This window comes from Streptomyces sp. NPDC020489 (genome assembly GCF_044386545.1).
GTDB lineage: Bacteria > Actinomycetota > Actinomycetes > Streptomycetales > Streptomycetaceae > Streptomyces.
Window position 1 is genome coordinate 251,633 of sequence record NZ_JBIRUZ010000008.1, and the last position, 54,670, is coordinate 306,302.

The 54,670-nt window shown below is 71.3% G+C and carries 57 protein-coding genes, 2 tRNA genes and 1 pseudogene (2 of these 60 cut by a window edge); 23 read left to right on the top strand and 37 right to left on the bottom strand.

Annotated elements, in window-relative coordinates; genetic code table 11:
* Positions 1-91, top strand: partial view of a transglycosylase domain-containing protein gene (locus tag ACH41F_RS23385; protein ID WP_398837336.1) — the 3' end only. 2,288 nt of this gene lie to the left of the window's left edge; 91 of the gene's 2,379 nt are visible here — the last part of the coding sequence; its start codon lies off the left edge, out of view; its stop codon occupies positions 89-91.
* Between the two features lie 30 nt (positions 92-121).
* Here the strand turns inward: ACH41F_RS23385 and ACH41F_RS23390 are convergent, their stop codons facing one another.
* The 3 genes from ACH41F_RS23390 to ACH41F_RS23400 form a co-directional block, all read right to left on the bottom strand.
* Positions 122-442, bottom strand: coding sequence for an SMR family transporter (locus ACH41F_RS23390; protein WP_391236082.1), 321 nt, complete (start codon positions 440-442; stop codon positions 122-124).
* Between the two features lie 165 nt (positions 443-607).
* Positions 608-958, bottom strand: a complete 351-nt coding sequence (locus tag ACH41F_RS23395) for a GroES family chaperonin (RefSeq protein WP_391236085.1) — start codon at positions 956-958, stop codon at positions 608-610.
* 44 nt (positions 959-1,002) lie between these two features.
* On the bottom strand, positions 1,003-1,332 hold the full coding sequence (locus tag ACH41F_RS23400) for a DUF3618 domain-containing protein (protein WP_391236088.1): 330 nt from the start codon (positions 1,330-1,332) through the stop codon (positions 1,003-1,005).
* Positions 1,333-1,428: 96 nt separating this feature from the next.
* Here ACH41F_RS23400 and bcp point away from each other — a divergent pair, with 96 nt between their 5' ends.
* The 4 genes from bcp to ACH41F_RS23420 all read left to right on the top strand — a co-directional run bounded on the left by bcp (position 1,429) and on the right by ACH41F_RS23420 (position 3,492).
* Positions 1,429-1,896, top strand: a complete 468-nt coding sequence (gene bcp / locus ACH41F_RS23405; RefSeq protein ID WP_398837338.1) for a thioredoxin-dependent thiol peroxidase — start codon at positions 1,429-1,431, stop codon at positions 1,894-1,896.
* Between the two features lie 179 nt (positions 1,897-2,075).
* A complete protein-coding gene (locus tag ACH41F_RS23410; RefSeq protein WP_398837340.1) occupies positions 2,076-2,726 on the top strand; it encodes an HNH endonuclease signature motif containing protein in 651 nt (216 codons plus the stop codon).
* Positions 2,723-3,388 (top strand): HNH endonuclease, encoded by a 666-nt coding sequence (locus ACH41F_RS23415; RefSeq protein WP_398837342.1) that lies wholly within the window; start codon positions 2,723-2,725, stop codon positions 3,386-3,388. The genes ACH41F_RS23410 and ACH41F_RS23415 overlap by 4 nt, the downstream gene beginning before the upstream one ends.
* A gap of 20 nt (positions 3,389-3,408) precedes the next feature.
* Positions 3,409-3,492: transfer RNA gene (locus ACH41F_RS23420), tRNA-Leu, on the top strand.
* 43 nt (positions 3,493-3,535) lie between these two features.
* Here the strand turns inward: ACH41F_RS23420 and rdgB are convergent.
* The 4 genes from rdgB to ACH41F_RS23440 all read right to left on the bottom strand — a co-directional run bounded on the left by rdgB (position 3,536) and on the right by ACH41F_RS23440 (position 5,769).
* On the bottom strand, positions 3,536-4,138 hold the full coding sequence (gene rdgB / locus ACH41F_RS23425; RefSeq protein ID WP_398837344.1) for an RdgB/HAM1 family non-canonical purine NTP pyrophosphatase: 603 nt from the start codon (positions 4,136-4,138) through the stop codon (positions 3,536-3,538).
* A gap of 34 nt (positions 4,139-4,172) precedes the next feature.
* Positions 4,173-4,571, bottom strand: coding sequence for a hypothetical protein (locus tag ACH41F_RS23430; RefSeq protein ID WP_391236097.1), 399 nt, complete (start codon positions 4,569-4,571; stop codon positions 4,173-4,175).
* Between the two features lie 147 nt (positions 4,572-4,718).
* Positions 4,719-5,456 carry a ribonuclease PH gene (gene rph / locus ACH41F_RS23435; RefSeq protein ID WP_391236100.1) on the bottom strand — a complete coding sequence of 246 codons (738 nt, stop codon included), beginning with the start codon at positions 5,454-5,456 and terminating at the stop codon, positions 4,719-4,721.
* 79 nt (positions 5,457-5,535) lie between these two features.
* A complete protein-coding gene (locus ACH41F_RS23440) occupies positions 5,536-5,769 on the bottom strand; it encodes a glucose PTS transporter subunit EIIB (RefSeq protein WP_391236103.1) in 234 nt (77 codons plus the stop codon).
* 127 nt (positions 5,770-5,896) lie between these two features.
* Here ACH41F_RS23440 and ACH41F_RS23445 point away from each other — a divergent pair, with 127 nt between their 5' ends.
* Together ACH41F_RS23445 and ACH41F_RS23450 are read left to right on the top strand one after the other, a co-directional pair.
* Positions 5,897-7,195, top strand: coding sequence for a PTS transporter subunit EIIC (locus tag ACH41F_RS23445; RefSeq protein WP_391236106.1), 1,299 nt, complete (start codon positions 5,897-5,899; stop codon positions 7,193-7,195).
* Positions 7,196-7,332: 137 nt separating this feature from the next.
* Entirely contained in the window at positions 7,333-8,583 is a 1,251-nt protein-coding gene (locus ACH41F_RS23450) for a PTS transporter subunit EIIC (protein ID WP_398837348.1), read from the top strand.
* Between the two features lie 74 nt (positions 8,584-8,657).
* Here the strand turns inward: ACH41F_RS23450 and ACH41F_RS23455 are convergent, their stop codons facing one another.
* On the bottom strand, positions 8,658-9,410 hold the full coding sequence (locus ACH41F_RS23455) for an MBL fold metallo-hydrolase (protein WP_391236113.1): 753 nt from the start codon (positions 9,408-9,410) through the stop codon (positions 8,658-8,660).
* 238 nt (positions 9,411-9,648) lie between these two features.
* Between ACH41F_RS23455 and ACH41F_RS23460 the strand changes: the two genes are divergently transcribed.
* Positions 9,649-10,104, top strand: a complete 456-nt coding sequence (locus ACH41F_RS23460) for a type II toxin-antitoxin system PemK/MazF family toxin (protein WP_391236116.1) — start codon at positions 9,649-9,651, stop codon at positions 10,102-10,104.
* 94 nt (positions 10,105-10,198) lie between these two features.
* On the opposite strand, the gene ACH41F_RS23465 is transcribed toward ACH41F_RS23460, so the two are convergent.
* From ACH41F_RS23465 to clpS, 7 genes are all read right to left on the bottom strand, one after another.
* Positions 10,199-11,149 (bottom strand): PLP-dependent cysteine synthase family protein, encoded by a 951-nt coding sequence (locus tag ACH41F_RS23465; RefSeq protein WP_398837351.1) that lies wholly within the window; start codon positions 11,147-11,149, stop codon positions 10,199-10,201.
* A 5-nt stretch (positions 11,150-11,154) separates the two neighbouring features.
* A complete protein-coding gene (locus tag ACH41F_RS23470) occupies positions 11,155-11,433 on the bottom strand; it encodes a MoaD/ThiS family protein (protein ID WP_353696802.1) in 279 nt (92 codons plus the stop codon).
* Positions 11,434-11,546: 113 nt separating this feature from the next.
* Positions 11,547-11,642, bottom strand: coding sequence for a putative leader peptide (locus tag ACH41F_RS23475; RefSeq protein WP_310736469.1), 96 nt, complete (start codon positions 11,640-11,642; stop codon positions 11,547-11,549).
* 143 nt (positions 11,643-11,785) lie between these two features.
* Positions 11,786-12,208 carry a Mov34/MPN/PAD-1 family protein gene (locus ACH41F_RS23480; protein WP_391236124.1) on the bottom strand — a complete coding sequence of 141 codons (423 nt, stop codon included), beginning with the start codon at positions 12,206-12,208 and terminating at the stop codon, positions 11,786-11,788.
* Positions 12,209-12,351: 143 nt separating this feature from the next.
* Positions 12,352-13,797, bottom strand: coding sequence for an amino acid permease (locus tag ACH41F_RS23485; RefSeq protein ID WP_398837354.1), 1,446 nt, complete (start codon positions 13,795-13,797; stop codon positions 12,352-12,354).
* A gap of 344 nt (positions 13,798-14,141) precedes the next feature.
* The gene (locus ACH41F_RS23490) at positions 14,142-14,744 is read right to left on the bottom strand and encodes a DUF2017 domain-containing protein (protein ID WP_398837356.1); all 603 of its coding nucleotides are present in this window, start codon (positions 14,742-14,744) and stop codon (positions 14,142-14,144) included.
* A 43-nt stretch (positions 14,745-14,787) separates the two neighbouring features.
* On the bottom strand, positions 14,788-15,105 hold the full coding sequence (clpS, locus tag ACH41F_RS23495; RefSeq protein WP_391236133.1) for an ATP-dependent Clp protease adapter ClpS: 318 nt from the start codon (positions 15,103-15,105) through the stop codon (positions 14,788-14,790).
* Positions 15,106-15,243: 138 nt separating this feature from the next.
* Between clpS and ACH41F_RS23500 the strand changes: the two genes are divergently transcribed.
* Both ACH41F_RS23500 and ACH41F_RS23505 read left to right on the top strand, forming a co-directional pair.
* Entirely contained in the window at positions 15,244-16,593 is a 1,350-nt protein-coding gene (locus ACH41F_RS23500; protein WP_398837358.1) for a nicotinate phosphoribosyltransferase, read from the top strand.
* Between the two features lie 88 nt (positions 16,594-16,681).
* Positions 16,682-17,272 (top strand): isochorismatase family protein, encoded by a 591-nt coding sequence (locus tag ACH41F_RS23505; RefSeq protein WP_391236139.1) that lies wholly within the window; start codon positions 16,682-16,684, stop codon positions 17,270-17,272.
* Positions 17,273-17,340: 68 nt separating this feature from the next.
* On the opposite strand, the gene ACH41F_RS23510 is transcribed toward ACH41F_RS23505, so the two are convergent.
* The gene (locus ACH41F_RS23510) at positions 17,341-17,685 is read right to left on the bottom strand and encodes a hypothetical protein (protein WP_391236143.1); all 345 of its coding nucleotides are present in this window, start codon (positions 17,683-17,685) and stop codon (positions 17,341-17,343) included.
* A gap of 122 nt (positions 17,686-17,807) precedes the next feature.
* Entirely contained in the window at positions 17,808-20,144 is a 2,337-nt protein-coding gene (locus ACH41F_RS23515; protein ID WP_398837361.1) for an immune inhibitor A domain-containing protein, read from the bottom strand.
* Between the two features lie 343 nt (positions 20,145-20,487).
* On the opposite strand from ACH41F_RS23515, the gene ACH41F_RS23520 reads away from it, so the two are divergent.
* A complete protein-coding gene (locus tag ACH41F_RS23520; RefSeq protein ID WP_391236149.1) occupies positions 20,488-20,748 on the top strand; it encodes a hypothetical protein in 261 nt (86 codons plus the stop codon).
* A gap of 22 nt (positions 20,749-20,770) precedes the next feature.
* On the opposite strand, the gene ACH41F_RS23525 is transcribed toward ACH41F_RS23520, so the two are convergent.
* Positions 20,771-21,430 carry an RDD family protein gene (locus ACH41F_RS23525; RefSeq protein ID WP_398837364.1) on the bottom strand — a complete coding sequence of 220 codons (660 nt, stop codon included), beginning with the start codon at positions 21,428-21,430 and terminating at the stop codon, positions 20,771-20,773.
* Between the two features lie 89 nt (positions 21,431-21,519).
* Positions 21,520-23,103, bottom strand: a complete 1,584-nt coding sequence (locus ACH41F_RS23530) for an RDD family protein (RefSeq protein WP_398837366.1) — start codon at positions 23,101-23,103, stop codon at positions 21,520-21,522.
* A 214-nt stretch (positions 23,104-23,317) separates the two neighbouring features.
* On the opposite strand from ACH41F_RS23530, the gene ACH41F_RS23535 reads away from it, so the two are divergent.
* Positions 23,318-23,731: an SsgA family sporulation/cell division regulator gene (locus ACH41F_RS23535; protein ID WP_391236158.1), complete on the top strand. Its 414-nt coding sequence runs from the start codon at positions 23,318-23,320 to the stop codon at positions 23,729-23,731.
* A gap of 17 nt (positions 23,732-23,748) precedes the next feature.
* On the opposite strand, the gene ACH41F_RS23540 is transcribed toward ACH41F_RS23535, so the two are convergent.
* Positions 23,749-25,155, bottom strand: a complete 1,407-nt coding sequence (locus tag ACH41F_RS23540) for an FAD-binding oxidoreductase (RefSeq protein ID WP_398837368.1) — start codon at positions 25,153-25,155, stop codon at positions 23,749-23,751.
* Between the two features lie 92 nt (positions 25,156-25,247).
* Between ACH41F_RS23540 and ACH41F_RS23545 the strand changes: the two genes are divergently transcribed.
* Positions 25,248-26,669, top strand: coding sequence for a tetratricopeptide repeat protein (locus ACH41F_RS23545; protein WP_391236164.1), 1,422 nt, complete (start codon positions 25,248-25,250; stop codon positions 26,667-26,669).
* Between the two features lie 35 nt (positions 26,670-26,704).
* On the opposite strand, the gene ACH41F_RS23550 is transcribed toward ACH41F_RS23545, so the two are convergent.
* Complete coding sequence (locus ACH41F_RS23550; RefSeq protein WP_391236167.1) at positions 26,705-27,571, bottom strand: Teichoic acid biosynthesis protein C (Precursor); 867 nt, start codon at positions 27,569-27,571, stop codon at positions 26,705-26,707.
* Positions 27,572-27,684: 113 nt separating this feature from the next.
* On the bottom strand, positions 27,685-28,830 hold the full coding sequence (gene hppD / locus ACH41F_RS23555) for a 4-hydroxyphenylpyruvate dioxygenase (RefSeq protein WP_391236170.1): 1,146 nt from the start codon (positions 28,828-28,830) through the stop codon (positions 27,685-27,687).
* Between the two features lie 126 nt (positions 28,831-28,956).
* On the opposite strand from hppD, the gene ACH41F_RS23560 reads away from it, so the two are divergent.
* The 5 genes from ACH41F_RS23560 to ACH41F_RS23580 are packed head-to-tail and all read left to right on the top strand — an operon-like array spanning position 28,957 to position 33,092.
* Positions 28,957-29,436: an Lrp/AsnC family transcriptional regulator gene (locus ACH41F_RS23560; RefSeq protein ID WP_398837371.1), complete on the top strand. Its 480-nt coding sequence runs from the start codon at positions 28,957-28,959 to the stop codon at positions 29,434-29,436.
* 18 nt (positions 29,437-29,454) lie between these two features.
* The gene (locus tag ACH41F_RS23565) at positions 29,455-30,102 is read left to right on the top strand and encodes an ABC transporter permease (protein ID WP_398837373.1); all 648 of its coding nucleotides are present in this window, start codon (positions 29,455-29,457) and stop codon (positions 30,100-30,102) included.
* A complete protein-coding gene (locus ACH41F_RS23570; RefSeq protein WP_398837375.1) occupies positions 30,095-31,327 on the top strand; it encodes a betaine/proline/choline family ABC transporter ATP-binding protein in 1,233 nt (410 codons plus the stop codon). The genes ACH41F_RS23565 and ACH41F_RS23570 overlap by 8 nt, the downstream gene beginning before the upstream one ends.
* Positions 31,324-32,130 (top strand): ABC transporter permease subunit, encoded by an 807-nt coding sequence (locus tag ACH41F_RS23575; RefSeq protein WP_391236182.1) that lies wholly within the window; start codon positions 31,324-31,326, stop codon positions 32,128-32,130. The genes ACH41F_RS23570 and ACH41F_RS23575 overlap by 4 nt, the downstream gene beginning before the upstream one ends.
* On the top strand, positions 32,127-33,092 hold the full coding sequence (locus ACH41F_RS23580; RefSeq protein ID WP_391236185.1) for a glycine betaine ABC transporter substrate-binding protein: 966 nt from the start codon (positions 32,127-32,129) through the stop codon (positions 33,090-33,092). Before ACH41F_RS23575 ends, ACH41F_RS23580 begins: the two co-directional genes overlap by 4 nt.
* A 12-nt stretch (positions 33,093-33,104) precedes the next feature.
* Here the strand turns inward: ACH41F_RS23580 and ACH41F_RS23585 are convergent, their stop codons facing one another.
* From ACH41F_RS23585 to ACH41F_RS23595, 3 genes are all read right to left on the bottom strand, one after another.
* Complete coding sequence (locus ACH41F_RS23585; protein ID WP_391236188.1) at positions 33,105-33,896, bottom strand: S16 family serine protease; 792 nt, start codon at positions 33,894-33,896, stop codon at positions 33,105-33,107.
* A gap of 106 nt (positions 33,897-34,002) precedes the next feature.
* Entirely contained in the window at positions 34,003-34,644 is a 642-nt protein-coding gene (locus tag ACH41F_RS23590) for a helix-turn-helix domain-containing protein (protein ID WP_391236191.1), read from the bottom strand.
* A gap of 369 nt (positions 34,645-35,013) precedes the next feature.
* Positions 35,014-36,807: a DEAD/DEAH box helicase family protein gene (locus ACH41F_RS23595; protein WP_391236194.1), complete on the bottom strand. Its 1,794-nt coding sequence runs from the start codon at positions 36,805-36,807 to the stop codon at positions 35,014-35,016.
* Between the two features lie 176 nt (positions 36,808-36,983).
* Between ACH41F_RS23595 and ACH41F_RS23600 the strand changes: the two genes are divergently transcribed.
* The 3 genes from ACH41F_RS23600 (at position 36,984) to ACH41F_RS23610 (ending at position 39,138) form a co-directional block, all read left to right on the top strand.
* On the top strand, positions 36,984-37,133 hold the full coding sequence (locus ACH41F_RS23600; RefSeq protein WP_398837379.1) for a hypothetical protein: 150 nt from the start codon (positions 36,984-36,986) through the stop codon (positions 37,131-37,133).
* Between the two features lie 199 nt (positions 37,134-37,332).
* The gene (locus ACH41F_RS23605) at positions 37,333-38,625 is read left to right on the top strand and encodes a M18 family aminopeptidase (protein ID WP_391236200.1); all 1,293 of its coding nucleotides are present in this window, start codon (positions 37,333-37,335) and stop codon (positions 38,623-38,625) included.
* 75 nt (positions 38,626-38,700) lie between these two features.
* Entirely contained in the window at positions 38,701-39,138 is a 438-nt protein-coding gene (locus ACH41F_RS23610) for a phosphopantetheine-binding protein (protein WP_398837381.1), read from the top strand.
* Here the strand turns inward: ACH41F_RS23610 and ACH41F_RS23615 are convergent.
* The gene (locus ACH41F_RS23615) at positions 39,125-40,582 is read right to left on the bottom strand and encodes an MFS transporter (RefSeq protein WP_398837383.1); all 1,458 of its coding nucleotides are present in this window, start codon (positions 40,580-40,582) and stop codon (positions 39,125-39,127) included. The genes ACH41F_RS23610 and ACH41F_RS23615 overlap by 14 nt on opposite strands.
* Positions 40,583-40,767: 185 nt before the next feature.
* On the opposite strand from ACH41F_RS23615, the gene ACH41F_RS23620 reads away from it, so the two are divergent.
* Positions 40,768-40,842: transfer RNA gene (locus tag ACH41F_RS23620), tRNA-Cys, on the top strand.
* Between the two features lie 38 nt (positions 40,843-40,880).
* Here the strand turns inward: ACH41F_RS23620 and ACH41F_RS23625 are convergent.
* From ACH41F_RS23625 to ACH41F_RS23660, 8 genes and pseudogenes are all read right to left on the bottom strand, one after another.
* Positions 40,881-41,819 (bottom strand): annotated as a pseudogene (locus ACH41F_RS23625) (SUKH-4 family immunity protein); the annotation flags it as partial.
* A 302-nt stretch (positions 41,820-42,121) separates the two neighbouring features.
* Positions 42,122-42,244, bottom strand: a complete 123-nt coding sequence (locus tag ACH41F_RS23630) for a hypothetical protein (protein WP_398837385.1) — start codon at positions 42,242-42,244, stop codon at positions 42,122-42,124.
* Positions 42,241-44,550: a molybdopterin cofactor-binding domain-containing protein gene (locus ACH41F_RS23635; RefSeq protein WP_391236212.1), complete on the bottom strand. Its 2,310-nt coding sequence runs from the start codon at positions 44,548-44,550 to the stop codon at positions 42,241-42,243. Before ACH41F_RS23635 ends, ACH41F_RS23630 begins: the two co-directional genes overlap by 4 nt.
* Complete coding sequence (locus ACH41F_RS23640) at positions 44,547-46,406, bottom strand: 2Fe-2S iron-sulfur cluster-binding protein (RefSeq protein WP_398837388.1); 1,860 nt, start codon at positions 46,404-46,406, stop codon at positions 44,547-44,549. The genes ACH41F_RS23635 and ACH41F_RS23640 overlap by 4 nt, the downstream gene beginning before the upstream one ends.
* Positions 46,403-47,296 (bottom strand): FAD binding domain-containing protein, encoded by an 894-nt coding sequence (locus ACH41F_RS23645; RefSeq protein ID WP_391236217.1) that lies wholly within the window; start codon positions 47,294-47,296, stop codon positions 46,403-46,405. The genes ACH41F_RS23640 and ACH41F_RS23645 overlap by 4 nt, the downstream gene beginning before the upstream one ends.
* Before the next feature lie 255 nt (positions 47,297-47,551).
* Positions 47,552-49,168 carry a beta-N-acetylhexosaminidase gene (locus ACH41F_RS23650; protein WP_398837447.1) on the bottom strand — a complete coding sequence of 539 codons (1,617 nt, stop codon included), beginning with the start codon at positions 49,166-49,168 and terminating at the stop codon, positions 47,552-47,554.
* A 237-nt stretch (positions 49,169-49,405) separates the two neighbouring features.
* On the bottom strand, positions 49,406-49,708 hold the full coding sequence (locus tag ACH41F_RS23655; RefSeq protein ID WP_391236220.1) for a DUF3039 domain-containing protein: 303 nt from the start codon (positions 49,706-49,708) through the stop codon (positions 49,406-49,408).
* A 29-nt stretch (positions 49,709-49,737) separates the two neighbouring features.
* Positions 49,738-50,310 carry a YqgE/AlgH family protein gene (locus tag ACH41F_RS23660; protein ID WP_391236223.1) on the bottom strand — a complete coding sequence of 191 codons (573 nt, stop codon included), beginning with the start codon at positions 50,308-50,310 and terminating at the stop codon, positions 49,738-49,740.
* 253 nt (positions 50,311-50,563) lie between these two features.
* Here ACH41F_RS23660 and murA point away from each other — a divergent pair, with 253 nt between their 5' ends.
* Positions 50,564-51,910 carry a UDP-N-acetylglucosamine 1-carboxyvinyltransferase gene (gene murA / locus ACH41F_RS23665; RefSeq protein ID WP_391236226.1) on the top strand — a complete coding sequence of 449 codons (1,347 nt, stop codon included), beginning with the start codon at positions 50,564-50,566 and terminating at the stop codon, positions 51,908-51,910.
* Positions 51,911-52,072: 162 nt separating this feature from the next.
* Here murA and ACH41F_RS23670 read toward each other — a convergent pair whose 3' ends face one another.
* The 3 genes from ACH41F_RS23670 to ACH41F_RS23680 form a co-directional block, all read right to left on the bottom strand.
* Positions 52,073-52,354 carry an HU family DNA-binding protein gene (locus ACH41F_RS23670; protein ID WP_007382399.1) on the bottom strand — a complete coding sequence of 94 codons (282 nt, stop codon included), beginning with the start codon at positions 52,352-52,354 and terminating at the stop codon, positions 52,073-52,075.
* A 284-nt stretch (positions 52,355-52,638) separates the two neighbouring features.
* Positions 52,639-54,051 (bottom strand): malic enzyme-like NAD(P)-binding protein, encoded by a 1,413-nt coding sequence (locus tag ACH41F_RS23675; protein WP_391236228.1) that lies wholly within the window; start codon positions 54,049-54,051, stop codon positions 52,639-52,641.
* Between the two features lie 335 nt (positions 54,052-54,386).
* On the bottom strand, positions 54,387-54,670 hold the final stretch of the coding sequence (locus ACH41F_RS23680) for a UvrD-helicase domain-containing protein (RefSeq protein ID WP_391236230.1). It continues 2,173 nt past the right edge of the window; 284 of the gene's 2,457 nt are visible here — the last part of the coding sequence; its start codon lies off the right edge, out of view — the gene reads right to left on this strand; its stop codon occupies positions 54,387-54,389.

The window sequence follows — 54,670 nt, forward strand, 5'->3', positions numbered from 1 at the left end:
CCCCACCACCGGCGGCGGCACCGGGGACACCACCACCGGCCAGACCACCGGCGGCACGACGGCGGGCGGCGACCCACCGACCGACGACTGAGGGACCGGTGACCGCGTTTCGTCGGTCACCTCAGTGGCCGCTGGTCGCCTTCAGCCCGACGACGGCGACCAGCAGCAGGCACACGAAGAAGATCCGGGCGGCGGTCGCCGGCTCCCCCAGCGCGACCATCCCGACCACCGCCGCACCGGCCGCCCCGATCCCGACCCAGACGCCGTAGGCGGTACCGATGGGAAGGGAACGGGCGGCCCAGGACAGCAGCAGCATGCTGGCGACGATCCCGGCACCGGTGAACAGACTCGGCACCAGCCGGGTGAAGCCGTCGGTGTACTTCATCCCGACCGACCAGCCGACCTCGAGCAGACCGGCGACGACAAGCAGAACCCAGGCCATGACAGGCACCTCCGAAGGTTTCTCTGAACGGGGGTGCGTCGTCTTTGCGCGGCCCTTCCCAGGCCTCCCGGTACGGCGCGTCTCGTCGGGATGACGTCTCCAACGTAGCAACAGAGCGGCCGAAGGGGCCGGTGACGATGGTCACCAGCCCCTTCGGCCGTGGAACTACAGGTACAGGCCGGTCGAGTCCTCGGACCCCTCGAACCGGTCCGCGGCCACCGCGTGCAGGTCGCGCTCACGCATGAGCACATACGCGACGCCCCGCACCTCGACCTCCGCACGGTCCTCGGGGTCGTACAGAACCCGGTCCCCCGGCTCGACGGTCCGGACGTTCTGCCCGACCGCGACGACCTCGGCCCAGGCCAGCCGCTTGCCGACGGCCGCGGTGGCGGGAATCAGGATGCCGCCCCCGGAACGCCGCTCCCCCTCACCGGTGTCCTGCCGCACGAGTACACGGTCGTGCAGCATCCGGATGGGCAGCTTGTCGTCCTGGGTGCTGTTTCTGTTGGCGCTCACGGCTGAGAACCTACCTGCCTGAGGGGAATCCGTCCGAGCCCGGGTCAGCCCTTGCGACGGCGGGTGCCCAGGACCAGCAGCCCCACCAGACCCACGGCGACGAGCGCCACGGGCACGATGCGCTCCAGACGCGGGGCGCCCTCGCCGTCGACGAACTGGGCCCTGGTGTTGCTGACGGCCCGGTTCACGCCGACGTAGGCCCGTCCGAGCGTGTGGTCGATGTTCGACACGACCTTGGCCTTGGCGTCGCCGACGATCGTCTTCGGGTGCACACGCACCCCGATCTCGTCGAGTGTCTCGGCCAGCTTCGCGCGGCGGAGCTTGATCTCCGCCTCGATCTGCGCCGGGGTTCTGGTGTCCGACGTGTCCGCCACCGTACGGCCTCCGAGGTGTCTGCTGATGCTTGTTCTGGACAGTCTGTCAGTTCGCCGGGCGGCCGCACTGTCAGCACCCCCGGTTAGGCTGGTCCGATGAGCGAGCGACTCCAGCCCGGGGACGTGGCCCCCGCCTTCACCCTCCCCGACGCCGACGGCAATGACGTGTCCCTCTCGGACCACAAGGGCCGCAAGGTCATCGTCTACTTCTACCCGGCGGCGCTGACCCCAGGCTGCACCAAGCAGGCGTGCGACTTCACGGACAACCTGGAGGTCCTGGCCGGCGCGGGCTACGACGTCATCGGCATCTCCCCCGACAAGCCCGAGAAGCTGGCCAAGTTCCGCGACAAGGAAGCCCTGAGGATCACGCTGCTGGCCGACGAGGACAAGACGGTCCTCGACGCCTACGGCGCCTTCGGCGAGAAGAAGAACTACGGCAAGACCTACCTGGGCGTCATCCGCTCCACGATCGTCGTGGACGAGGAGGGCAAGGTCGAACGGGCCCTCTACAACGTCCGGGCGACGGGCCACGTAGCAAAGATCATCAAGGACCTGGGCATCTGACCCTCCCCCCGAGCACCTGCCCCACCCCACCAAGCCTCCCGAGCCAACCCCCGGCCCGGGAGGCTTCGCACATACGCCGCGTGCCCCGGTTCCTTCACCGGTCGAGCGTGACTGTCCGATTAACGGTTCGTTACTCCGTACGGGCCGCGAACGGGCGGCCGGGAACGGAAGGGAACGGCATGGGGGCCAGCGCATATCCGAGGGAGCGGCTTGAGGAGGCGGCTCAGGGGGCTCGGACGTTGACGGAGGCGTGCCAGAGGTTGGGGGTGGATCCGAAGAGCTCGACGCGGTGGTACGTGCTTGGACGGATGAAGAAGCTCGGGGTGGATGTGTCGCACTTCGAGCGGGAGGGGGTGAAGTGGACGCGGGAACTCCTGCAGGAGGCGGTCTCGGCGTCGACGAACATGTGCGAGGTACTGCGGCGTCTCGGGCTTGAGGTCGTCGGCGGCCATCACACCAACATCTCGCGGCGCATCAAGGCCTACGGCATCGACACCTCGCACTTCACGCCGGTGGTCCGCACTGAGCGGCAACGGTTCAACCAGCGCCGCCGACCGGCCGGGGAGATCCTCATCGAGGACGCCTCGGCACATGTCATGCGCATCCCGAGCAGCAGGCTCAAGCGCGCGATGCGCGAGGTGGGCGTGGAGGAGCGCTGCGCTCTGTGCGGGATCGAAGGGGTGTGGCTCGGGGAGCCGCTCCCCCTGGAGGTCGACCACATCGACGGCAACTGGCGCGACAACCGGATCGAGAACCTGCGGCTGCTGTGCCCCAACTGCCACTCGACTACCGACAGTTACCGGGGGCGCGGCAAGGGGCGAGCCTCATGAGCGGGGGCACGCACTACACCCGCGAACGGCTGCTCGAAGCATCAGCTCAGTGTTCCGACCTGGACGAGGTGATCGCCTTCTTCGGCACGCGACCATACGGCTACCTCCGCAAGTACCTCACCAAGCGGTTCGCCCATTTCGGCATCGACATCGCGCACTTCCGCCCCTGCGGGAGACCAGCCCGGCCCACCGCTGACGAACGGCGGGTGGCGGTCGCCGAATCAGTCTCCGTGGCGGAGGTGCTGCGGCGCCTGGGGCGCACGAACAACGGGGCACAGCGTCAGAATCTGCGCAAGTGGATCGCCGACGATCACCCAACGATGGACCACTTTCTGGGGCAAGCACACCAACGGGGAAGGCCGGCACTCAACTCCAAGAGGCCCGAGGAGGTTCTGGTGCAGCACGAAGGCAACCATCGGACAGCGACGAAGCGCCTGCGTCGAGCGCTCAGCGAAGTCGGGGTGGCTGAGGAATGTGTCAGGTGCGGAACGGGCCCGGAGTGGCTCGGCAGGCCCATGACCCTGGAGGTCGATCACATCAACGGGGACTGGAGTGACGACCGGCGGGAGAACCTGCGGCTGCTGTGTCCCAACTGCCACGCGATCACGAACACGTGGTGCCGAGGTGGCCGCCGACGTCCCCCTGAAGCAAACGCCACCTGACCGGTACCATGGCCGTACGCGCGGCCGTGTTGTAACTGGCAGCCAAGCGGCGCTTAGAACGCCGTGGGAGAAATCCCGTGTGGGTTCGAGTCCCACCGGCCGCACGCACAGGGAGGGGCCGTCCATCAGGGCGGCCCCTCCCGCATCTCAGCCCAACAGCTCCCGCACCACCGGCACCAACGCCCGGAACGCCTGGCCGCGATGGCTGATCGTGTTCTTCTCCTCAGCCGTCAGTTCGGCGCAAGTCCTCGTGTCCCCGTCCGGCTGGAGGATCGGGTCGTAGCCGAAGCCGTTGGTGCCGACGGGGGCGTGGCGCAGCAGGCCCCTCAGTCGGCCTTCGACCACTCGCTCCGTGCCGTCGGGCAGGGCCAGGGCGGCGGCGCAGGCGAAGTGGGCGCCGCGGTGTTCGTCGGCGATGTCCGAGAGCTGGGCCAGCAGCAGTTCGAGGTTCGCCTTGTCGTCCCCGTGCCTGCCCGCCCAGCGGGCCGAGAAGATGCCCGGGGCGCCGTTCAGTACGTCCACGCACAGGCCGGAGTCGTCGGCGACCGCCGGCAGGCCCGTCGCCCGGGCAAGGGCGTGGGCTTTCAGGAGGGCGTTCTCGGCGAAGGTGACGCCTGTTTCTTTGACGTCGGGCACGTCCGGGTACGCGTCCGCGCCGACGAGGTCGTGGGGCAGGCCCGCGTCGGCGAGGATGGCGTGGAGTTCGGTGATTTTTCCGGCGTTGCGTGTGGCGAGGATCAGGCGGGTCATGGGGTCCAGTATCCCGGCCTGGTCGAGCGCTCGGCTACGACGTGCAGACCTTCGTCAGTTCGCCCGCCGCGTCCGTGATGGGGGTGAGGTCGGGTGTCTCGTCGCCGTTCTTCACGGCCGTACGGACGTTGCCGACCGCGGTGTTGAGGTCGTCGACGGCCGCGTTCACGTCGGCGTTGTCGGTCTTGTCGCCGAGGTCGTCGAGGTTGTTGTCGATGGTGGTGAGGGACTCCTCGATCTGCGTCGGGTCGTTGGACGCGTTCTCGACGGCCTGCTGGAGGTCGGTCACGCTGTCGGCGACGGCCTCGGCGGTCTGGACGCAGTCCAGGGCCTTGTTGACCGCGTCGCAGCCGGTCGTGAGTCCTACCGTCAGTCCGACGGCCGCCACCACTGCGGCGATGGCGGTACCTCGACGGCGTCGGCTCTCGGCCATGGTGATGGTCCTCCCTTGCTCAGCCCCAAGGGCCCCCGTGTGTGTACTGGCCGGGCGCACGGTGGTGTGCCGTGCGCCCGTACCGGTAGTGACGCGAGGGCGGGCCGGCGGGTTGCCCGCTCCGACCGTTTTTTCTTGGTGCGCCCTTTACTTTTCGAGGACGGTATCAAGGGCGTCGCGCTGGAGGACAGCGAGTTCCGTGCAGCCCGAAACGGCAAGGTCCAGAAGGGAGTTCAGCTCGTCGCGGGCGAAGGGCTCGGCCTCCGCGGTGCCCTGGACCTCGACGAAGCGGCCGTCGCCGGTGCAGACGACGTTCATGTCGGTCTCGGCGCGGACGTCCTCCTCGTAGCAGAGGTCCAGCAGCGGTACGCCGCCGACGATGCCGACCGAGACCGCGGAGACCGTGCCGGTCAGCGGCTGGCGGCCCGCCTTGATCAGCTTCTTGCCCTGGGCCCAGGAGACCGCGTCGGCGAGTGCCACGTACGCGCCGGTGATGGCGGCGGTGCGGGTGCCGCCGTCGGCCTGGAGGACGTCGCAGTCGAGGACGATGGTGTTCTCGCCGAGCGCCTTGTAGTCGATGACCGCGCGCAGGGAGCGGCCGATGAGGCGGCTGATCTCGTGGGTGCGGCCGCCGATCTTGCCGCGGACGGACTCGCGGTCGCCGCGGGTGTTGGTGGCGCGGGGGAGCATGGAGTACTCGGCGGTCACCCAGCCCTCGCCGCTGCCCTTGCGCCAGCGGGGGACGCCTTCGGTGACGGAGGCGGTGCAGAAGACCTTCGTGTCGCCGAAGGAGACGAGGACGGAGCCCTCGGCGTGCTTGCTCCAGCCGCGTTCGATGGTGACGGGGCGGAGCTGTTCGGGGGTGCGGCCGTCGATTCGAGACATGGCGCTGAGCCTAGCGGCACATGCGGAAGGGGCTCCTCCCGCGGTGGGTGGAGCCCTTTGCGCAGGTGGCCTCAGGGGCTCACATCATGTCTTCGATCTCCGCGGCGATGGGGTCGGCGTCGGTGCCGATGACGACCTGGATCGCGGTGCCCATCTTGACGACGCCGTGGGCGCCGGCGGCCTTGAGGGCGGCCTCGTCGACGAGCGACGCGTCGTTGACCTCGGTGCGCAGGCGGGTGATGCAGCCCTCGACCTCTTCGATGTTGTCGATGCCGCCGAGTCCGGCGACGATCTTCTCTGCCTTGGTGGCCATGTCGGTCTCCTCATGCACAGTTGGCCCAGCTTCGCGAGCGATTGCGCCGAACGTACCGAAAGATGACGTCACAGCAACCCAATCGTCCGTAACTGGTCTACACCACCTGACAGGCGGTCGCCAACTCATGAGTTCTGAGACCGAGACCGAGATCTCGCCCGCACGCCGGCGCTGGCATTCGGTGTTCCAGGGGCTGCAGAAGATGGGCCGCAGCCTTCAGCTCCCCATCGCCGTCCTGCCGGCCGCGGGCATCCTCAACCGGCTCGGGCAGCCGGACGTGTTCGGGGACGACGGGCTGGGCTGGACGAACGTCGCCAAGGTGATGGCGGGCGCGGGCGGCGCGCTGCTCGACGGTCAGCTCGGGCTGCCGCTGCTGTTCTGCATCGGCGTGGCGATCGGCATGGCCAAGAAGTCGGACGGTTCGACGGCGCTGGCGGCGGTGGTCGGGTTCCTCGTCTACTACACCGTGCTGCGCCAGTTCCCGGAGGACTGTCCCGCCGGGGCGAAGGCGGTGACCGGTATCGGCTGCCAGGCGTCGGCGGACGGCACGGTGGCGGCGTTCACGTTCCAGAACCCCGGTGTCTTCGGCGGCATCGTGATGGGTCTGCTGGCGGCGTTCTTCTGGGCGCGCTATCACCGTACGAAGCTGGTGGACTGGCTCGGCTTCTTCAACGGGCGCCGGCTGGTGCCGATCATCATGGCGTTCGTGGCGATCGTGTTCGCGGCGCTGTGCCTGTGGGTCTGGCCGCCGATCGGCGACGGGCTGGAGAACTTCAGTGACTGGCTGACCGACGCGGGCGCGTGGGGTGCGGGCATCTTCGGCATCGCGAACCGGGCGTTGCTGGTGATCGGGTTGCACCAGTTCCTGAACGTGCCCATCTGGTTCCAGTTCGGCTCGTACACCAAGCCGGACGGTACCGAGGTGCACGGTGACATCAGCATGTTCCTGGCGGGCGACCCGAACGCGGGGCAGTTCACGTCCGGGTTCTTCCCGATCATGATGTTCGCCCTCCCGGCGGCGGCCCTGGCGATCACGCACTGCGCGAGGCCGGGCCGCCGCAAGGAGGTCGGCGGTCTCATGCTCTCCGTCGCCCTGACGTCGTTCGTCACCGGCATCACCGAGCCGATCGAGTACTCGTTCCTCTTCATCGCGCCACTGCTGTACGCGGTGCACGCGCTGCTGACGGGTGTGTCGATGGCGGTGACGTGGGGGCTCGGGGTGCATGACGGGTTCAGCTTCTCGGCCGGGTTGATCGACTACGTCATCAACTGGAACCTGGCGACGAAACCGTGGGCGATCATTCCGATCGGGCTGTGTTTCGCGGCCCTCTATTACGTGGTCTTCCGGTTCGCGATCACGAAGTTCGACCTCAAGACCCCGGGGCGTGAGCCGGAGGAGGAGGTCGAGGACGTGACGAAGGTCTGAGGCCGAAGGCCCCTTTCAACGCGGTTACAGAACCCACGGTTCCCGTCACGGAATCGTGGGTTCCTTACGTCGCCTTCATCGTGCTACAACAGGTCTACACCACTGAGTGGTGTAGACCACCACCCGATGGAGGACGTATGAGTACCGCCACCGACACGGCGGCCCCCGCAAAGAAGCGGGGATCCGGTCTTTTCCAGGGCCTGCAGAAGGTCGGCCGCAGCCTGCAGCTTCCGATCGCCGTGTTGCCGGCGGCGGGCCTGATGGTGCGGCTCGGCCAGCCCGACGTGTTCGGGGCCGACGGCCTCGGCTGGGACAAGGTCGCCCTGGTCTTCGACAAGGCGGGCGGCGCCATCACCGGCAGCCTGCCCCTGCTCTTCTGCATCGGCGTCGCCATCGGCTTCGCCAAGAAGTCCGACGGCTCGACCGCCCTCGCCGCACTCGTGGGCTTCCTCGTCTACAGCAAGGTCCTGGAAGCGTTCCCGGTCACCGAGGCCAAGGTCCAGAAGGGCGCGGACATAGCCGCGACCTACAACAACCCCGGTGTCCTCGGCGGCATCATCATGGGTCTGCTCTCCGCCGTCCTGTGGCAGCGGTACCACCGCAAGAAGCTCGTGGACTGGCTCGGCTTCTTCAACGGCCGCCGGCTCGTCCCGATCATCATGGCCTTCGTCGGCGTCTTCGTCGGTGTCTTCTTCGGTCTGGTCTGGGAGCCGATCGGCGAGGGCATCGGCAACTTCGGCGAGTGGATGACCGGCCTGGGCTCCTTCGGTGCCGCCCTCTTCGGCCTGATCAACCGTGCTCTGATCCCCATCGGCATGCACCAGTTCGTGAACACCGTGGCCTGGTTCCAGCTCGGTGACTTCACCAACGCGGCAGGCGAGGTCGTCCACGGCGACTACAGCCGCTTCCTGGCCGGCGACCCGAGCGCCGGAATGTTCATGTCCGGGTTCTTCCCGATCATGATGTTCGGCCTGCCCGCCGCCGCGATCGCCATCGCTCACACCGCTCGTCCCGAGCGCCGCAAGGCCGTGATGGGCATGATGATCTCGCTCGCGCTGACCTCGTTCGTGACCGGTGTGACCGAGCCGATCGAGTTCTCGTTCATGTTCATCGCCCCGATCCTCTACGGCATCCACGCGCTGCTCACCGCCATCTCCATGGCGGTCACCTGGGGGCTGGGAGTCCACGCCGGCTTCAACTTCTCCGCCGGTTTCATCGACTACGCGCTGAACTGGAACCTCGCCACCAAGCCCTGGCTCATCATCCCGATCGGCCTGGTCTTCGGAGCGATCTACTACTTCGTCTTCCGCTTCGCCATCACCAGGTGGAACCTCCCCACCCCGGGCCGTGAGCCCGAGGAGGAGGTCGAGGACCTCACGAAGGCGTGAGCCCGACCGCCGTACGGCATGACGAAGGCCCCGGGACCGGGATGGTTCCGGGGCCTTCGTGCGCGTACGACGAGTCAGATGTCGTACGACACCCTCGGCGTCGCCAGTTCCACCGGCCCGTCGTAGACCGCGCGGGCGTCGGTGAGGTTGACCTGCGGGTCGGTCCACGGGGGGATGTGGGTGAGGACCAGGCGGCGGGCGCCTGCCCGGGCCGCCGTCTCTCCCGCCTCGCGGCCGTTGAGGTGCAGGTCGGGGATGTCCTCCTTGCCGTGCGTGAACGCGGCCTCGCACAGGAACAGGTCGGTGTCCCGGGCGAGTTCGTCCAGCACGGGGGTGACGCCCGTGTCGCCGGAGTACGTCAGCGACCTGCCGCCGTGCTCGACGCGGATGCCGTACGCCTCGACCGGGTGCGCCACGCGCTCGGTGTGCACGGTGAAGGGGCCGACCTCGAAGGTGGACGGCTTGACCGTGTGGAAGTCGAAGACCTCGCTCATCGAGGAGGCGGAGGGGGTGTCGGCGTAGGCCGTGGTCAGGCGGTGTTCGGTGCCCTCGGGGCCGTAGACCGGGAGGGGGTCGCAGCGGCCGCCCTCGTGGCGGTAGTAGCGCGCGACGAAGTACGCGCACATGTCGATGCAGTGGTCGGCGTGCAGATGGCTGAGGAAGATCGCGTCGAGGTCGTAGAGACCGCAGTGGCGCTGCAACTCGCCCAGGGCACCGTTGCCCATGTCGAGAAGCAGCCGGAAGCCGTCGGCCTCTACGAGGTAGCTCGAGCAGGCCGATTCCGCGGACGGGAACGACCCCGAGCAGCCGACGACGGTGAGCTTCATAAAGCAGAAACCTCCGCTGGCGGTGGTCCGGGAAAACCAGGAATCCAGAAGGTCGGGAAGGGGGACTCGGGGGTCGTGCGGTCCGTCGAGCGTAAGGCGCAAAACCCCCTGTCGCTCCTCCGCCAAGGGCTGTTGTGGGCGAACTCACCTGTGCTGTCACCGGTTCGGCTGGACCGGGGGCGCATGAGGCTGGAGAGAAGGCGCGCGGTCGGCATCGCGCGCCGGTAACGTCGTCCTCATGGACACGTCCTGGTGGTTGGCGCTCGCGGCGGTGGTGCTGCTCGCGCTCGTCGCCACGCTCGTGGACGGGTGGGGGCGCGGGAGCCGGCCGAGCGGGCGCCGGACGCGGCCGCCCGGGCGTCCGGAGCGGCGCGGAACCGTGGCGCGGCCGCGGGCCGCGGAGATCTGGTGGGCGAACGTGCCCTTCGAGGACGGGCCGGGGGCCAAGGACCGGCCCTGTCTGGTGCTCGCGGTGCGCGGGAAGCGCGCGGTCGTCGCGAAGATCACCAGCAAGTACCACGACGAGCGGGCCGGGGTGATCCCGCTGCCTCCGGGTTCGGTGGGCGACGCCCACGGCCGCGCGAGCTTCCTGGAGACGGACGAGCTGCGCGAGGTCCCGGTGTGGGACTTCCGGCGCAGGGTGGGGGTGGTGGACCCGGTCCTGTGGGACCAGGTCCGACACCTGGCGAGCTAGGGCGTGTTGTGAAAAGTGGCCTCTGCCGCGCGACGCCCGGCACGCCCTGCCTGGTTCCCGGCCACGGCCGGGCTCTGGCGCGTGGTCCGGTCGCTCACGCCCAGAGCTGGCCCTGGAGGGTCTCGATGGCCTCTTCCGTCGTCGCCGCGGTGTAGACGCCCGTCGAGAGGTACTTCCAGCCGCCGTCGGCCACGACGAAGACGATGTCCGCGCTCTCCCCCGCCTTCAGCGCCTTGGTGCCGACGCCGATCGCGGCGTGCAGGGCGGCGCCCGTGGAGACGCCCGCGAAGATGCCCTCCTGCTGGAGGAGTTCGCGGGTGCGGGTGACCGCGTCCGCCGAGCCGACCGAGAAGCGGGTGGTCAGGACCGAGGCGTCGTAGAGCTCGGGGACGAAGCCCTCGTCGAGGTTGCGCAGGCCGTACACCAGGTCGTCGTAGCGCGGTTCGGCGGCGACGATCCTGACGTCCGGCTTGTGCTCGCGCAGGTAGCGGCCGACGCCCATCAGGGTGCCCGTGGTGCCGAGTCCCGCCACGAAGTGGGTGATGGAGGGGAGGTCGGTGAGGATCTCCGGGCCGGTCGTGGCGTAGTGGGCGCCCGCGTTGTCGGGGTTGCCGTACTGGTAGAGCATCACCCAGTCGGGGTGCTCGGCGGAGAGTTCTTTGGCGACCCGTACGGCGGTGTTGGAGCCGCCCGCCGCGGGCGAGGGGATGATCTCCGCGCCCCACATCCCGAGCAGGTCCCGGCGTTCCTGCGAGGTGTTCTCGGGCATCACGCAGACCATGCGGTAGCCCTTGAGCTTGGCCGCCATGGCCAGGGAGATGCCGGTGTTGCCGCTGGTCGGCTCCAGGATGGTGCAGCCCGGTGTGAGGCGCCCGTCCTTCTCCGCCTGCTCGATCATGTGCAGGGCCGGGCGGTCCTTGACCGAACCGGTGGGGTTGCGGTCCTCCAGCTTGGCCCAGATGCGGACGTCGGCGGACGGCGACAGCCGCGGCAGGCACACCAGAGGGGTGTTGCCCACCGCGGCCAGCGGGGAGTCGTAGCGCATGGGGATCAGGCCATGCCGCCGGCCACGGCCGGCAGGATCGTGACGTTGTCGCCGTCGGCGAGCTTGGTGTTGATGCCCTCCAGGAAGCGGACGTCCTCGTCGTTGAGGTAGACGTTGACGAAGCGGCGCAGTTCGCCGCCGTCCACGATGCGGGCCTGGACGCCCGGGTGGCGGGTCTCGAGGTCGGCGAAGAGCTCGGCGAGGGTGTCCCCGTTGCCCTCCACCGCCTTCTGGCCGTCGGTGTAGGTGCGGAGGATGGTGGGGATGCGGACCTCGATGGCCATGGCTGAGGGCTCCTGTCGGAAGGGTCTGGTCGGTGGCGCGCGGCAGCGCCGGCATGCGGGTGGTGCGGGCGGGAGCGCCGCGGCTCACGGCCGTACGGCGGCAGGGGGCAGCGTCAACAGATGGCGCTGGCGAGCCTGCACAGGTCGACGTGCAGCCGCGCCACGAGCAGCATGCCCGGCGTCTTCTCGCTCACGTCATCGAAAACCATGGGCTCATCGTATCGATTCCCGGTCGGGGTCCCGGAATGTGATCCCACATGGTGGACGGTTTCCGGCCGGAGTATGAGACCGCACAGCTCAGGCGGACGCCCGCAGGACGAGCCGGGCGGGGACGGGCGACGGCACGGCTCGTTCAGTACGCCTCCACGACCGTGACCTCCTCCTCCGTGATCTCGCCGTCAACGATCCGGTAGGAGCGGAACTGGAAGTCGCCGAGGCCGTCGGTGTCCGCCGTCGAGACCAGGACGTAGTGGGCGCCGGGCTCGTTGGCGTAGGAGACGTCGGTGCGGGAGGGGTAGGCCTCGGTGGCGGTGTGGGAGTGGTAGATGACCACCGGCTCCTCGTCGTGGTCGTCCATCTCGCGGTAGAGCTTGAGCAGGTCGCCGGAGTCGAACTCGTAGAACGTGGGTGACATGGCCGCGTTCAGCATCGGGATGAAGCGCTCGGGGCGGTCGGAGCCGGCCGGGCCCGCGACGACGCCGCAGGCCTCGTCGGGGTGGTCCTTGCGCGCGTGGGCGACGATCTGGTCGACGAGGGCCTGGGTGATGGTCAGCATGCCGGCCAGGATAGACAGAGAGCCGCCCCGTACCGACAGGTGGTACGGGGCGGCCCATATGCCGGACGCCAAAGCCGCAGTGACAGTGGTTGCGGCTGGGGGGCCACGAGAGCCCCCGCCAGTGGACGTCCTGTGGGAGCGGGTCAGCCCGTCTTCTCGGCGCCCGTCTTCTCGACGCACGGCTCACGCCGCCGGGTGATCTCCGGGTTGCGGCTCTTGAGCACCGTCCAGCCGATGCCGAGGGCCACGGCCCAGCCCGCCATGACGTACAGGCAGACGCGCGAGTCGGCGTCGTAGGCGATGAGGCCGGTGACGAAGAGCAGGAAGGCGATGGCGACGTAGGAGCACTTCGCGCCGCCCGGCGCCGGGAAGGAGGAGGCGGGCAGACGGCCCGCGTCGACCGCGCGGCGGTACAGCACGTGGCTGATCAGGATCATCAGCCAGGTCCAGATGCCGGCCGCGGTCGCCACGGAGACCACGTACCCGAAGGCCTTCTCGGGGACGATGTAGTTGAGGACGACCCCGATGCCCATGAAGGCGACGGAGACCGCGATACCGAGGGCCGGGGTCTTGGTGGAGGACAGCTTCTTGAAGGCCGCCGGCGCCTCGCCGCTCTCCGCCAGGTTCCGCAGCATGCGGCCCGTGGAGTACATGCCGGAGTTGCAGGAGGACAGGGCCGCGGTCAGCACGACGAAGTTGACGATGCCGGCGGCGGTCGGGATGCCGATCACCGCGAAGGCCTTCACGAAGGGGCTGACGCCTTCCGCGAACTCGGTCCACTTCACCACGCACAGGATGACGGTCAGGGCGCCGACGTAGAACAGCGCGATCCGCCACGGCAGGGTGTTGATCGCCTTCGGGAGGGTCTTCTCCGGGTTCTCCGACTCACCGGCGGTGACGCCGACCAGTTCGACCGCGAGGTAGGCGAACATGACGCCTTGCAGGGTCATCAGGGACGAGCCGACGCCGTGCGGGAAGAAGCCGTCGAAGGCCCAGAGGTTGGAGACGGCGGCGGTGTCGCCGGCGGCGCTGAAGCCGAAGGTGAGCACGCCCAGGCCGATCACGATCATGCCGATCAGGGCGGTGACCTTGACCATCGAGAACCAGAACTCGAGCTCGCCGAAGACCTTCACGGAGATCAGGTTGACCCCGAAGAGGATCACCAGGAAGGCCAGGGCGGTGACCCATCGCGGGACGTCCGGGAACCAGTAGTGGACGTAGATCGCGGCGGCCGTGAGTTCGGCCATGCCGGTGACGACCCACATCAGCCAGTACGTCCAGCCGGTGAAGTAGCCGAAGAACGGGCCGAGGAACTCCCGGGAGTACTCGGCGAACGAACCCGAGACCGGGCGGTAGAGCAGGAGCTCGCCGAGCGCCCGCATGATGAAGAAGATGATCACGCCGGCGAGGGCGTACATGAGGATCAGGCTGGGTCCGGCCTTGGCGATGTTCGCCCCGGCTCCCAGGAAGAGGCCGACGCCGATGGCGCCGCCGATCGCGATCATCTGGACCTGGCGACTGCCGAGGCCACGCTCGTAACCCTCTTCGGAGGTCTGCTCCGAACCTGTGTCGACCTGAGCGGAGGTCATGTGTGTGGTGCGCCTTTCTCCATGCCGACCCGGGCCTCTCGTCGGCCTCGGATCGGTTCTCGATCCCCCCGGATGGATGGAGCTGAGCGGGCGCGAGGCCCGCTCGTGCCTGGCCGGCGATCCGCCGGCTCGGTGGCGCACCCGACCGAACATACGGGTGGTGTTCGTCGGGCGGTCGTGAAGATTTATCACGGCCGCAACAGAGATCACCTGTGCGAGATGTGGCGCAGCACACAGGGAGAAGGGGACAAAGGGAGACCGGGGCGGGCATACGCCGCGACCACGGTGACATGATCGTTATCCGGATTTGAGCGTCCGCTGAGCGAACACAACATCGTCACAAACTACGGCAGAAGGGTCGTGACGAGGGTTTCCTGGAGTCCGCCCAGCCACAGGTAGGCCATCACCATCGGCTTGCGGGGGTCCTCGTCCGGGAGCCGGTAGAGGAGGTCCGTGTCCTCCTCGTCGGTGATCTCCAGCCGGGAGCCGATGGCGAGGCGCAGGTCGTTGAGGGAGCCGAGCCACTGCCGTGACTCCTGCGGCGACAGCTTCAGCACCGCCCCACCGTCGCCCACCGGGCTCAGCGCGTCCAGGGACCGGACGACCGCGAGGGCGTTCTCCCGCTTGCCGGCCCTGAGGTCGTTCTCGGTGTACCGGCGGAACTCCGAGGAGTACGCCTTCTGCTCCTGGGCCCGCTCGGGTCCCGGGGTGCCCTCGGGGTCGCTGTAGGCGTCGGGGAACAGGCGCCGCAGCACCGGGTCGGAGGGCGGCTCGCTCGGGCCGTCGGCGAACAGCTCGGCGAGGGGGTCGCCGGAGGTGTCCTCGGCGGGGCCGGGGCCGATGAGCTCCAGGAGCTGGACGGCCAGCGACCGGATGATCGAGATCTCGACGTCGTCGAGGGCGACGGCCGCGCCGCCGCCGGGGAGCGGTTCGAAGTGTCCAGGCATGAAGGTCAGTTCAGCTACTTCCGGTCCTGCGAGCGGGGTCGGGTCATTTCCGGTCCTGCTGGAGGGTGGCCCACAGGCCGTAGCCGTGCATGGCCTGCACGTCGCGTTCCATCTCCTCGCGGGTCCCGCTGGAGACGACCGCCCGGCCCTTGTGGTGAACGTCGAGCATGAGTTTGGTGGCCTTGTCCTTCGAGTACCCGAAGTAGGTCTGGAAGACGTAGGTCACGTAGCTCATGAGGTTGACCGGGTCGTTGTGCACGATGGTGACCCAGGGGACGTCCGGCTCGGGGGCGGCGAAGACCTCTTCCGCCGACTCGGTGCGTTCGATCTCTACGGGAGCGGGTGACGTCACAGGGCCCATGCTGCCACGAGCCCCACAAATCGTCACACTGACGCGAAGTGGGGTAGCATCCGCTGTCATGCCGCACACACCGGGGGACGACCCCCGGACCCCCGGCCGACCTGGGGGCCCCGGAGAGGCATGGCGAGGAGAGCTTTCGTGGATGTAGCGGACCTTGGGCTGCCGGTGGACGTCCCCTCGACGGCGCTCTTCACGGACCAGTACGAGCTGACGATGCTCCAGGCGGCGCTGAAGGCGGGTACCGCCGAGCGGCACAGCGTCTTCGAGGTCTTCACCCGGCGCCTGCCGGACGGGCGCCGCTACGGCGTCGTCGCGGGCACGGGGCGGGTCCTGGACGCCGTCGAGAACTTCCGTTTCGACCCCGGCGTCCTGGGCTTCCTGGGCGAGCGGGACATCGTGGACGCGCAGACCCTGGACTGGCTCGCCTCCTACCGCTTCTCCGGTGACATCTGGGGCTACCCGGAGGGCGAGGTGTACTTCCCGGGCTCGCCGATCATGCGGGTCGAGGGCTCCTTCGCCGAGTGCGTGCTGCTGGAGACCGTGATCCTGTCCATCCTCAACCACGACTCGGCGATCGCCGCGGCCGCCTCCCGGATGTCCTCGGCGGCCGGCGGCCGCCCCCTGATCGAGATGGGCGCCCGCCGCACCCACGAGCTGGCCGCCGTCGCCGCCTCCCGCGCCGCGTACGTCGGCGGCTTCGCCTCCACCTCCGACCTGGCGGCCGGCTTCCGCTACAACATCCCGACCGTCGGCACCTCCGCCCACGCCTTCACGCTGCTGCACGACCGGGAGCGCGACGCCTTCCAGGCCCAGGTGAACTCGCTGGGCCGGGGCACCACGCTGCTCGTCGACACCTACGACGTGACGGAGGCCGTCCGTACGGCGGTGGAGGTCGCCGGGCCCGAGCTGGGCGCCGTCCGCATCGACTCCGGCGACCTGCTCCTCGTCGCGCACCGGGTGCGGCAGCAGCTGGACGAGCTGGGGGCGACCGACACCAGGATCATCGTGACCTCGGACCTCGACGAGTACGCCATCGCCTCGCTCGCCGCGGCGCCCGTGGACGCGTACGGCGTCGGCACCCAGCTGGTGACCGGCTCCGGGCACCCGACCGCCTCGATGGTCTACAAGCTGGTCGCCCGCGCCGAGTCCGCCGACCCGAAGGCACCGCTGGTGCCGGTCGCGAAGAAGTCCTCCGGCGGCAAGAGCTCCGTCGGCGGCCGCAAGTGGGCGGCCCGGCGACTGGACGCGGACGGCATCGCGGAGGCGGAGGTCGTCGGCACCGGCGCGGTCCCGGCGGAGTACGCCGACCGGCAGCTGCTCGTCGAGCTCGTCAAGGGCGGTGACGTGGTCGCCCGCGAGCCGCTGGACGTCGTACGGGACCGGCACACCGCCGCGCGGGACGGGCTGCCGCTGTCGGCGACCCAGCTGTCGCGCGGGGAACCCGTCCTTCCGACGGAGTACGTCCAGGGGCGCTCGGGTAGCCAGTAGGGGCCGGGCTCCCCCGCGGGCAGCCCTCCCGCAGCGCCGCCGAAGTCTCCAGGCTCCTCAGTTCACTCTTAGTCGAAGGACACCCACCATGCGCCGCGCCTTGATCGTCGTCGACGTACAGAACGACTTCTGCGAAGGGGGCAGCCTCGCGGTGGCCGGGGGTGCCGATGTGGCCGCCGCCGTCACCGAGCTGATCGGACAGGCGGCCGGTTCCGGGTACCAGCACGTGGTGGCCACCCGCGACCACCACATCGCGCCCGGCGGCCACTTCGCCGACAACCCCGACTTCGTCCACTCCTGGCCCGCGCACTGCGTCGCCGGCACCGAGGGCGTGGGCTTCCACCCGAACTTCGCCCCGGCCGTCGCCTCCGGCGCCGTCGACGCCGTCTTCGACAAGGGCGCGTACGCGGCGGCCTACAGCGGCTTCGAGGGCGCCGACGAGAACGGCGTCCCGCTGGGCGACTGGCTGCGGGCGCGGGACGTCCAGGAGGTGGACGTGGTGGGCATCGCGACCGACCACTGCGTACGGGCCACCGCCCTGGACGCGGTCCGCCAGGGCTTCCGCACCCAGGTGCTCCTCGACCTGACCGCCGGGGTGGCCGCCGAGACGACCGAGCGGGCCCTGGAGGCGATGCGCGACGCGGGCGTGGACCTCTCGGGCAAGCCGGTGGTGCAGTAGCGCACGGGGACCGGCGGCGCGTCCCGGCCCGCGGCCCGGCGGCTGCGGGAGACCGGGCCCGCCGGGTCTCACACCGGTGCCGTCGGTCTCCTCAGCAGGGCCCTGATCGGGTGCCAGAGCTCTTGGGCGAGCTCCGGGCCCAGGGCGACAGCGTTGTCAGGGGCGGTGCGCCATATGAGGCCGTCCGGGTGGTGCAGGACGGCGGTGATCTCGTCCGGGCTCGGCGGCGCCGCGTTGCCGCGGAGGTAGACCGCTCGAAGGCCCAGGTTGCGGAGCCTGGTCAGGGCTCGTGCGCGGTTCTGGGCATGGACGAGGACACGGACGCAGCCCGTGCCGTCGGTGGCGGGTCTGGGCAGGTTCAGCGCCACCACCACGCTGCCGGTCGGCAGCTTGCAGAAACCTCCTGCGGCCATGCAGTCACACCCCCGTGTGCACCGGTGTCAATAAGAGAACCATCAGGACGCACCTAAACACGATCGGCGGCGACCCGCCAGGGGGTCACCGCCGATTCGCCTCTGACCTGCGCAAACGCGGATTACTTCGTCGCGCGGCCCACTTCGAGCGTGATCACGGAGCCGTTCTTGGCCTCCTTGACGATCCTGATCTTGGTGTTGGTGTCAGTGAGCCTGACGCCCGCGAACGGGGTCGTCTCGTCGTAGTAGGTGCTCGTGTGGTCGTTGAAGACCGGCACCCCCCTCGACGACGGGATGCGCGTGGCGACGTCCGCGTTGTGCAGCGTGATGCCGTCCGTGCGGTACAGGCTGAAGGGCGAGTCGTAGGACTGGATGCGGCTGCGCATCGGCGTCCCGTCGGACCACTTCAGCGCGGTCGGGTGCGAGTCGACCGGCAGCAGCAGGCCGACACCGGGGTGCTCGCTGGTGTTGTTGTCCGGCTGGGAGGTGTCCCACTTCCAGATCAACAGGCCGTTCTGGTACGGGTAGTGCTCCACCCAGTCCGGACGGGTCGTGGAGAAGCCGAAGTTGTACGGGCCGACCTTCAACGTCCTGTCGTAGGACACGTACTGGCGGTTCTCGGCGAGGTAGTACTGCGCGTAGTCCTTGGTGAAGGACGCGCCCACCCGGGAGAAGCCCTTCGCCGTCCAGGCCGCGTCCGCGCTCTCGGCGTCGTCCGCGAACAGCGCGGTGCCGTCGGCGACCACCGAGATCCGGTCGGCCGTGAAGCCCTGCCCGGCCACGCCGCCGTCGGTGGCGTAGCGGAAGCGCACGTCGATCTTCCGGCCCGCGTAGGCGTCCAGCGGGAAGGCCAGCTTCTTGTACGTCTGCGAGAACCCGGTGATCACCGGCTTGTCGCCGGCGTCGCGCGGGAGGGGCGCACCGTCCGCGGTGCCGTCGATCGGCGTCCAGTTGGCGCCGCCGTCGGTGGAGACCTCGGTGTAGAGGTTGTCGTAGTTCTTCTCGGTGGCCCACCAGCCGTCGAGGGTCAGCGTCGCCGAGGACCGGCCGGTGAGGTCGACGGAACGGGCCAGCGTGTTCTTGAGGTCGTTGCCGCTGCCGCTCCACCACTGGGTGGCGCCCTGGGCGGGGGCCACGAGTTCGGTGGTGACGGACTTCTCGGGCAGCTCGACGACGAGGGCCTGCTTGTTCTTCGTGTGGTACTCGGCGAGCCCCAGCCGGTGCTTCGACCGGGTCGCGGCCTTCGCCACGTCGTAGTCCAGCCAGCCCAGTTGCAGCTTGTCCCAGGCGGTCATGTCGCCGGGCATGTCACCGATGGTGTCCTTGCCGGTGCCGAGCCAGGAGCCGGAGGACATCAGGGTCCAGAAGCCGGTGGAGTTCTCGCCGCCGCCGGAGGTGTCGTAGTGGTCCGGCAGACCGAGGTCGTGGCCGTACTCGTGGGCGAAGACGCCGAGTCCGCCGTTCTCCGGCTGGATGGTGTAGTCGCCGACCCAGATGCCGGTGTCGCCGACCTGGGTGCCGCCGAGCAGGTTATCCGTGGGACCGGTGGCGCCCGCGTCGGTGCCGAAGGCGAACCAGCGGTGCGCCCAGATCGCGTCCTCGCCCTGGGCGCCGCCGCCCGCGGACTCGTCCTCACCGGCGTGCACGATCTGGAAGTGGTCGATGTAGCCGTCGGACTCGTTGAAGTCGCCGTCGCCGTCGAAGTCGTCGCGGTCCCACTGGTCGAACTCGGCGATCTCCGCCTTGATCTGGGCGTCGGTGCGCCCCGCCGCCTTCCGCTGGGCGACCCAGGCGTCCACTCCGTCCCGCACCGCGTTCCAGGCGCAGGTGTCACAGGAGTTGGAGCCGTAACGGGCTTCGTTGTAGGGCACCTTGACCCAGTCGGTGACCTCGCCCTCGATCGAGTACCGGCCCGAGGACTGCTTCTCGTAGTAGCTCTTCATCGACGCGGTGCCGTCGCCGAAGTAGAGGTCCTCGTAGTGGGCCTTGTCGTAGTCCGCCTGCCAGGCCGTGGAGTTGTCCGCGGCACGGTCCGGCCGGGCTATCTCGTTGTGCGCCGGGCCGGGGGTGCCGCCGTAGCGGCTGTCGACCTGGTCGCCGAACTCGACGAGGATCGTGAAGATCTTGTCGGTCCGCTCGCGGCCCAGCTCGACGTACTTGCTGTCGCCCTTGCGGCTCTTGAGCGCGACGACCTGGGAGCCGTCGCGGTCCTTCACGGTGGCGGCGCCGGAGATGACCTGCTTGAGCGCCTCTTCGCGCTGCGCCTCACGGGTCTTGGAGAGCGGGCCGTCGAAGTCGTGCTCCCGCGTGGTCTTCGCGGGCTGCGGGTCGGTGCGTTGCACGGTGGCCGGCGCCGCCGGGTCGGCCTGCGCCACGGCGAACGTGGATGTCGTCGCCATCGCGGCGGCCAGCGCGACGGTGGTCGCGGCCGCTCTGAACGTCCAGGGTCTGCTGGGCACTGGAGTCTTCCTCCCCTAGTCAAGTGACGGCATTTGACTAGAGGTTCGGCGGAAAAGACAGACCTTGACTTGAACAGGACAAGTGCACTATGCGGATCCGGTGTCCGCTTTGCGAACATCTCGGTCGGGTCCGGAGCGGTCCTCGACCGGCGCTCGCGTCTGTCCACTTCGTGGACCGCATGACTCCGTGCGCCCCCCGTGCACCGGTACTGTTGGTTAGGTCACGCTTACCGTTCGTTCCGCTCGGGCATGCACGCGAAGAGAGCTTGGCGGAACGCTCCGGAACCGACGGAATGCCAGGCCGACACCCCCGTGGACCCCCACTTCCGAGGACACGATTGCCATGCCTCGTCCGACTGCCGCACAGCTCGCCTACGGTTCGTTCACCGTGATCTTCTCGACGCTCGCCATGCTGCTGCTGTCACAGACGAGTTCGGGCGTGGGGATCGCGGTCATCACCGTCGCCGCGCTCGTTCTCGGGCTGCTCGTCGCCCTGACGGTACCGATGCCCAAGTCGCGCGTGGTCGCGATGCGCAAGCCCGCCACCGAGGCGGCCCAGGAGCCCGTGCCGGCCGCGGCCACGAGCTCCAGGACCGCCGCCTGACCGTCGCGTCCGGCGGTACCGGTCAGGCGGTGCTGACCACCACCGTCCTGGCCGCCTTGTCGTGCAGGCCCTGCTTGTAGGGCTTGTCGAAGAAGCTCCAGCCGCCCGCGACGGCGGTCCACACGCAGGCGCAGCAGAACGCGAACGGGATCCACAGCACCGCCGCACGCGCCAGCGCGGTCTGCACGGAGGGCGTCGAGCCGTTCTCCAGGTTGGCCACGCGCATGCCGAGCCACTTCTTGCCGAGCGTCTGGCCGGAGCGGCTGATCATGACGGTGTCGTAGGCGATGTAGAGCACCGCGGCCACGAGCGACTGCGTGAACGACTTGCCGTACTCGACCTTGTCGGTGTCCACGTCGTACTCGTTGACGTCGAAGCCCCAGGTGAGCAGGGCGACGACGACCCCGACGAGGATCATGTCGATGATCCGGGCGAGGGTGCGCCTGCCGCTGCCGGCGAGCGGGGGCATACCGGCGAGCGGATCGTTCGGGTACGAGCCGCCGCCGTACGGATCACCACCGCCGTAGGGGCTGCCTCCCTGGGGGCCGCCCTCGTAGGGGCTGCCGCCGTACGGCGGGGGCTGACCGCCGTACGGCGAGCCCGCGTCGCCCGGCGGCGGGGGCTGCTTGCGGAACGGGTCGTCTTCCGGCGGCTGCCGGCCGGGGGGCGGTTCGCTGCTCATGGCCCGAGTCGACCGCGAACCCCCCGGCTCCGCATCCGGCGAGCGGCCGTCCGGGGTACGGAATCCTCCGGCCCTTTCGGCGTATCCGGCTATCCCGCTACGAACGTATGTGCGGCCTTGTCGTGCCAGCACTGGCGCCACGGCTTGTCGAACAGCCCCCACACGACTCCCACGACACCGATCGCGAAGAGACCCGGGACGCTGTAGACGAGCCAGCGGCGCAGCGCGGCGCCGAAGGTGGGGGGTTCGCCGCCCTCGATGTCCCGCACCTCCAGACCGAACAGCTTCTTGCCGAGGGTGCGGCCCCACTTGGCGGTGGGCAGCGCCTCGTACAGGACGCCGAAGAGGATCAGGACGGCGAGGACGATGCCGAGGTAGACCGAGGTGGTGCCGTCCAGGAGCCAGACGGTGACGGTCTCGCCGGAGAGCTTGGCCGCGTCGATCTTCTCGTTGACGTGGTCGAGCGCCCTGGTGCCGAGCGGGACGGCCGCCGCGCCGGTGACCCCGACGAGCACGACGGTGTCCAGCAGCCGGGCGGCGAGCCGCTTGCCGAGCCCGGCGGGACGGGCGGAGGCCTGCCGGCGGGCGGCGGCCTGGAAGATGTCCTCGACGGGCGGCTTCCAGGGCGTGACGGGCTGCTCCTCGTCCGGGTTCGCCGCCAGGCGGTGCACCTGCTGGGCCCACGAGGGCTGACCGCCACCGACGCCACTGGCCATGGGCGTGGACTGCGCCGGCACGGCGGGGGCGGGGGACGCGGACAGGGGCGGCTGCGGTCCGGCGGGGGCGGCGGGGGACGCGGACAGGGGCCGCTGCGGTCCGGAAGGGGCGGCGGGGGCGGGCGCCTGGACCTGCGCGGCGGCGGCACGCTCCGCGGCGACCTTGCCGGGGGCGAAGCCCGGGGCGCCGGGCGCGGACTGCGGGCCCGCCGCGGCACCGGGGACCGAGGAAGCCGAGGAGGCCGACGTGGCCGCCGGGGGGCCGAAGCCGCCCGCCGCCGCGCCCTCGGGGCGTGCGCCACCCGTGCCCCCGCTCTGCGCCCCGCCCTGCGGGGCCGTGCGCGGGGTGAGCGCCCGGAAGGTCATGGTGCCCTCGTCGCCACCGGGGCCGGCGGGGGCCGGGAAGGCGGGGCCGCCGGAGACACCGGGACCGGCCGGGGCGGGGCCGGGGGTGCCGGGTGCCGCCGGGGAGGGTGCCGCTCCCCCGGGTGTCGGCCTGCGGAAGACGAAGGTGTTGCCCGAGGGCGGGGCGTCGGACTCCGCGGGCGGGATCGTCGCGGTGCCGTCGCCGGTCGTGGTGTCGGAGGGGACGCGCGGGTCGGCGCCCGCGGCCGCGCCCCAGGAGACCCGCCGGTCCGGGTCGCCGCCGAAGCCCGACTGGTGGACGCGGTCGGCGCCCCAGGCGGAGGCGGGCTCGGGACGGCTGCCGTGCTGGGCCTCGGACGCGGGCCGGGGGTCCTCGTCGAAGAAGTGCGGTCCCGTCTCCTCCACCGGCGGGACGACCGAGGACGCGCCCTGCGCGGGCGCCGCCGCCCCGCCGTCGGACGGGGCCGGACGGCTCGTGCCCGGCACCCAGGAGGTGCCGTTCCAGTACCGGACATATCCAGGGATGGAGGGGTCCGGGTAATACCCCTCGCGGGGCCTGTCGTCACCGGGTGCCGGGGTTGGGGCGCTCATGTCCGTCGTCCCGTATCTGCTCGGGGGTGAATAGAGGGGGCTCCACATCTATCAGACCGGCGCTGCCCCCGGCCTCCAGTCCCACCGGACCCACACCTTCGAGAGGCCCCGGAGAAAAGTTCCCCGAACCCGCGTAATGCCCGCGGCCCACCCCGCTCTCTCCTTCCGCGGGCCCACCGCGGGGCCGCGCACGAGCGGAGAGGAACCGAACGACATGCACTACACCGTGGTGGAACGCGAACTGGAGCTGCGGCTCGTCCTGTCCCCGGAGCGGAGCATCCCGGTCCCCGCCCGGCTGAGCTACCGCACCGACGACCCCTACGCCGTCCACGTCGCCTTCCACATCAACTCCGACCATCCGGTGGACTGGACGTTCTCCCGCGATCTGCTGGTGGAGGGGGTGTTCCGGCCGTGCGGGCACGGGGACGTGCGGGTGTGGCCGACCAAGACGGAGGGGCGCGGCGTCGTGCTGATGGCGCTCAGTTCACCCGACGGTGACGCCCTGCTGGAGGCGCCGGCCGCCCAGGTGTCCGCCTGGCTGGAGCGGACGCTGCGGGTGGTGCCCCCGGGGACCGAGGGCGAGCAGCTCGGGATCGACGACGCGCTCGACCAGCTGCTCGCCCGGTGATCGCGGCGCCGTGTCCGTCAGAACAGCTTGCCGGGGTTCAGGATGCCCAGCGGGTCGAAGACCTGCTTGATCTGCCGTTGCATCTCCACCCCGACGGGTCCGATCTCGCGGGCCAGCCACTCCTTCTTCAGCACGCCCACGCCGTGCTCGCCGGTGATCGTGCCGCCGAGTTCCAGGCCGAGGGCCATGATCTCGTCGAAGGAGGCGCGGGCCCGCCGGGACTCGTCGGGGTCGGCGGCGTCGAAGCAGACGGTGGGGTGGGTGTTGCCGTCCCCGGCGTGGGCGACGACGCCGATGGTGAGCCGGTGCCGCTCGGCGATCCGCTCGGTGCCCTCGAGCAGCTCGGCGAGGCGGGAGCGGGGCACGCACACGTCGTCGATCATCGTCGTGCCCTTGACGGCCTCCAGGGCGGGGAGCGACAAGCGGCGTGCCTGGAGGAGGAGTTCGGACTCGGCGGTGTCGTCGGCGGGGACCACCTGGGTGGCGCCGGCGGCCTCGCACAGCGCGCCGAGGGCGGCGAGGTCGGCGGCCGGGTCGGTGGTGTCGAAGGCGGCGAGCAGCAGGGCCTCGGTGGTCTCCGGGAGCCCCATCTGGGCGAGGTCGTTGACGGCCTTGACCGTGGTGCGGTCCATCAGTTCGAGGAGGGACGGCACGTGTCCGGCCGCCATGATCCGGCAGACCGCGTCGCAGGCGGCGGCCCCGGAGGCGAACTCGGCGGCCAGCACCAGCTGTTCGGGCGGCTGCGGGCGCAGGGCGAGGGTGGCCCGTACGACGACGCCGAGGGAACCCTCGGAGCCGACGAACAGCCGTGTCAGGTCGTACCCCGCGACGCCCTTCGCGGTCCGCCGGCCGGTGGACATCAGGCGGCCGTCGGCGAGGACCACGTCGAGTCCGAGGACGTACTCGGCCGTCACGCCGTACTTCACGCAGCACAGCCCGCCGGAGGCGGTGCCGATGTTGCCGCCGATGGTGCACATCTCCCAGCTGGAGGGGTCCGGCGGGTAGGAGAGGCCGTGTGCGTTGACCGCGCGGGAGAGGGTGGCGTTGAGGACTCCGGGCTCGACCACCGCGACGCGGTCGACGGGGCTGATCTCGAGGATGCGGTCCATCTTCGTCAGGGACAGCACGATGCAGCCGTCGGTGGCGTTGGCGCCGCCGGACAGGCCCGTGCGGGCGCCCTGCGGGACGACCGGGACGCGCAGGTCGGTGGCGGTGCGCATGACGTGCTGCACCTGTTCGACCGTGCGCGGCAGGACGACGACGGCGGGGGCGCCGGCCGGGCAGAAGCTGGCCATGTCGTGGGCATAGGAGGCCGTGACGTCCGGGTCGGTCAGGACGGCCTCGGCGGGCAGGCCGCTCAGGAGGCGATCGACCAGGTTTCCGGTGACCTCGTCGCGAGGCGCTTCGATACGGCTCATGATCACAGCGTCGCACCCGGGGCCATCGGTGTGAACCCCGTCTGCGGCGACCGTCACCTGCCCGGGTGTGGTCGTCGTACTGGCGCATGGTGAGCGCCATGGAGAACCACAAGGAGGCGGCCCCTCGGCGTCCGCGTGCCGGCCGACGGGTTCTGATCGCCGCCGTCACCGGGTGTCTGGTGCTCGGCGGGGCGCTGATGGTGCTGCCGTGGCAGCCGCCGCGGACGAGGGCGCCCGCACCGCCGGCCCCGGGGGCGCAGGCGCGGGCCGCGGTCGTCGCGGGGGTGCCGGCGTCGCTGCCCGACCTCGCGGTGCTGATCGGCGAGCGGGAGGCGCACCTGCGCCGGCATCCGCGGGACGCCGAGTCCTGGGCGGTCCTCGGGGCGGCGTACGTCGAGCAGGGGCGGCGGACCGCGCAGCCCGGGTACTACCCGAAGGCCGACCGGGCGCTGCGGACGTCCCTGAAGGTGGACAGGAGCGCCGAGGCGCTGGCCGGCATGGCGGCGCTGGCGAACGCGCGGCGGGACTTCGGGGCGGCCAAGCAGTGGGGCGAGGCCGCCCGGCAGCGGGAGCCGAAGCGCTGGACGACGTATCCGGCGCTGATCGACGCCTACACCGGACTCGGTGACTGGAAGGCCGCCGGGCGGGCCCTGGAGCGGTTGCAGGAGCTGCGGGGCGGGCCGGCGGTGATGGCGCGGGCCGGTGCCGTGTACCGGGACCGGGGCTGGCGCGAGGACGCGATGGCGCAGCTGTCCGACGCGGCGGCCGGAGCGGAGGCGCCGGCCGAGCGGGCGGCGTATCTGGAGCGGGTGGGGCAGCTGGCCTGGGAGCGCGGTGACCTGGAGCCGGCGCTGCGCAACTTCCAGGAGGCGGTGCGGATCGACCCGGACCAGCGGGCCGCGCAGGCCGGTCAGGGGCGGGTGCTGGCGGCGCTGGGGCGGACCTCGGAGGCGCTGAGCGCCTACCGGGCGGCGCTGGCCAAGCGACCGGATCCGCAGTACGCCCTGGAGCTGGGCGAGTTGTACGAGTCGCTGGGGCTGCGGCAGGGCGCGCAGGTCCAGTACGACCTGCTGCGGGAGCGGGTGCGCGAGGCGGCCGCGGGCGGGGCGGACGAGGAGCTGGTGCTCGGCGTGTTCGAGGCGGACCACGGGTCTCCGGAGGCGGCGGTGCGGCGGTTGCGGGCCGAGTGGGGGCGCCAGCCGGGGATCGCGGTGGCCGACGCGCTGGGGTGGGCGCTGCACCGGGCGGGTGAGGACGAGGAGGCGCTGCGGTACGCGGTGCGGGCGACGGACACGGCGCGCGGCGGCGGGGTGCGCAGCGCGCTGCACGCCTACCACCGGGGCATGATCGAGCGGCGGTTGGAGCGGTACGGGCCGGCGCGGCGGCACCTTCGGGAGGCGCTGCGGATCAACCCGTACTTCTCGCCGCTGCACGTGCCCACGGCCCGGCAGGCGCTGGCGGCGCTGGGTGAGCCGCCGATGGAGGACGTGCCGGTGATGGACGCGAAGGGGGCGTCCTAGGGCAGGCTCAGCTCGCACGGCGGCGGTGCGGGAGCCTACGGGCGTTCCTGCGGGGCGGGCTTGTAGTAGAGGGAGAACCTGCGCTTGCCGGCCGTCCCGGAGGCAAGGCCCAGGTACAGGCGGGTCCCGCCCCGGTGCTGGACGGCGACGCCCTCGGGCTCGCGGAAGGTCAGGGAGCGGCCGGCCTCGGTGCGCAGCCGCTGGAGGAGTGTGCCGGTGGTGATGTCGACGCAGGACAGGTGGGCGTTGCCGTGCCGGGCGGGCGGGTTGGTCCTGGCGTCGTAGGCGGTGCCGGCGAGTTGGTAGAGGTGGTCGCCGTGCAGGGCGTAGCCCTGGAAGGGGATCGTCGGGTCGGGGTGCGGGTCGGGCTGGGCGAGGTCGGCGACGGGGTGGTCGTAGTCGCGGGCGACGAAGGCGTCGAGGTCCCAGATCCGGTAGCGGGGTTCGCCCTTGACGCGGTGGCGGACGGCGATGCGCCGCGAGGCCATGCAGACCGAGGGCTGGTTGTTGGTCGAACCCGGTATCGGCTTGCGGATCCTGACGTCCTCGCGGGTGCGGGTGGCGCCGTTCGCGAACTGGAAGCGGGTGACGCCCTGGCCGTAGCCATTGTCGGCGTCGGCCTCGGTCCAGATCCAGACCTTGCCGTCGGCGGCGTTCTGCACGCCCATGCTGACGCCGTGCCCGAAGCCGTGCAGGTGCATGTGGCCGAGGAGTTCGCCGTCGTGGTCGAGCCTGTTGAGGCAGAGGTTCCCGGCGTCGTGGCCGCCGCGGCGGACCTGGAGGACGTAGAGGTGCCGGTGCACCTCGTCGAAGGCGAAGGACTGCAGGACCGTGCCCTCGTGCAGGGCCTTCTCCCTGAGCCAACGCTTCGCCGGTACGCCGAGGTCGATGCGGTCGGTCACGGTGTCCCCTGGTTCCCGTGGACGTCCGGGTGACGTCCACGGGACCGAGGGTGTCAACTCGCGTTCGGCGGTTTCAAGGCTCTGCCGGCACGGGCCGTTGATTCAGGGGCGGTTCACAGGTTGCCGCGCCTGGCCTGCTCCCGCTCGATCGCCTCGAAGAGGGCCTTGAAGTTGCCCTTGCCGAAGCCCATCGAGCCGTGCCGTTCGATGAGTTCGAAGAACACGGTCGGCTTGTCCTGGACCGGCTTGGTGAAGATCTGGAGCAGATAGCCGTCCTCGTCGCGGTCGGCGAGGATCTTCAGCTCGCGCAGGGTCTCGACGGGGACGCGGGTGTCGCCGACCCACTCGCCGAGGGTGTCGTAGTAGGAGTCGGGGGTGTCGAGGAACTGGACGCCCGCCGCCCGCATGGTCCGTACGGTCTGGACGATGTCGTTGGTGTTGAGCGCGATGTGCTGGACGCCGGCGCCGCCGTAGAACTCCAGGTACTCGTCGATCTGGGACTTCTTCTTGGCGATGGCGGGCTCGTTGATCGGGAACTTGACCTTGAGCGTGCCGTCCGCGACGACCTTGGACATCAGGGCGCTGTACTCGGTCGCGATGTCGTCGCCCACGAACTCCTTCATGTTCGTGAAGCCCATGACCTTGTTGTAGAAGCCGACCCACTCGTTCATCCGGCCGAGTTCGACGTTGCCGACGCAGTGGTCGATGGCCTGGAAGGTGCGGTGGGCGGGCGGCTCGACGAGGGGGGCCGCCGCCGTGTACCCGGGCAGGTACGGGCCGTCGTAGCCGGAGCGGTCGACGAGGGTGTGGCGGGTCTCGCCGTAGGTGGCGATGGCGGCGAGGACGACGGTGCCGTGCTCGTCCTTCAGCTCGTACGGCTCGGCGACCGAGCGGGCGCCGTGCTCCAGGGCGTAGGCGTGGGCGGCGCGGGCGTCCGGGACCTCGATGGCGAGGTCGACGACGCCGTCGCCGTGCTCGGCCACGTGCTGGGCGAGGAAGTGGCCCCAGGGGGTGGCGGGCTTGATCACCGAGGTGAGCACGAAGCGGGCGGAGCCGTTCTCCAGGACGTAGGAGGCGGTCTCGCGGCTGCCGTTCTCCGGTCCGGAGTAGGCCACGAGCCGCATGCCGAAGGCGGTGGAGTAGTAGTGCGCCGCCTGCTTGGCGTTGCCCACGGCGAACACGACCGCGTCCATTCCCTTGACCGGGAAGGGGTCGGCCTGCCGGGCGGTGTCGGGGGTCTGGTGTGTGGTCTGCGTCATAGCCGCAGCTTTCCCCCGGCACGCAAGATGCGCAATAGTTTGCGTTTCTGCTACGCAGAATGACCAGTACGGGGTCCGTTTCCGCGGGCTTTCTGTACAGGATGACCACTGGGAAGGGCGGCTCTCGTGGGGATCGACGGGCTGGACGGACGGATCATCGTGCTGCTGGCGCGGGAACCGCGGATCGGGGTGCTGGAGATGTCCCGGCGGCTGGGGGTGGCGCGCGGGACGGTGCAGGCGCGGCTGGACCGGCTTCAGTCGAATGGCGTCATCCGGGGCTTCGGGCCGCAGGTGGACCCGGCGGCGCTCGGCTACCCGGTCACCGCGTTCGCCACGCTGGAGATCCGGCAGGGCCAAGGGGTGGACGTACGGGCCCACTTGGCGACCGTGCCGGAGGTGCTGGAGCTGCACACCACCACCGGCAGCGGGGACATGCTGTGCCGGCTCGTGGCCCGCTCGAACGCCGATCTCCAACGTGTGATCGACCTGGTCGTCGGTTTCGATGGCATCGTCCGGGCCGCCACGGCGATCGTGATGGAGAACCCCGTTCCGCTGCGGATCATCCCGCTGGTGGAGCAGGCGGCCGAGGACTCGGAGAGGACCTGACCGTCGTGGGGTGACCGCGTGACCTTCTGGGAGTACCTGGGCAACCGCCATCAGCAGCTGCTCACGGATGCCGGCCAGCACGCGAGCGCCGTCTTCCAGTGCATGGTCGTGGCGACGGTGATCGGGGTCCTGATCGGTGTGGTCACCTATCGCAGCGACTGGGCCGGGAACCTCGCCACGACCGCCACCTCGACCATCCTGACCATTCCGTCGCTCGCCATGATCGGTCTGCTCATCCCGATCGTCGGCCTGGGCGTGCCGCCCACGGTGATCGCGCTGACCCTGTACGGCCTGCTGCCGATCGTGCGCAACGCGATCGTCGGGCTGCGCGGTGTCGACCCCGCGCTGGTGGACGCGGCGACGGGCATCGGGATGTCCCGGCCGATGCGGCTGGTCCGTGTCGAGCTGCCGCTGGCGTGGCCGCCGATCCTGACCGGCATCCGGGTCTCCACCCAGATGCTGATGGGCATCGCGGCCATCGCCGCCTACGCCTCCGGGCCCGGCCTCGGCAACGAGATCTTCCGCGGGATCGCCTCGCTGGGCAGCAAGAACGCGCTCAACCAGGTGCTCGCGGGCACCCTCGGGATCATCGTCCTGGCCCTGCTGTTCGACGCCGCGTACGTCCTGATCGGACGGCTGACCATTCCCAGGGGGATCCGTGCCTGAGGCCTCCGGTGCCGCCATCGAGCTGGAGAACCTGAGCAAGAGGTATCCCGGCAATCCGCGGCCTGCCGTCGACAACGTCACCATGGAGATCAAGGCGGGCGAGATCGTCGTCTTCGTCGGTCCGTCCGGGTGCGGCAAGTCCACGACGCTCAAGATGATCAACCGGCTGATCGAGCCGACCGGCGGCCGCATCCGGATCAACGGCGAGGACGTCACCGACATGGACCCGGTGAAGCTGCGCCGCAAGGTGGGCTACGCGATCCAGTCGGCCGGTCTCTTCCCGCACATGACGGTCGCGCAGAACATCGCGCTCGTGCCGAAGATGGTCGGCTGGGACAGGAGCCGGATCAAGGACCGGGTGGAGGAGCTGCTCGACCTGGTCGGGCTCGACCCCGGCGAGTTCCACGACCGCTACCCCCGCCAGCTCTCCGGCGGCCAGCAGCAACGCGTGGGCGTGGCGCGGGCGCTCGCCGCCGATCCGCCGGTGCTGCTGATGGACGAGCCGTTCGGCGCGGTCGACCCGATCACCCGCGACCATCTCCAGGACGAGCTGATCAGGCTCCAGCACGAGCTGCACAAGACGATCGTCTTCGTCACCCACGACTTCGACGAGGCGATCAAGCTCGGTGACCGGATCGCCGTGCTGCGCGAACGCTCCCACATCGCCCAGTTCGACACCCCGGAGGCGATCCTCACCAACCCGGCGGACGATTTCGTCTCCGGTTTCGTGGGCGCCGGGGCGGCCCTGAAGCGGCTGAACCTCTCCCGGGTCGGGGACGTGGGGATCACCGACTATCCGACGGTGACCGTCGACGACCCGCTCCAGGAGATCTTCGCCAGGCTCCGCTCCAGCGGCACCAACGAGATCCTGCTGCTCGACCGGCGCGGCCGGCCCTACAAGTGGCTGCGGCGCGGCGACCTGATGCGGGCGCGCGGTTCGCTGGCCCGCGCGGGCACCCTGGTCCGCGACACGGTGACCCGGGACGCGACCTTGCGGGACGCCCTGGAGGCGGTGCTCACCGACAACGCGGGGCGGGTGGCGGTGACCGGGCGGCGCGGGGAGTACACCGGCGTCGTCGACATGGAGACGCTGCTGAACTCCGTGCACAAGCTGCTGGAGGCCGACCGGCTGGACGCCATGGAGCACCAGCACGAGCTGGAGCGGACGCGAGCCGCCGTCACCCATGCCGAGCAGGAGGGCTACGGAGGGGAGAGGAAGGCGTGACCGTCCCCGAGCTGGAGGAGGAGCAGGAGACGGAGCGGACGGCGCCTGCGCCGGCGCCGGCGCGGCGACGGGTCACCTGGCAGCAGCTGACCGTCCTGCCGGCCCTGCTGGTGGCGCTGCTGCTGGCGACCTGGCTGTGGTTCCAGCAGGCGGACCTGGACTCGATCTCCGAGAACGCGCTGTCGAACGGGCAGGTGTCGAAGGCCCTTTGGCAGCACGTGTGGCTGACGGCGGCCTCGACGTTCTTCGTGCTGATCATCGCGATCCCGCTGGGGGTGCTGCTGACCCGCACGGCGTTCCGGCCGGCGACCCCGGTGGTGATGGCCGTCGCCAACATGGGCCAGGCGACCCCGGCGATCGGTCTGCTGGCCCTGCTGGTGATCTGGCTGGGCACCGGCACCAGGGCGGCCCTGATCGGGATCGTCGCCTACGCCGTGCTGCCGGTGCTGTCCAACACCGTCGCGGGCCTGAAGGCCAACGACCCGACCCTGCTGGAGGCGGCCCGCGGCATCGGCATGTCCCCGCTGGGAGTGCTCTCCCGCGTCGAACTGCCGCTGGCGGTCCCGCTGATCCTCGCGGGCGTACGGACGGCACTGGTGCTCAACGTCGGCACGGCGACCCTCGCGACCTTCGGGGGCGGCGGCGGCCTGGGCGTGCTGATCACGACCGGCATCACCAACCAGCGCATGCCGGTGCTGATGCTCGGCTCGATCCTCACCGTCGCCCTCGCCCTCCTCGTGGACTGGCTGGCGTCCCTGGCCGAACTGCTGCTCAGGCCGCGGGGGTTGGAGGTGGGGACATGAGACCCGCCGCGGTACTGACGGCAGCCGGCGCGCTGGTCCTCGCCTCGGCGTGCGGACTGACCAGCGGCTCCCCCATGGTCGACGACGTGCGGCCGGGCTCGATCGGCCGGGGCGAGCCGCTGAAGGGGGCCGGTCTGACCGTGACCTCCAAGGAGTTCACCGAGCAGCTGATCCTCGGCGCGATCATGGGGATCGCCTTCGAGGCGGCGGGCGCGGACGTCCTGGACCGCACCGGCATCCAGGGCTCCGTCGGCGCGCGGGAGGCGGTCAGGTCCGGTGACGCGGACGGGATGTACGAGTACACGGGCACCGCGTGGATCACGTACCAGGGCAACAGCGAGCCGATCGCCGACCCGCGCGCGCAGTGGGAGGCCGTGCGGAAGGCCGATCGGGGCAACGGGCTGACCTGGCTGCCGCCCGCGTCCCTGAACAACACCTACGCCCTGGCGATGAACCGGGCCCACGCCAGGAAGCTCGGCACGAGGACCCTGTCCGACGTGGCCAGGCTGTCCAGGTCGGATCCCGGCGCGGTGACCCTGTGCGTGGAGAGCGAGTTCGCCAACCGGGCCGACGGGCTGCCGGGGATGGCGAAGGCGTACGGGATGAGCGTCCCGGCGCGGAACGTCACCCAGATGGACACCGGGATCATCTACACCCAGGTGGCGAAGGGCAGTTGCGCCTACGGGGAGGTGTTCACGACCGACGGCCGCATCAGGTCCATGAACCTGGAGGTGATGGCGGACGACAAGAAGTTCTTCCCCAACTACAACGCGGCCCCCGAGATCAACTCCCGGACACTGAAGAAGTGGCCGGCGATCCGGACGGTGCTCGACCCGGTCACGAGGAAGCTGGACAACACGGTCGCGCGGGAGCTGAACGCCAAGGTGGACGTGGACGGACAGGACCCGCACCAGGTGGCGCTGGACTGGATGAAGAAGGAGGGGTTCGTGAAGGAGGGCTAGGAGACGCGGGGTTCAGCAGCTCGGGACGGAGCCCTTGCCCGAGTCCAGCGCGACCAGCGCGCTCACCGCGCCCTTCAGCGTGGTCACCGGGATCAGCCGCAGGCCCGGGGGCAGTTCGGCCCGCGCGTCCGCGCACTCGTCCTTCGGGACCAGGAACACCGTCGCCCCGTCCCGCCTCGCGGCCTGGGTCTTCAGGGGCACGCCTCCGACCGCGCCCACCGTGCCGTCCGGGTCGATCGTGCCGGTCCCGGCGATGGTGCGGCCCCCGGTGAGGTCGCCGCCGTCGCCGTCGCCGTCCAGCTTGTCGATGATGCCCAGCGTGAAGAGCAGGCCCGCGCTGGGGCCGCCCACGTCGGACAGCTTCAGCGAGACCTTGACGTCGTCGTCCTTCAGGCCCAGGTAGTTCAGCGCCGCCTCGGTCGCCGCGTCCTGGGACTCCTTCATCTGCTCGGTGTTGTGCCGCTCGATCTCCCGGGTGGACTGCCCGCTGGGGTAGACCGAGTCGCGTGGCATGACCGCGCGGTCGGTGTCGAACCAGGCGTCGAGCACGTCGCCGAGCGAGACCCGGGTGTCCGGGTTGGTCGCCTCGATGGTCGTCATCCGCAGTTGCCCGCTGGTCCTCCGGGTCGGCGCGCCGGAGATCGTGATCACGGGGGTGCCCTTGTTCTCGCCGAGGACGTTCGCCGTCATGCCCGGCTGCGCCAGCGAGAACGGCAGCGGTGCCAGCGCCGCGGTGGCGATCAGGGCCACGACGGGCAGGGCACAGACGGCTACGGCCTGGGGGCGTGTGAGGCGAGAGAGCACGGGGTCAATCTACGGGACGGCGACTTCCGGCCGGTTGCGGGAGGGCGGGCGGGCGCGGGACGGCGTACGACGGACGTACGGTCGCGGCCGGGCCGCCCTCCGCGGCTCACCGCAGTGCCTCGGCGACCTCCCGTGCCGCGTCCACGACCCGCGGCCCGACCCGTTCCGGTACGGAGTCGGCCAGCATCACCACGCCGACGCTGCCCTCGACGCCGGTGACGCCGAGCAGGGGTGCGGCGGCGCCGCTCGCGCCCGCTTCCAGTTCGCCCTGCGTGAGGGTGTAGCCGGGGTCCCGCGGCGGCTGGACGCGGGCGGAGAGGATGGCGCGGCCGGCGGCCCCGCGGTCCAGGGGGTGGCGGAATCCCGCCCGGTAGGCCACGTGGTAGTCGGTCCAGGTCGGCTCGACGACGGCGACGGCGAGTGCCTCCGCCCCGTCGACCAGGGTGAGGTGGGCGGTCGCCCCTATGTCCTCGGCCAGGGCGCGCAGGGCCGGCAGCGCCGCCTCGCGCACCAGCGGATGCACCTGACGGCCCAGGCGCAGCACGCCGAGCCCGACGCGGGCACGGCCGCCCAGGTCACGACGTACGAGTGCGTGCTGTTCCAGGGTGGCGAGCAACCGGTACACCACGGTCCGGTTCACGCCCAGTTTGTTGGATAGCTCGGTGACGGTCAGCCCGTGGTCCGTATCGGCCAGCAGCTTGAGGACACGCAGTCCTCGGTCGAGCGTCTGAGAGGTCTCCGCGGTCACGACGCCCACTCCTCCAGTGGTGAGGTCGGCGGCCCTGTCGCGGCGATGCGTCATCGAGTCCCGTCGCTGACGCGCTTCAGAGGCCGCCGATCGGCCGGCGATCCGGAGCGTTCTCCGGACCGCGTCGCTTCACGGCTGCGCTCCGCGGCGGCGCTGCCACGGGGCGTGTGCGTAGCGGGACAGTAGCGAAGCCGGTTCGCTGAGCGGAAGGCTCCGTCCAGAATCCGGTCAGTGGCCGGTACGGACCGCCGGGGTTTGCCCTGATACGTACGGCGCGCGGGGCGCTCCGAACGGAGCGCGGGGGCGGGGTCGACGTGCGGCCACCGCCGCCGCCGCACGGGCACGGCGCACGGCGCCCGGCGCCCGGCGTCACCGCATCCGGGTGGCCCACTCCTGCACCTTGGCGATCCGCTGCCGCAGCTGCCCGGCCGTCGCCTCCGCGCTCGGCGGTCCGCCGCAAACCCGCCGCAGCTCGGTGTGGATGACCCCGTGCGGCTTGCCGCTCTGGTGGACGTAGGCGCTGACCATGGTGTTGAGCTGCTTGCGCAACTCCATCATCTCCTTGTGCGAGACGACGGGCCGCCGCTCGGCGGGCAGCTCCAGCAGGTCCGCCTCGCTGTCCGGCTTCTTGCGGCTGTGCGCGATCTGCCGGGCCTGCCGCTTCTGGAGCAGCAGCTGCACCTGGTCGGGCTCCAGCAGCCCGGGAATGCCGAGGTAGTCCTGCTCCTCCTCGCTGCCCGGGTGCGCCTGCATGCCGAACTCGGCACCGTCGTAGAGGACCCGGTCGAAGACGGCCTCGGACTCCAGCGCCTCGAAGGAGAACTGCTCCTGCTCGCCGGTGTCCTCGTCCTGCTCCTTGTTCGCCTCCTCCATCTCCTTCTCGGACTCGGCGTACGGGTCGTCCTCGCCCTCCTTCTTCGGCTTGTCGAGGGCGTGGTCCCGTTCCACCTCCATCTCGTTGGCGAAGGTGAGCAGGTCGGGGACGGTCGGCAGGAAGACGGACGCGGTCTCGCCCCGGCGGCGGGACCGCACGAAACGGCCGACGGCCTGGGCGAAGAAGAGCGGGGTGGAGATGGTGGTGGCGTAGACACCGACGGCGAGCCGGGGCACGTCGACGCCTTCCGACACCATCCGCACGGCGACCATCCACCGGTCGTCGCTCGCGCTGAAGTCGTCGATCCGCTTCGAGGCCCCGGCGTCGTCGGAGAGCACCAGGGTCGCCTTGGTGCCGGTGATCTCGCGGATCAGCTTGGCGTACGCGCGCGCGGATTCCTGGTCGGAGGCGATGACGAGGGCGCCCGCGTCCGGGATGCCCTTCCTGACCTCGGTCAGCCGCTGGTCGGCGGCGCGCAGCACGCTCGGCATCCACTCGCCGCGCGGGTCGAGGGCCGTGCGCCAGGCCTGGCTGATCGCGTCCTTGGTCATGGGCTCGCCGAGCCGGGCCGCGATCTCGTCGCCCGCCTTGGTGCGCCAGCGCATGTTGCCGCTGTACGAGAGGAAGATGACCGGGCGGACGACGTGGTCGGCGAGGGCGTTGCCGTAGCCGTAGGTGTAGTCGGCGGCCGACCTGCGGATGCCGTCGTTGCCCTCCTCGTACGTCACGAAGGGGATCGGGTTGGTGTCCGAGCGGAAGGGCGTTCCGGTGAGCGCGAGGCGTCGGGTGGCCGGCTCGAAGGCCTCCAGGCAGGCCTCGCCCCAGGACTTGGAGTCACCGGCGTGGTGGATCTCGTCGAGGATGACGAGGGTCTTGCGCTGCTCGACGCGGTTGCGGTGCAGCATGGGCCGCACGCCGACACCGGCGTAGGTGACCGCGACGCCGTGGTAGTCCTTGCCGAGCGGACCCGCGCTGTACTCGGGGTCCAGCTTGATCCCTATCCGCGCCGCCGCCTCGGCCCACTGCTTCTTCAGGTGCTCGGTCGGCGCGACCACGGTCACCTGCTGCACGACGTGGTGGTGCAGCAGCCAGGAGGCGAGGGTCAGCGCGAAGGTGGTCTTGCCAGCGCCGGGGGTGGCGACGGCGAGGAAGTCGCGCGGCTGCTCCTGGACGTACTTCTCCATCGCCCCTTGCTGCCAGGCACGCAGCTTGCTGGCGGTACCCCAGGGGGCGCGGCCGGGGAAGGCCGGGGAGAGGTGGTGCGAGGAGGAGGCGGCGGTGGTAGTCACGGTCTCCGTACAGGGGTCGGATCAAAGGGGCCGCGCGCGGCGCGTCGAGTAGGGCGGTGGTGGGTGACGGGCGGGCGGCTCGGCTGGGCGGTGCGGACGGGTCGGCTACGTATGACAACCGGGCCACCCTACCGGCGGCCCGGCGGTGTCAACGTGCGGACAGGCCCGGGTCCCCCATGGGTGGGACCGAGGTCACACGGGCACCGCACGTCCCGGCGGCGGCGAGCGTCTCGGCCCCGGTGCGGGCGACCAGTTCCGCGCAGGTCTCCTCCGGCCTCCAGCAGGCGATCCTGCGCGCGGTCGTCTCCGGCGAGACGCGCAGCTGACGTTCGGACCGGCACCGCGGCGCGATCCGGCCCCCGGCTTCCGGGCATACGTCGAATATTCGGCGGACCTGTGGGACAGGAACTCGGCGGAGCGCATCCCCGACTCCTCCCTGTCCGTCCTCGACGACCTGTGCGACAGCCCCGACCGCGCCGTCGGCGAGCTGCTCGCCCCCCACCACACCCGGAGAGGCATCACCGCATGACCAAGGCCATCGATCCCACGCACAACGACGACCTCCTCGCCTTCCTGGAAGCCGCCTCCTCGCCGTACCACGCGGTGGCACAGGCCGTGCAGCGCCTGGAGAAGGCGGGGTTCGAGGAACTGCGCGAGACCGAGGAGTGGACCGGTCACAGCGGCGGCCGGTTCGTCGTACGCGGCGGCGCGCTGCTCGCCTGGTACGTCCCCGAGGGCGCGCCCGCGCACACGCCGTTCCGGATCATCGGCGCCCACACCGACTCCCCCAACCTGCGGGTCAAACCCACCCCGGACACCGGTACGGCGGGCTGGCGGCAGGTCGCCGTGGAGATCTACGGCGGGGTCCCGCTGAACACCTGGCTCGACCGCGACCTCGGCGTCTCGGGCCGGCTGACCCTGCGCGACGGCACCGCGAAGCTGGTCAAGATAGACGAACCCCTGCTGCGGGTACCGCAGTTGGCGATCCACCTCGACCGCACGGTGAACGAGGGCCTGTCCCTGGACCGCCAGCGTCAGCTCCAGCCGGTGTGGTCGCTGGGCCGGCCCGAACCGGGCGCGCTGCTGCGGCGGATCGCGGCCGACGCCGGTGTCGCGGAGGCCGACGTGCTCGGCTGGGACCTGATGCTGCACGACGTGCAGAAGCCCGGACTGCTGGGCGCGGAACGGGAGTTCCTGGTCTCGGCGCGGCTGGACAACCTCGTCTCCGTGCACGCGGGCGCCGCCACGCTGGCCGCCGTCGCGCAGTCCTGGCCGGCGCACGCCGAACGCATCCCGGTGCTCGCCGCGTTCGACCACGAGGAGGTCGGCTCCGGTTCCGAGACCGGCGCGCAGGGCCCGCTCCTGGAACGGGTCCTGGGCCGGGTGGTGAGCGCCCGGGGCGGCGGCGCCGAGGACTGGGCGCGGGCCCTCGCGGGCACGATCTGCGTCTCGTCCGACATGTCCCACGCGGTGCACCCCAACTACAGCGAGCGGCACGACCCGGACAACCACCCGCTGCCCAACGGCGGCCCGGTGATCAAGGTCAACGTCAACCAGCGGTACGCCACCGACGGCACCGGCTACGCCGCGTTCGCCGCCGCCGCCGAGCGGGCCGAGGTGCCCTGGCAGCGGTTCGTGTCCCACAACACCATGCCCTGCGGCACCTCGATCGGGCCGATCACCGCGGCCCGGCTGGGTGTGACCACGGTGGACGTCGGCGTGCCGGGGCTGTCCATGCACTCCTCGCGGGAGCTGTGCGGGGCGGCGGACCCCGGGTATCTGACCCGGGCGCTGAGGGAGTTCGTCGCGGCGGACTGAGGCGCGCGGGCGCGCGGGAACCGGCCGGCACATCCATGGCGTACGGCGGAAAGGCGGAAGGTGTCCTCGAGGAACGTGACCCTGGCGGGGGCCGCACCGGAGCGGGCCGCACCGCGGGTGCTGATCGTGCCGCACGCGGCAGCGGGCGCGGCGAGCGGGCAGCCGTTCGCCGCGCCCGCCCCGGACGACTGGCTGGTGGCGACGACCCGGCTGCCGGGCCGGGAGTCGCGGGTCCGGGAGCCCGGCGCCGACCTCGACGCGCTCACCGCGGACGTCGCCGCTGGAAAGCCTGCGGCGCTCGGAGCCGTCCGTCCGGGGTCGCGGGCCTCGCCGTGGTGGCGCGGTGGGCAGGGCGGACACTCCCCCTCGGCCGTGCGGACCGTCACCCGGCTCAGGGAGCGCCTGGCCGCGGAGATCCCGCCGGCGGCCCTGCTGCGGGAGCCGACGGTCCGGGGGTTCGCCGAGGAGGTACGGCGGCTCACGCGCCCCGCGGACCGAGCTACCGCTCGCTGACCGGCCGTTCCCTGAGGCGGGTCGTCACCCACGCTCCGAGCAGCGCCACCGCCGCCATCGGCAGGAACACGGCGGCGAAGGCGGCCGGATGCGAGCCGGTGGCCTGCGTCGCCGTATGGCTGACCGTGCCCCCGCCGAGGGCGGCGAAGGCGGCGCCGCCCGTCGACAGCAGGACGACGTTGGACAGGGCGTCGGAGATCTGCAGGGCGGCGGAGTTGGAGCCCGCCTCGGCCGGGGCGGAGAGCTGGAGCAGCAGCACGCTGGTGGAGGCGATCACCAGCCCCATGCCGAAGCAGCCGAAACCCCAGGCCACGGCCACGGTCCAGACGGGCACCGCGGTGATCAGCACGCTCGGCGCGGCGGCGATGGACGCGGCCACCAGGACCATGCCCAGCGTCATCAGCCGCTGCCGGTGGGGCTCCACCCGGGGCCGCGACTGCACCCAGGAGCCCAGCGCCCAGGTGAGACCGCCCGCGGCGAGGGAGAACCCGGCGAGCGTCGGGGACAGCCCGCGCTGGGTGACCAGCATCAGCGGGACGAAGGACTCGGCGGCGATGAACGAGCCCGCGGCCACCCCGCGCAACAGCACCACGGAGGGCAGCCCGCGCACCGCCCGGTAGGTGCCGCGCGGGAGCAGCCCGTGCACGGCGGGCACGAGGAGCGCGGCGCCCGCGACGCCGGGAACCAGGGAGAGCCAGCGCAGGTCCTGGGCGGCGTACTGCAGGAGTCCGGCGCCCAGGGAGATGCCGAGGGCGAGCCGGATGCGGCGGCGGTCGAACGCGGAGGTGTCGGTGCCGTCGAACGGTCCGGCGGCCCGGCGCCTGATCTGCGGCAGCGCGAGGGCCAGCGGGAACACGACCAGGGCGGGGATGCCGATGAACACCCAGCGCCAGCCCAGGTGTTCGGTGACCGCGCCCGAGGCGAGCGGTCCCACGATCGAGGGCACGATCCAGCCGGCCGCGAACGCCGCCATGATCGCCGGGCGCAGCCGCTCGGGGTAGGCCCGGCCGACCACGACGTACAGGGCGACGATGACGAGTCCGCCGCCGAGGCCCTGCACGGCCCGCCCCAGGATGAACAGCCACATCGCGGTCGCCGTCCCGGACAGCAGCAGCCCCGCGGCGAAGGCGGCGATGCCCGTCGTCAGCGCGCCGAGCGGACCGCGCCGGTCGGACCACTGACCGGCGAGCACCATGCCGAACAGGCTGGTCGTGAAGTACCCCGAGAACGCGAACGCGTACAGCGAGACGCCGTCCAGCTCCCGTGCCGCGACCGGCATCGCCGTACCGACCGCGGTCGCCTCGAACGCGATCAGCAGCACCACGGACACGATCCCGACGCTGAGCGCCCGGTACGACCGGCCCAGCACCCCCTCCTCGTCGACGGCGGCCGGCTCGGGGGCGAGGTGCGCGGCATGGGTGTCGCGCGGTTCGAGGGCTGTCATGGTCGCCAGCGTAAGGGCCACGACAGGGTTTGACCCCTGTCGGTGGATGGGCCCGCCCCCGGTCTTTGGTCGTACGACCGCGGTCCCACCCCGGTTTGTGAACGGCGCATGGCAGTCCCGTTGCGGCCCCCGCGATGGCCTTGAGCCCGCCCGCGACCGCGCCCTACGGTCTTCTCAAGCAGCTTGGCCGTGTGCCCGAGTGGTTCAGGGAGTCGCCTGCAAAGCGACTTACGCGGGTTCGATTCCCGCCACGGCCTCCACACACTTTCACTCCCCGTACCGCGGCCCGGGAGGCCGTCGGCAGCTCGCCCGCCTCGTCCGGGGACGCCTCCGTCCGGTGGTGCCGGTCGGCATCCGTGCCGGTGGTCGGGTCCACGGCGGACAGGACCTGGAGCACGGTCGCCGCCAGCCGGGCGTAGGGACCCTCGGACAGCCCGTGGTCCGCGCCCCCGTCGAGGGCGCGCTCGTGGCACAGCAGCCAGAGTGTGAACGCGAGCGTGGAGACGTCGGTGTGCAGCGGGTGGAGGGTGGCCTCCGACGCGCTCCAGTGCCGGACCGCGCCCGATGCGCCGTCGATCACCAGGCTGTCGTCCTCGGCGAGGCGGCCGAGCCGGATCAGATGCTCGGCGGCGGCGGGCAGTCGGGCGCCGGGCTCGTCCGCGTGGTGCTCGGCGAGGGTGGACAGCGGGGCGTCCGTGTCCAGTTGGAAGAGGACCGCGTCCTCGGGCAGGCCCGTCTCGCGCAGGAAGCGGCGGGTCGGTTCATGGGTGAGGGCCGGCGGGAGGTCGACGTCCTCGAAGCGCCACACCTCGCCCCGGCCGAACTCCTGGTGCAGGAGCCGGGCGGGCAGGTCCAGCGCCAGCCCGGACGACCGGCCCGGACCCGCCGCCTGCGGCCGGATCAGCGCCGTCATCAGCCAGTACGGCGGCACCTCGCCGTCCGTGCCGTCCTCGTGGACCGCGAGCAGCTGACGCACGGCCTCCGCCGCGACCTGCGGTCCGAAGCGGTCGGCGCAGGAGGCGAACCGGCCGCGCAGTCCCGCCAGTTCCTCCGCCCTCGACGCGAACCCCACCAGCCTCTCCAGCGACGGGGCGAGCGGGCGGCGCTCCAGCCGGCCGATCCCGGCGGGCACTTCGGGGCCCGTCGGCCGGTGGCGCGTCGCGGCGTGCGTGACGAGAACGTCCAGGTCGTCGTCGGTCAGGGTGATCACCGCGGTCGCGGCGCCGGTCGTGCTCATAGCTCTTCCCCCGTGCGTACAAGCTCACAGTCCCCGAACGGGGCAGGGCGGATCCCGGCGTGGTCTTACCGCCGTTCCCCACTGCTCGGAGACACTACGCGGCACCACTGACAACGCCCTCGGTCTTGAGACGCTCGGACCAGCCCGGCGCGTTGCCTCCCCGCCAGGATCTCTTCCGCCGTCTCCCCCACGGTCGGCCATGAGATGTCCGGCCACCGTCCGATCGCGGCGCCCACGCCCGCGGCACCCGGCCCGGCGCAGCCCTCAGCGCGCCTCGGCTGCGGGGCCGAGGGCGGGCAACGTCACGTCAGGTACACGCCGCCGAGCACGACCACGAGTGCCGCCAGCGCGAACACCAGGATCCACACCAGCAGCTTCCCCGTGCTGGGCGGTGGTTCGTAGCGCTGCGGGTCCCGCGCACTCACGGCGTCGTCACCACGGCGGCCTGCGGACGGATCGGCAGCCGGTTCACCGGGCGCCCGGTGGCCGCGCGCACGGCGGAGGCGACGGCCGCCGGGGACGTCACCACCGGCACCGCGCTGACCGCCTTCGCGCCGAAGGGCGCGACCACGTCCCGCTCCTCGACGAGCTTCACGATCCGGATGTCCGGCGTGTCCAGGGCCGTCGGCAGCGCGTACCCCGTGAGGTCGGGGTGGCGGATCAGACCGCGCGCGGTGCGCAGGTTCTCCGTGAGCGCTATCCCCACGCCCTGGGTGACCCCGGCCTCGATACGGGCCGCGAGCTGGGCCGGGTTCAGGACCCGTCCCACGTCCTGGGCGACGGCGAGTTCGACGACCCGGACCGAGCCGAGCTCGATGTCGACGTCCACCACCGCGCGGATCGCGCAGAAGGCCATGCCCACGAAGGCATCACCCTGCCCGGCCTCGTTCAGCGGCTCGGTGGGGTGCGGGCGGCACTGCGCGGTCGCCCACAGCTCCTTGCCCTCCAGCGCCTCGGTGACGGTGGTCGACAGGACGCCGTCGTACGAGGTGATCTTGCCGTCGGTGATCTGGAGCAGCTCGGTGGACATGCCGAACTTGTGCGCGAGGGGCTGGAGAAGCTGGGTGCGGACCATCTTCGCGGCCCGTTCCACCGCGCCGCCCGACACCCACGTGTGGCGGCCGCGGCAGCCCGCGCCGGCCGGCGGCTGGTCGGTGTCCACGGGCGCGACGTGCACCTCGTCGATGCCGAGGGTCTCCTGGACGATCTGGCGGGCCAGCGTGGTGAAGCCCTGGCCGGTCTCGACCGCCGCGCACAGGACCGTCGCCACACCGTCGTGGACCTTCACCGTGGCCGTGGAGACCTCGTCGGCGCCCTCCGCGCCGAGCATGTGCACCATGCCCAGGCCGTAGCCCACACCGCGGCGGACCGCGCCGGGTTCCCCCGCGCCCTCGGGGCCGCCGGGCAGCAGCCACTCGTCCTCGGGGGTGTCCTTGGGCAGCGGCGGCAGCGGGAAGTCCCGTACGGCCTGGAGGAGTTCGGCGACCGGCGCGGGGCAGGTCACCGTCTGGCCCGTGGGGAGCACGTCGCCCGTGGCCAGCGCGTTGCGCAGGCGCAGCTCCGCCGGGTCGACGCCGAGCTTCTTGGCGAGCTTGTCCATCTGCGCCTCGTAGGCGGCGCACACCTGCATGGCGCCCTCGCCGCGCACATGGCCGGAGGGCGGGTTGTTGGTGCGCACGGCCCAGCCCTCGATGAAGGCGTTCGGGACGACGTACGGGCCGCACGCGAAGCCCACGGCGGCGGCGAGGGCCTCGGCGGAGGTGTCGGCGTAGGCGCCCGCGTCGAGCAGGATCTGCGCCTCGACCTTCACCAGCCTGCCCTCGGCGTCCGCGTGGTGGCGGTAGCGGAGCAGCGTCGGGTGGCGGTGCGCGTGGCCGAGGAAGGACTCCTCGCGCGTGGCGGTGAGTTTGACCGGGCAGCCCGTGCGGAGCGCCAGCAGGCCCAGCGGGAGCTGGACGCCCTGGTCCTCGCGGTCGGCGGTGGCGCCGGGGACGCCGGTGACGACGATCTTGACGCGCTCGGGTTCCAGGCCGTAGCAGGCGGCGGCGGTGTCCCGGTCGGCGTGCGGGTCGGTGGAGGCCAGGTACAGCTCGACGCCCCCGTCCGGGCGCGGCACGGCGAGGCCGGCCTCGGCGCCGATGGGGGCGGGGTCCTGGCGGCCGATGCGGTACTGGCCCTCGACGACGACCTCGCCGGTCACCGACGGGTCGCCGTGGTGCAGCGGGATGTGCCGGATCAGGTTGCCGTCGGCGTGCAGCGGCTCGGCCTCGAAGGCCAGCTCGGGGTCGGTCACCGGGTCGAGCACCTCGTACTCGACGATGACGGCCGCGGCGGCCATCCGCGCGGTGTCGGGGTGGTCGGCGGCGACGGCGGCGATGGGCTCGCCGTGGTGGCGCACGACCTCGGAGGCGAAGACCGGGCGGTCGGCCTTGCCGCGGCCGTGCACCGGGCTGCCGGGGACGTCCTCGTGGGTGACGACGGCGCGGACGCCGGGCATCTCGCGCGCGTGGGAGGTGTCGATGGACACGATGCGCGCGTGCGCGTGCGGGGAGCGCAGCACGGCCGCCCACAGCAGGCCCTCGGCCCACAGGTCGGCCGCGTAGGGGAAGGTGCCCTCGGTCTTGGCCCGGGCGTCGGCGGCCGGCAGGGAGGCGCCGAGGCCGTGCGGGATCGGTTCGGGGGCGGGGGCTGCCTCCGCGGGGGTGGGCGCGGTGGCGGCTTCGTTGCTCACGCCTGGCCTCCGTCCTGTCCGTACGCCTGGTTGTGCGGCTCGAAGGCCGACGGGTTGACCCCGCCGGCGCCGGGACCCGCCTGGTGAGGAATACGCGCCTCGTCGGCGTTCGACTCGGAGTCCGCCGCGGAATGCGCCTCGCGCTCCGCGACGACCTCCTTGACGGCGTCGACGACGCCCCGGTAGCCGGAGCAGCGGCACAGGTTGCCGCACAGCGCCTGGCGGGTCTCCAGCTCGGTCGGCGCCGGGTTGCCCTCCAGCAGGTCGTGCACGGTCATCGCCATGCCGGGCACGCAGAACCCGCACTGCACCGCGCCGCACCGGGCGAGCGCGCGCTGCACGTCGGAGGGCTGCCCGTCCTCGGCGAGGCCCTCGACGGTACGGACCTCGCTGCCGGCGGCGGTGACGGCCGGAACCAGGCAGGAGGCGACGAGCCGCCCGTCCACCTGGACGTTGCAGGCCCCGCACTCGCCCTGCGAGCAGCCGTCCTTGGCGCCCGCCAGGCCGAGCCGCTCGCGCAGGACGTAGAGCAGCGACTCGCCGATCCAGGCGTCGGCGACGGGGCGTTCGACGCCGTTGACGCGCAGGACGTAGGAGGCGAGGGGGTGTTCCTCGCCGGGGAGCGCGGGGGCGGGCTCCTCCTCGGCGGGGACGGCGGCCTCGGGCTCGTCGGCGGTGTCCGGCGCGGCCTCGCCCTCGTCGTCGGCCGGGGTGTGCTCCGCGTGCGGCTCGGCGGCCGTCTCAGCGCCCTCCAGGGCCTCTTGGGCACTCTCGGGCCCCTGGGCCGCCACCGCGGCCTCACCGGGGCCGTGAGCGGGCTGTGAGGCGGCGGGGACGGGGGCGTCCGGGAGCGGCTCGGCGGGGGCATGGCCGTGCTCGGGGTCCGCCCCCTCGTGTGCGGGGGCGTCCGGCGCGGTCCGGTCCGGGGCGTCCTCGGGCGCGAGGGCGCCGGGGTGCTCGGCGGGCGGCACGTGCGCGTGGAGGTCCGCGGCGGCGTGCGGAGGCGTGTCACCGGCGGACACGTGCGCGTGCGTGGGACCTTCACCGACGGACTCGGCGTGCTCGGACCCGGCGTGCTCGGGTCCGGCCTGCTCGACTCCGCCGTACTCCGGCCCTCCGTACTTCGGCTCTCGGTGCTCCGGCCCTCCGTGCTCGGGTCCGGCATGCTCCGGCGCGCCGTACCCGGGATCGCCGTACTCAGGTCCGCCGTACTCAGATCCGGCATGCTCCGGGCCGGCGTGCTCCGGTGGCGGCGTCCCCCACGGCTGCCCCGTCTGTGTGACCCAGGGCGCGGACGCGCCGCCGGGCAGCGTGGCCGGGGGCGTGCCGCCCCACTGCTCGACCAGGGACGAGGTGGTGAACTCGCCCGATTCATCCGGAAGATCGCCATTGGCCACGGGGATCGACCACTGCCCGGTCACATCGTGCCCCGGCGCGGGAGCGGCCTCCACGGCCTCCGCCTGCTCGCCGTGCCCCGCGTGCTCGCCGTGCCCCGTGTGCTCGCTGTGCTCCGTGTGCTCCCCGAAGGCCCAGTGCCCGGTCGCCCCGGGCTGGTACGTGAACCGGTCGCCGGAGACCGGCACCGCGTTCGGGTCGGGCCACTGGGTGCCGTCCGCGGGCACCGCCCAGGTGCCGGTGGCCGCCGGGTCGGTGCCGCCGGGGTCGACCGCTATCTGCGGCGGCACGTACCCGTGGCCGGGCGCGGCCAGCGGGCTGTCGGAGGCCAGCAGCGCGTCGATGCCCCCCTCGGGGAGCTTCACGAAGGCGGTGGCACCGTCGTCGTAGTCGCCCTGGGGCAGCGGGTCCCAGCGACCGCCGCCCTGGGGCGTGCCCTCTCCGTGCCGGTCGTCGGTCACGACAGCGCCCTCCCCAGTGCTCGTCGGGCCAGCGCGGCGACGGTGCGCCGCAGGTGCAGTACGGCGGGCGGGAGCTGCTCCACGGAGCCGTCCTCGGCCGGCACCGGGTCGGGGATGCAGGCCGCGGCCACGTACTCGCCGAAGGCGTGCAGCGCCTCCGGGACGAGCGCGCGGTTGTTGTCCCAGTCGATCAGCCGGCCGACCCACTGCTCGGCGTCCAGGGGCCTGAGCGGCATCGGCGCTATGGCTCCGACGGCGCACCTGACGCCCCGCCGGGCGGGGTCGAGGACGAGCGCGACGGAGGCCATCGCCCGGCCGGGTCCGGTACGCCCGGTGGCCTTGAGGAAGACCTGCGGCGCGTGCAGCAGCGGCACGCGCACGAAGCCGATGAGTTCGCCGGCGCGCAGCATCTCCATGCCGGCCAGCAGGTGCGACACCGGGATCTCGCGGCGGGCCCCGCCCGCGCCCGCGATGATCAGGGTCGCCTCCAGGGCGGCCAGCACCGGGAGGGCGTCCCCGGTCGGCGCGGCCGTGGCGATGTTGCCGCCCAGGGTGCCCGCGTTGCGGATCTGCGGCGGGCCGGCCGCGCGTGCCGAGGCGGCGAGCGCGGGGATCAGGGCGGCGAAGTCGGGGCGGCCCATGCGCGCGTGCGTGAGCCCGGCGCCGAGCAGCGCGTGCCCGTCCTGGTACTGCCAGCCGCGGATCTCGCTGATGCGGCCGAGGCCCACCAGTGCGGCGGGCCTGAGCTGGCCGGAGTTGACGGCGGCCATGAGGTCGGTGCCGCCCGCGACGGGCACGGCGGCGGGCATGGCGGTCAGGGCCGCCACCGCCTCGTCCAGTGTCGTGGGCAGCGTGACGGCCTGCGCCGCCTGCGGTGCGTGCGTGGTCAAACCGGCTGCCCCTTCCCGCTGCCCCACCTGGTCCCAGCTGGTCCCGCCTGTTGCTGCCGTACGGTACGTGCTGACAGGGCGGACGTGGCAACTCTGGCACATCTTCGCAGGGGCCGAAGACGGGGGTCCGCTAGGAGGCATTCGCCCATGTCGTCGGGGAGATGGTCCGTTTTCGTCCGGCATCACCGGTGCGTACGGATTGACACTCTTCGGTGATGCTTGCGATGTTTTTCCGCTCCCTGTTCGGGAGTTCCGCTACCTGTGCGGGGGCGCCCCCTCGATCGGCCGGCCCAGCACGCCCGGGCGCTTCTGCCAGGGCAACGGCCCGGCGGGCGGACGGTAGGAGACGCCCAGGGCGTCAAGTCGCCCGTAGTGCGCCCCCATTCGCCGCTCGAAGTCGGCGAAGTCCCGTTCGGCCGGGGCGGGCAGGTCGCTCCAGGCGACCTCGGCGAAGGCCGAAAGCCGGGGAAATGCCTGGTAGTCCACGCGCGCGAGGTCCTCCATCACCTCGGTCCACAGCTGGGCCTGGGTCCCGAGGACATGCTCCGCCTGCTCCGGCGTCAGCTCCGGCGGGACGGGTTCGAAGCGGTAGACGTCCTCCAGGGTGCGGACATGGCCGAGGGGGACCGGTTCGTCCGGCCCGTCGTGCTGGCGATGGTCCAGGTACACGTGTTGTTCGGGGCACATGACGACGTCGTGGCCCGCGCGTGCGGCGGCCACCCCGCCCGCGTAGCCGCGCCAGGAGGACACGGCCGCGCCCGGCGCCAGACCCCCGTCCAGGATCTCGTCCCAGCCGATGAGCCGGCGTCCGCGCGCGGCGAGCCAGGTGTCGAAGTGCCCGATGAACCACGCCTGGAGGCCGTCCTCGTCACCGACGCCGAGCTCCTTGATGCGTGCCTGTGCGGTGGGCGAGGCCCGCCACTGGCCCTTGGGGCATTCGTCGCCGCCGACGTGCACGAACTCACCCGGGAACAGCTCCAGGACCTCCTCCAGGACGCCCTCGTAGAAGCGCAGGGTGGCGTCGGTGGGGGCGAGCACGTTGGCCGAGATGCCCCAGGTGTCCCAGACGGAGAGGGAACTGGTGTCGACGACATCGGTGTTGCCGAGTTCCGGGTACGCGGCGATCGCGGCCTGCGAGTGTCCGGGGACGTCGATCTCGGGGACGACGGTGATGTGCCGCTCGGCGGCGTAGGCCACGATCTCCCGGATGTCGTCCTGGGTGTAGTGGCCGCCGTGCGGCTTCTCCTCCCACAGCGGGGAGGCCCGATGGCCGAATTTCGTACGCGCCCGCCAGGAGCCGACCTCGGTCAGCCGGGGGTGCCTCCTGATCTCGATCCGCCAGCCCTGGTCGTCCGTCAGGTGGAGGTGGAGGACGTTGAGTTTGTGTGCGGCCATCAGGTCGAGGTAGCGCAGGACCCCGTCCTTGGGCATGAAGTGCCGGGCGACGTCGAGCAGGAGGCCGCGCCAGCGGAAGCGGGGCGCGTCGCGGACGGCGAGGGCGGGCACCTCCCAGACCCGCCGGGCGGTGACCGGCGCCCGGCGGAAGGCCGCCGGTCCGAGGAGCTGACGGAAGGTCTGGGCGCCGTGGAAAACACCGGTCGCGCTGCCACCGCGGATCAGCAACCCGGTGTCGCTGACGGCGAGGTGGTAGCCCTCCGGGGGCAGGTCCGGTTCGATGCCCAGCACCAGTGGGCACGCGCTCTCGCCGCCGTCCGGCAGGGGGCAGCCGGTCGCCGCGCCGACGGTCGCCCGCAGCCAGCGTGCGACGCCCTCGGTGCCCGGCCCGGCCAGCAGCGGCGTCCGCTCGTCGAGCCACCCGTGGCCGGAGGAGGTCCGGGTGACGTGCCGGGGTGCGGGAATCAGTTCCACCAGTCAGTCCCTCGTCGCCAGTCCTTGTCGCTCCGCCACGCCCGTGCGTTGCATCATGCGCAATAGCAGTTTCACTCCGCACAACGGAGGCTAGGGAGTGCGGGAGCTCGCCCACAAGAGGTCTCGACCACTTCGTGACGACAAAGGCCCACGAGAGACAGCACAAAGGCCCCCGAGGCACGTCGAAACGCGCCCGGGGGCCTCGCGACATCCGGTCCGGCGACAGGCCCCGCGGCGGGCCTACTTCTTGTCGCCGCCGCCCTTGCCGTCGCCGTCCCCGCCGGCACCCATGGACTCGTAGATCTCCTTGCACATGGGACACACGGGGTACTTCTTCGGGTCGCGGCCCGGCACCCAGACCTTGCCGCACAGCGCCACGACGGGGGTGCCGTCGAGGGCGCTCGCCATGATCTTGTCCTTCTGGACGTAGTGGGCGAAGCGCTCGTGGTCACCGTCGCCGTGGGACACCTGCGGCGTCGGCTCTACGAGGGTCCCCGTACCAGTCCCGCGCTGCGGCTGGGTCTCAGGCTCAAGAGTGCTCATAAAGGCAAGCGTACTGAAGCTCACACGCATCAGTTCAGCGAAGGGTCGTCCGGGTACGTGGCCACCATCGCGAGCTCGTTGCGCTGGCGGCGCAGGACCTCGCGCCACAGTCTCTCGGGGGCCGGGGAGGAGACGTCGCCGGGCTCGGACTCGACGACGTACCAGGCGCCCTCGACGAGCTCGTCCTCCAGCTGACCGGGGCCCCAGCCGGCGTACCCGGCGAAGATCCGCAGCGATCCCAGGGCCGAGGCGAGCAGTTCCGGCGGGGCCTCCAGGTCGACCAGACCGATCGCGCCGTGCACCCGGCGCCAGCCCAGCGGGGCCCGCTCGCCGGACGCCCCGCCCGGGATGACGGCGACGCCGAGCGCGGAGTCGAGGGAGACCGGGCCGCCCTGGAAGACCACACCGGGCTCACCGGTGAGGTCCGCCCAGCCCTCCAGGATGTCGCCGACGTCCACCGGGGTGGGCCGGTTGAGGACGACACCGAGGGAGCCCTCCTCGTCGTGGTCGAGAAGGAGCACCACCGCACGCTCGAAGTTCGGGTCCGCCAGGGCGGGCGTGGCCACGAGCAACCGCCCTGTGAGCGAGGACACCTCGGTCATGCCAGACATGATCCCGCATCTTCCCCGCGCGTGGGGAGGCAATGCCGGTACGACAGGGAATGCAGCTCAGAGCGCAACCGCGCGCCCCGTGCCCGTCGCACACCCCGGTGACCCCATGTGCCCGTCCCCCAACGCCTCGTGTTGTGACACAGCTATGACGTGGCTGAGCCGTACTCGGGCTTACGGAAGGGGGGTGGACGGCGACTACCCTTTCCCTTCTGGCCCCTGCCCCACTCATCGGAACGCGAGATACATGACCGTCAACGGCTCTGACGACGTACTGCTTGTCCACGGCGGAACCCCGCTGGAGGGCGAGATCCGTGTCCGCGGTGCGAAGAACCTCGTACCGAAGGCCATGGTCGCCGCACTCCTGGGCAGTGGGCCGAGTCGACTGCGCAACGTTCCGGACATCCGTGACGTGCGTGTCGTACGCGGCCTGCTGCAACTGCACGGGGTGACGGTCCGTCCGGGTGAGGAGCCGGGCGAACTGGTGATGGATCCCACGCACGTCGAGAGCGCGAACGTCGCTGACATCGATGCCCACGCGGGTTCCAGCCGTATCCCGATCCTCCTGTGCGGCCCGCTGCTGCACCGTCTCGGGCACGCCTTCATCCCCGGTCTCGGCGGCTGCGACATCGGCGGCCGGCCGATCGACTTCCACTTCGAGGTGCTGCGGCAGTTCGGCGCGACCATCGAGAAGCGGGCGGACGGACAGTTCCTGGAGGCGCCGCGGCGTCTTCGCGGGACGAAGATCCGGCTGCCGTACCCGTCCGTCGGCGCGACCGAACAGGTGCTGCTGACCGCGGTGCTGGCCGAGGGCGTCACGGAACTCTCGAACGCGGCCGTGGAGCCGGAGATCGAGGACCTCATCTGCGTGCTGCAGAAGATGGGCGCCATCATCGCGATGGACACCGACCGCACGATCCGCGTCACCGGCGTGGACTCGCTCGGCGGTTACAACCACCAGGCGCTCCCGGACCGTCTGGAGGCCGCCTCCTGGGCGTCCGCCGCGCTGGCCACCGAGGGCAACATCTACGTCCGCGGCGCCCAGCAGCGCTCGATGATGACGTTCCTCAACACCTACCGGAAGGTGGGCGGTGCCTTCGAGATCGACGACGAGGGCATCCGCTTCTGGCACCCCGGCGGCCAGTTGAAGTCCATCGCCCTCGAGACCGACGTGCACCCGGGCTTCCAGACGGACTGGCAGCAGCCGCTGGTCGTGGCGCTCACCCAGGCCACGGGGCTGTCCATCATCCACGAGACGGTCTACGAGTCCCGGCTCGGCTTCACCTCCGCGCTGAACCAGATGGGTGCTCACATCCAGCTCTACCGCGAGTGCCTGGGCGGCTCCAACTGCCGCTTCGGCCAGCGCAACTTCCTGCACTCGGCCGTCGTCTCGGGCCCCACCAAGCTCCAGGGCGCCGACCTGGTCATCCCCGACCTGCGCGGCGGCTTCTCGTACCTGATCGCCGCTCTGGCGGCCCAGGGCACGTCCCGGGTGCACGGCATCGACCTCATCAACCGCGGCTACGAGAACTTCATGGAGAAGCTCGTGGAACTCGGCGCGAAGGTGGAACTGCCGGGCAAGGCCCTCGGCTGACCCACAGCGATGCCGATGGGGCGGTCACCCGGACTCGGGTGACCGCCCCATCGGCGTTGTGCTGAGCGCCCCGAAGGGGGCGCGGGGAACTGCGCGACCAGCCACGGCGATCCTGTCAGCCGCAGGACGGCCCGCAGTCACCCGGCGCTCGAAGCGGAGCGCTTACTTGCCCTTGGCGGCTTCCTTGAGCTTGGAGCCCGCCGAAACCTTCACGCTGTAGCCGGCCGGGATCTGGATCGGGTCGCCGGTCTGCGGGTTGCGCGCGGTGCGAGCGGCACGGTGGGTGCGCTCGAAGGTCAGGAAGCCGGGGATGGTGACCTTCTCGTCACCCTTGGCGACGATCTCGCCGACGGTCTCGGCGAACGCGGCCAGCACGGCGTCGGCGTCCTTGCGGGTCACCTCGGCGCGGTCGGCCAGCGCGGCCACCAGCTCACTGCGGTTCATGTTGTTACTCCCGTGTTCTTCTTGCCGTTGGGGTGTGCCACGCGGCCGGACCGCGCAAGGCACAGCGAAGCCGATGCGCTCGCGCCCAGGGACGCATCCTGCCCCTACCTGCTGCGGGAAAGCCAATCCGGCACCCGCTGGAGTCGTGAGAACACCCTTGGGTGTCACACGAAGAGAGGTCCCGAGCCTGGCCGACACGATAAACGTCGGCCACAGGGCCCGGGTTCCACGACGCGCCGGTTCAAGGCCTCGCCGTGGTGATCCTCACAGCACGCGCTCCCGGCCTACGAGGAGGCGGCCGCCTTCGCCGCCTCGCGCACCGCTCCGGCGACCGCGCCCGCGACCTTGTCGTTGAAGACGCTGGGGATGATGTAGTTCGCGTTGAGCTCGTCCTCGGTGACGACCTCGGCGAGGGCGCTCGCGGCGGCCAGCATCATGTCGGTGTTGACGGTGCGGGACTGCGCGTCCAGCAGACCGCGGAAGACGCCCGGGAAGACCAGCACGTTGTTGATCTGGTTCGGGAAGTCGGAGCGGCCGGTGGCCACGACCGCCGCGGTCCGACGGGCGACCGCCGGGTCCACCTCGGGGTCGGGGTTCGCGAGCGCGAACACGATCGCGTCGTCCGCCATCGCGGCCACGTCGTCGCCGTCCAGGAGGTTCGGGGCGGAGACACCGATGAAGACGTCCGCGCCGCGCACGGCCTCCTTCAACGTGCCGGTCAGGGCCTCGGGGTTGGTGTTGTCGGCGATCCAGCGCAGCGGCGAGTCCGCGGCGGCGGAGACCAGGTCCTCGCGGCCCGCGTGCACCACGCCGTGGATGTCGGCGACGACGGCGTTCTTCACCCCGGCGGCGATCAGCAGCTTCAGGATGGCCGTACCGGCCGCGCCCGCGCCGGACATGACGACGCGGATGTTCTCGATCGCCTTGCCGGTGACACGCAGGGCGTTCTTCAGGGCGGCCAGGACGACGATCGCGGTGCCGTGCTGGTCGTCGTGGAAGACGGGGATGTCGAGGGCCTCGCGCAGCCGGGCCTCGATCTCGAAGCAGCGCGGCGCGGAGATGTCCTCCAGGTTGATGCCGGCGAAGCCCGGGGCGATCGCCTTGACGATCGCGACGATCTCGTCGGTGTCCTGGGTGTCCAGGCACAGCGGCCAGGCGTCGATGTCGGCGAAGCGCTTGAAGAGGGCCGCCTTGCCCTCCATGACCGGCATGGCGGCCATCGGGCCGATGTTGCCGAGGCCGAGGACCGCCGAGCCGTCCGTCACGACCGCGACGGTGTTGCGCTTGATCGTCAGGCGGCGCGCGTCCTCGGGGTTCTCGGCGATCGCCATGCACACGCGGGCGACGCCCGGAGTGTAGATCATCGAGAGGTCGTCACGGTTGCGGATGGGATGCTTGGACTGCATCTCGATCTTGCCGCCGAGGTGCATGAGGAACGTACGGTCGGAGACCTTGCCGAGGGTGACGCCCTCGATGCCGCGCAGCTCCTCGACGATCTCGTCGGCGTGCGCGGTCGACGTGGCCGCGATGGTGACGTCGATCCGGAGCTTCTCGTGGCCGGAGGCGGTGACGTCGAGGCCGGTCACCGAGCCTCCGGAGGACTCCACGGCGGTGGTGAGCTGCGAGACGGCGGTTCCGCTCGCGGGCACCTCCAACCGGACCGTCATCGAGTAGGAGACGCTGGGCGCCGTTGCCATGGCCGACTTCCTCTGCTTTCACCTGTGGTGCTGTGCTGTGCTGTATGCCGTCCGATCGTCGCACCTACTGATGAGTAGGCGTTAGCCGCGCTGGATTGCGATCGTTTTGTTCACAACGAAGGAGGCCCACGCCACCGTTTCGGTGACGTGGGCCTCCCACGACGTCAATGACACCGACCCGCCATGCTCGCCTCGCGGCAAGTGGTCCCTCTGAGGGACGAAGGTTGGGCCCGGGGGCTTGGATCGGGCCGGTGTCACACCCAGGCTAACAAACGGATCCCGTAAGGCCATTCCCGTCTCGAGAGTTCCTGTGGATCGATTCCACGGAACCTGGCTCAGTCCCTGAGCAGATCGGGCACCCCCGCCTCGTCCGGCTGGTCCCGTTCGGCCGACACCACCGTCAGCTGCTGGGTCGCCCGGGTGAGGGCGACGTACAGCACCCGCAGGCCGGCCGGGGACTCGTCGGCGATCTCCGCCGGGGAGACGACGATCGTCGCGTCGTACTCCAGCCCCTTGGCCTCCAGGCTGCCGAGGGCCACCACCCGGTCGCCGAGGCCGGTGAGCCAGCGGGCGGCCTCCTCGCGGCGCTGCATGGCCACCACGACGCCGACGGTGCCGT

Bases quoted from the DNA above. Each gene is read 5' to 3' on its own strand.
- ACH41F_RS23480 (WP_391236124.1), bottom strand. From the start codon at position 12,208: ATGCTGACCATCACCCAGGCCCTCGTCGACCAGATCGTCGCCCACGCG.
- ACH41F_RS23505 (WP_391236139.1), top strand. From the start codon at position 16,682: ATGCGCCGCGCCTTGATCGTCGTCGACGTACAGAACGACTTCTGCGAA.
- ACH41F_RS23490 (WP_398837356.1), bottom strand. From the start codon at position 14,744: ATGCCTGGACACTTCGAACCGCTCCCCGGCGGCGGCGCGGCCGTCGCC.
- ACH41F_RS23450 (WP_398837348.1), top strand. From the start codon at position 7,333: ATGAGTACCGCCACCGACACGGCGGCCCCCGCAAAGAAGCGGGGATCC.
- ACH41F_RS23510 (WP_391236143.1), bottom strand. From the start codon at position 17,685: ATGGCCGCAGGAGGTTTCTGCAAGCTGCCGACCGGCAGCGTGGTGGTG.
- ACH41F_RS23470 (WP_353696802.1), bottom strand. From the start codon at position 11,433: ATGGCCATCGAGGTCCGCATCCCCACCATCCTCCGCACCTACACCGAC.
- hppD (WP_391236170.1), bottom strand. From the start codon at position 28,830: ATGACGCAGACCACACACCAGACCCCCGACACCGCCCGGCAGGCCGAC.
- ACH41F_RS23545 (WP_391236164.1), top strand. From the start codon at position 25,248: ATGGAGAACCACAAGGAGGCGGCCCCTCGGCGTCCGCGTGCCGGCCGA.
- ACH41F_RS23520 (WP_391236149.1), top strand. From the start codon at position 20,488: ATGCCTCGTCCGACTGCCGCACAGCTCGCCTACGGTTCGTTCACCGTG.
- ACH41F_RS23525 (WP_398837364.1), bottom strand. From the start codon at position 21,430: ATGAGCAGCGAACCGCCCCCCGGCCGGCAGCCGCCGGAAGACGACCCG.
- ACH41F_RS23655 (WP_391236220.1), bottom strand. From the start codon at position 49,708: ATGAGCACTCTTGAGCCTGAGACCCAGCCGCAGCGCGGGACTGGTACG.
- ACH41F_RS23475 (WP_310736469.1), bottom strand. From the start codon at position 11,642: ATGGTTTTCGATGACGTGAGCGAGAAGACGCCGGGCATGCTGCTCGTG.
- rph (WP_391236100.1), bottom strand. From the start codon at position 5,456: ATGTCTCGAATCGACGGCCGCACCCCCGAACAGCTCCGCCCCGTCACC.
- ACH41F_RS23455 (WP_391236113.1), bottom strand. From the start codon at position 9,410: ATGAAGCTCACCGTCGTCGGCTGCTCGGGGTCGTTCCCGTCCGCGGAA.
- ACH41F_RS23465 (WP_398837351.1), bottom strand. From the start codon at position 11,149: ATGCGCTACGACTCCCCGCTGGCCGCGGTGGGCAACACCCCTCTGGTG.
- ACH41F_RS23440 (WP_391236103.1), bottom strand. From the start codon at position 5,769: ATGGCCACCAAGGCAGAGAAGATCGTCGCCGGACTCGGCGGCATCGAC.
- rdgB (WP_398837344.1), bottom strand. From the start codon at position 4,138: ATGACCCGCCTGATCCTCGCCACACGCAACGCCGGAAAAATCACCGAA.
- ACH41F_RS23615 (WP_398837383.1), bottom strand. From the start codon at position 40,582: ATGACAGCCCTCGAACCGCGCGACACCCATGCCGCGCACCTCGCCCCC.
- ACH41F_RS23660 (WP_391236223.1), bottom strand. From the start codon at position 50,310: ATGACCGAGGTGTCCTCGCTCACAGGGCGGTTGCTCGTGGCCACGCCC.
- ACH41F_RS23410 (WP_398837340.1), top strand. From the start codon at position 2,076: ATGGGGGCCAGCGCATATCCGAGGGAGCGGCTTGAGGAGGCGGCTCAG.
- ACH41F_RS23485 (WP_398837354.1), bottom strand. From the start codon at position 13,797: ATGACCTCCGCTCAGGTCGACACAGGTTCGGAGCAGACCTCCGAAGAG.
- ACH41F_RS23600 (WP_398837379.1), top strand. From the start codon at position 36,984: ATGGGTGGGACCGAGGTCACACGGGCACCGCACGTCCCGGCGGCGGCG.
- ACH41F_RS23675 (WP_391236228.1), bottom strand. From the start codon at position 54,051: ATGGCAACGGCGCCCAGCGTCTCCTACTCGATGACGGTCCGGTTGGAG.
- ACH41F_RS23605 (WP_391236200.1), top strand. From the start codon at position 37,333: ATGACCAAGGCCATCGATCCCACGCACAACGACGACCTCCTCGCCTTC.
- clpS (WP_391236133.1), bottom strand. From the start codon at position 15,105: ATGGGCCCTGTGACGTCACCCGCTCCCGTAGAGATCGAACGCACCGAG.
- ACH41F_RS23580 (WP_391236185.1), top strand. From the start codon at position 32,127: ATGAGACCCGCCGCGGTACTGACGGCAGCCGGCGCGCTGGTCCTCGCC.
- ACH41F_RS23415 (WP_398837342.1), top strand. From the start codon at position 2,723: ATGAGCGGGGGCACGCACTACACCCGCGAACGGCTGCTCGAAGCATCA.
- ACH41F_RS23460 (WP_391236116.1), top strand. From the start codon at position 9,649: ATGGACACGTCCTGGTGGTTGGCGCTCGCGGCGGTGGTGCTGCTCGCG.
- murA (WP_391236226.1), top strand. From the start codon at position 50,564: ATGACCGTCAACGGCTCTGACGACGTACTGCTTGTCCACGGCGGAACC.
- ACH41F_RS23670 (WP_007382399.1), bottom strand. From the start codon at position 52,354: ATGAACCGCAGTGAGCTGGTGGCCGCGCTGGCCGACCGCGCCGAGGTG.
- ACH41F_RS23430 (WP_391236097.1), bottom strand. From the start codon at position 4,571: ATGGCCGAGAGCCGACGCCGTCGAGGTACCGCCATCGCCGCAGTGGTG.
- ACH41F_RS23535 (WP_391236158.1), top strand. From the start codon at position 23,318: ATGCACTACACCGTGGTGGAACGCGAACTGGAGCTGCGGCTCGTCCTG.
- ACH41F_RS23445 (WP_391236106.1), top strand. From the start codon at position 5,897: ATGAGTTCTGAGACCGAGACCGAGATCTCGCCCGCACGCCGGCGCTGG.
- ACH41F_RS23530 (WP_398837366.1), bottom strand. From the start codon at position 23,103: ATGAGCGCCCCAACCCCGGCACCCGGTGACGACAGGCCCCGCGAGGGG.
- ACH41F_RS23390 (WP_391236082.1), bottom strand. From the start codon at position 442: ATGGCCTGGGTTCTGCTTGTCGTCGCCGGTCTGCTCGAGGTCGGCTGG.
- bcp (WP_398837338.1), top strand. From the start codon at position 1,429: ATGAGCGAGCGACTCCAGCCCGGGGACGTGGCCCCCGCCTTCACCCTC.